General features: G+C 34.7%; 37 protein-coding genes, 1 tRNA gene and 6 pseudogenes. 13 read left to right on the top strand and 31 right to left on the bottom strand.

Going from position 1 to position 57,671, the window contains the following annotated elements:
• Nucleotides 1–139: 139 nt before the first annotated feature.
• Nucleotides 140–1,705 (top strand): DUF2079 domain-containing protein, encoded by a 1,566-nt coding sequence (locus tag LEP1GSC059_RS03365; RefSeq protein WP_020980287.1) that lies wholly within the window; start codon nt 140–142, stop codon nt 1,703–1,705.
• Between the two features lie 399 nt (nt 1,706–2,104).
• Here the strand turns inward: LEP1GSC059_RS03365 and LEP1GSC059_RS03360 are convergent, their stop codons facing one another.
• The 6 genes from LEP1GSC059_RS03360 to LEP1GSC059_RS03335 form a co-directional block, all read right to left on the bottom strand.
• Nucleotides 2,105–2,959 carry a tetratricopeptide repeat protein gene (locus tag LEP1GSC059_RS03360; RefSeq protein ID WP_020980278.1) on the bottom strand — a complete coding sequence of 285 codons (855 nt, stop codon included), beginning with the start codon at nt 2,957–2,959 and terminating at the stop codon, nt 2,105–2,107.
• 800 nt (nt 2,960–3,759) lie between these two features.
• The gene (locus LEP1GSC059_RS03355) at nt 3,760–7,335 is read right to left on the bottom strand and encodes a PAS domain S-box protein (protein WP_020980274.1); all 3,576 of its coding nucleotides are present in this window, start codon (nt 7,333–7,335) and stop codon (nt 3,760–3,762) included.
• A 1,468-nt stretch (nt 7,336–8,803) separates the two neighbouring features.
• A complete protein-coding gene (gene sufB / locus LEP1GSC059_RS03350) occupies nt 8,804–10,222 on the bottom strand; it encodes a Fe-S cluster assembly protein SufB (protein ID WP_002178762.1) in 1,419 nt (472 codons plus the stop codon).
• 555 nt (nt 10,223–10,777) lie between these two features.
• Nucleotides 10,778–11,359, bottom strand: coding sequence for a peroxiredoxin (locus tag LEP1GSC059_RS03345; RefSeq protein ID WP_002178505.1), 582 nt, complete (start codon nt 11,357–11,359; stop codon nt 10,778–10,780).
• Between the two features lie 360 nt (nt 11,360–11,719).
• Complete coding sequence (locus tag LEP1GSC059_RS03340) at nt 11,720–12,619, bottom strand: leucine-rich repeat domain-containing protein (protein ID WP_017214560.1); 900 nt, start codon at nt 12,617–12,619, stop codon at nt 11,720–11,722.
• A 327-nt stretch (nt 12,620–12,946) separates the two neighbouring features.
• Nucleotides 12,947–14,620, bottom strand: a complete 1,674-nt coding sequence (locus LEP1GSC059_RS03335) for a methyl-accepting chemotaxis protein (protein ID WP_002178478.1) — start codon at nt 14,618–14,620, stop codon at nt 12,947–12,949.
• 108 nt (nt 14,621–14,728) lie between these two features.
• Here LEP1GSC059_RS03335 and LEP1GSC059_RS21255 point away from each other — a divergent pair.
• Nucleotides 14,729–14,992, top strand: a pseudogene (locus LEP1GSC059_RS21255) (hypothetical protein).
• 1,141 nt (nt 14,993–16,133) lie between these two features.
• Here LEP1GSC059_RS21255 and LEP1GSC059_RS21250 read toward each other — a convergent pair.
• A pseudogene (locus LEP1GSC059_RS21250) lies at nt 16,134–16,372 on the bottom strand (hypothetical protein).
• On the opposite strand from LEP1GSC059_RS21250, the gene LEP1GSC059_RS03330 reads away from it, so the two are divergent.
• From LEP1GSC059_RS03330 to LEP1GSC059_RS03320, 3 genes are read left to right on the top strand one after another with little or no spacing between them, the layout of a single operon-like run.
• Nucleotides 16,309–16,734: an LIC11213 family lipoprotein gene (locus LEP1GSC059_RS03330; protein ID WP_017214559.1), complete on the top strand. Its 426-nt coding sequence runs from the start codon at nt 16,309–16,311 to the stop codon at nt 16,732–16,734. The pseudogene LEP1GSC059_RS21250 and the gene LEP1GSC059_RS03330 sit on opposite strands and share 64 nt — an antisense overlap.
• Nucleotides 16,731–17,291: a YceI family protein gene (locus tag LEP1GSC059_RS03325; protein WP_017214558.1), complete on the top strand. Its 561-nt coding sequence runs from the start codon at nt 16,731–16,733 to the stop codon at nt 17,289–17,291. Before LEP1GSC059_RS03330 ends, LEP1GSC059_RS03325 begins: the two co-directional genes overlap by 4 nt.
• Nucleotides 17,288–18,352, top strand: coding sequence for a DUF5777 family beta-barrel protein (locus LEP1GSC059_RS03320; protein ID WP_036056972.1), 1,065 nt, complete (start codon nt 17,288–17,290; stop codon nt 18,350–18,352). Before LEP1GSC059_RS03325 ends, LEP1GSC059_RS03320 begins: the two co-directional genes overlap by 4 nt.
• Before the next feature lie 864 nt (nt 18,353–19,216).
• Here the strand turns inward: LEP1GSC059_RS03320 and LEP1GSC059_RS03315 are convergent.
• Nucleotides 19,217–21,401 (bottom strand): annotated as a pseudogene (locus LEP1GSC059_RS03315) (hypothetical protein).
• 108 nt (nt 21,402–21,509) lie between these two features.
• Here LEP1GSC059_RS03315 and LEP1GSC059_RS03310 point away from each other — a divergent pair.
• The 3 genes from LEP1GSC059_RS03310 (at nt 21,510) to LEP1GSC059_RS03300 (ending at nt 24,226) form a co-directional block, all read left to right on the top strand.
• A complete protein-coding gene (locus LEP1GSC059_RS03310) occupies nt 21,510–21,914 on the top strand; it encodes a PaaI family thioesterase (protein ID WP_000648186.1) in 405 nt (134 codons plus the stop codon).
• Nucleotides 21,915–21,936: 22 nt separating this feature from the next.
• Nucleotides 21,937–22,020, top strand: a tRNA-Leu gene (locus LEP1GSC059_RS03305).
• Nucleotides 22,021–23,134: 1,114 nt separating this feature from the next.
• Nucleotides 23,135–24,226: an LIC10774 family surface protein gene (locus LEP1GSC059_RS03300; RefSeq protein ID WP_036056965.1), complete on the top strand. Its 1,092-nt coding sequence runs from the start codon at nt 23,135–23,137 to the stop codon at nt 24,224–24,226.
• Nucleotides 24,227–24,649: 423 nt separating this feature from the next.
• Here LEP1GSC059_RS03300 and LEP1GSC059_RS03295 read toward each other — a convergent pair whose 3' ends face one another.
• The 10 genes from LEP1GSC059_RS03295 to LEP1GSC059_RS03240 form a co-directional block, all read right to left on the bottom strand.
• Nucleotides 24,650–25,048: a MauE/DoxX family redox-associated membrane protein gene (locus tag LEP1GSC059_RS03295; RefSeq protein WP_002178520.1), complete on the bottom strand. Its 399-nt coding sequence runs from the start codon at nt 25,046–25,048 to the stop codon at nt 24,650–24,652.
• 389 nt (nt 25,049–25,437) lie between these two features.
• Nucleotides 25,438–26,205, bottom strand: coding sequence for a hypothetical protein (locus tag LEP1GSC059_RS03290; RefSeq protein WP_017214553.1), 768 nt, complete (start codon nt 26,203–26,205; stop codon nt 25,438–25,440).
• 101 nt (nt 26,206–26,306) lie between these two features.
• Entirely contained in the window at nt 26,307–27,524 is a 1,218-nt protein-coding gene (locus LEP1GSC059_RS03285) for an EAL domain-containing response regulator (RefSeq protein WP_017214552.1), read from the bottom strand.
• Between the two features lie 11 nt (nt 27,525–27,535).
• Nucleotides 27,536–29,029, bottom strand: coding sequence for a hybrid sensor histidine kinase/response regulator (locus LEP1GSC059_RS03280; RefSeq protein WP_020980282.1), 1,494 nt, complete (start codon nt 29,027–29,029; stop codon nt 27,536–27,538).
• Nucleotides 29,022–29,480 carry a response regulator gene (locus LEP1GSC059_RS03275; protein WP_020980281.1) on the bottom strand — a complete coding sequence of 153 codons (459 nt, stop codon included), beginning with the start codon at nt 29,478–29,480 and terminating at the stop codon, nt 29,022–29,024. The genes LEP1GSC059_RS03280 and LEP1GSC059_RS03275 overlap by 8 nt, the downstream gene beginning before the upstream one ends.
• 9 nt (nt 29,481–29,489) lie before the next feature.
• Nucleotides 29,490–32,150: a PAS domain S-box protein gene (locus LEP1GSC059_RS03270; protein WP_017214551.1), complete on the bottom strand. Its 2,661-nt coding sequence runs from the start codon at nt 32,148–32,150 to the stop codon at nt 29,490–29,492.
• A 66-nt stretch (nt 32,151–32,216) separates the two neighbouring features.
• Nucleotides 32,217–34,487, bottom strand: coding sequence for a patatin-like phospholipase family protein (locus LEP1GSC059_RS03265; RefSeq protein ID WP_020980286.1), 2,271 nt, complete (start codon nt 34,485–34,487; stop codon nt 32,217–32,219).
• A 939-nt stretch (nt 34,488–35,426) separates the two neighbouring features.
• The gene (locus tag LEP1GSC059_RS03250; RefSeq protein ID WP_002178563.1) at nt 35,427–36,698 is read right to left on the bottom strand and encodes an adenylate/guanylate cyclase domain-containing protein; all 1,272 of its coding nucleotides are present in this window, start codon (nt 36,696–36,698) and stop codon (nt 35,427–35,429) included.
• Nucleotides 36,699–36,700: 2 nt separating this feature from the next.
• The gene (locus tag LEP1GSC059_RS03245) at nt 36,701–37,105 is read right to left on the bottom strand and encodes a pyridoxamine 5'-phosphate oxidase family protein (RefSeq protein ID WP_002178700.1); all 405 of its coding nucleotides are present in this window, start codon (nt 37,103–37,105) and stop codon (nt 36,701–36,703) included.
• On the bottom strand, nt 37,102–37,569 hold the full coding sequence (locus LEP1GSC059_RS03240; RefSeq protein WP_002178773.1) for a hypothetical protein: 468 nt from the start codon (nt 37,567–37,569) through the stop codon (nt 37,102–37,104). The genes LEP1GSC059_RS03245 and LEP1GSC059_RS03240 overlap by 4 nt, the downstream gene beginning before the upstream one ends.
• A 1,968-nt stretch (nt 37,570–39,537) precedes the next feature.
• On the opposite strand from LEP1GSC059_RS03240, the gene LEP1GSC059_RS03225 reads away from it, so the two are divergent.
• Nucleotides 39,538–40,530 carry an HpcH/HpaI aldolase/citrate lyase family protein gene (locus LEP1GSC059_RS03225; RefSeq protein WP_020980289.1) on the top strand — a complete coding sequence of 331 codons (993 nt, stop codon included), beginning with the start codon at nt 39,538–39,540 and terminating at the stop codon, nt 40,528–40,530.
• Between the two features lie 615 nt (nt 40,531–41,145).
• Here the strand turns inward: LEP1GSC059_RS03225 and LEP1GSC059_RS03220 are convergent.
• On the bottom strand, nt 41,146–42,012 hold the full coding sequence (locus tag LEP1GSC059_RS03220; RefSeq protein WP_020980291.1) for a leucine-rich repeat domain-containing protein: 867 nt from the start codon (nt 42,010–42,012) through the stop codon (nt 41,146–41,148).
• Nucleotides 42,009–42,542 (bottom strand): rhodanese-like domain-containing protein, encoded by a 534-nt coding sequence (locus LEP1GSC059_RS03215; RefSeq protein WP_017214545.1) that lies wholly within the window; start codon nt 42,540–42,542, stop codon nt 42,009–42,011. Before LEP1GSC059_RS03215 ends, LEP1GSC059_RS03220 begins: the two co-directional genes overlap by 4 nt.
• 336 nt (nt 42,543–42,878) lie before the next feature.
• Between LEP1GSC059_RS03215 and LEP1GSC059_RS03210 the strand changes: the two genes are divergently transcribed.
• Complete coding sequence (locus LEP1GSC059_RS03210) at nt 42,879–43,781, top strand: hypothetical protein (RefSeq protein WP_020980276.1); 903 nt, start codon at nt 42,879–42,881, stop codon at nt 43,779–43,781.
• Between the two features lie 216 nt (nt 43,782–43,997).
• Here LEP1GSC059_RS03210 and LEP1GSC059_RS03205 read toward each other — a convergent pair whose 3' ends face one another.
• On the bottom strand, nt 43,998–44,456 hold the full coding sequence (locus tag LEP1GSC059_RS03205; protein WP_002178759.1) for an LIC11177 family protein: 459 nt from the start codon (nt 44,454–44,456) through the stop codon (nt 43,998–44,000).
• 196 nt (nt 44,457–44,652) lie between these two features.
• Nucleotides 44,653–45,729: a rhomboid family intramembrane serine protease gene (locus LEP1GSC059_RS03200; protein WP_002178835.1), complete on the bottom strand. Its 1,077-nt coding sequence runs from the start codon at nt 45,727–45,729 to the stop codon at nt 44,653–44,655.
• A 56-nt stretch (nt 45,730–45,785) separates the two neighbouring features.
• Here LEP1GSC059_RS03200 and mtnA point away from each other — a divergent pair, with 56 nt between their 5' ends.
• On the top strand, nt 45,786–46,880 hold the full coding sequence (mtnA, locus tag LEP1GSC059_RS03195) for an S-methyl-5-thioribose-1-phosphate isomerase (protein WP_002178799.1): 1,095 nt from the start codon (nt 45,786–45,788) through the stop codon (nt 46,878–46,880).
• A 443-nt stretch (nt 46,881–47,323) separates the two neighbouring features.
• On the opposite strand, the pseudogene LEP1GSC059_RS03190 reads toward mtnA, so the two are convergent.
• The 5 genes and pseudogenes from LEP1GSC059_RS03190 to LEP1GSC059_RS03175 all read right to left on the bottom strand — a co-directional run bounded on the left by LEP1GSC059_RS03190 (nt 47,324) and on the right by LEP1GSC059_RS03175 (nt 52,168).
• Nucleotides 47,324–48,821 (bottom strand): annotated as a pseudogene (locus tag LEP1GSC059_RS03190) (DUF342 domain-containing protein).
• A gap of 286 nt (nt 48,822–49,107) precedes the next feature.
• Nucleotides 49,108–50,145, bottom strand: a complete 1,038-nt coding sequence (locus tag LEP1GSC059_RS03185) for an alpha/beta hydrolase family protein (RefSeq protein ID WP_017214543.1) — start codon at nt 50,143–50,145, stop codon at nt 49,108–49,110.
• 84 nt (nt 50,146–50,229) lie between these two features.
• Nucleotides 50,230–50,403 (bottom strand): annotated as a pseudogene (locus LEP1GSC059_RS24950) (tetratricopeptide repeat protein); the annotation flags it as partial.
• 104 nt (nt 50,404–50,507) lie between these two features.
• A complete protein-coding gene (locus LEP1GSC059_RS03180) occupies nt 50,508–51,020 on the bottom strand; it encodes a chemotaxis protein CheX (RefSeq protein ID WP_004448983.1) in 513 nt (170 codons plus the stop codon).
• A complete protein-coding gene (locus tag LEP1GSC059_RS03175; RefSeq protein ID WP_020980288.1) occupies nt 51,011–52,168 on the bottom strand; it encodes a hypothetical protein in 1,158 nt (385 codons plus the stop codon). Before LEP1GSC059_RS03175 ends, LEP1GSC059_RS03180 begins: the two co-directional genes overlap by 10 nt.
• A 59-nt stretch (nt 52,169–52,227) precedes the next feature.
• Between LEP1GSC059_RS03175 and LEP1GSC059_RS03170 the strand changes: the two genes are divergently transcribed.
• Nucleotides 52,228–52,971: a class I SAM-dependent DNA methyltransferase gene (locus LEP1GSC059_RS03170; RefSeq protein WP_004420807.1), complete on the top strand. Its 744-nt coding sequence runs from the start codon at nt 52,228–52,230 to the stop codon at nt 52,969–52,971.
• A gap of 100 nt (nt 52,972–53,071) precedes the next feature.
• Nucleotides 53,072–53,140, top strand: a pseudogene (locus LEP1GSC059_RS23940) (nucleotidyltransferase domain-containing protein); the annotation flags it as partial.
• 186 nt (nt 53,141–53,326) lie between these two features.
• On the opposite strand, the gene LEP1GSC059_RS03165 reads toward LEP1GSC059_RS23940, so the two are convergent.
• From LEP1GSC059_RS03165 to LEP1GSC059_RS22750, 4 genes are all read right to left on the bottom strand, one after another.
• The gene (locus LEP1GSC059_RS03165) at nt 53,327–53,914 is read right to left on the bottom strand and encodes a DUF1963 domain-containing protein (protein ID WP_002178741.1); all 588 of its coding nucleotides are present in this window, start codon (nt 53,912–53,914) and stop codon (nt 53,327–53,329) included.
• Between the two features lie 22 nt (nt 53,915–53,936).
• Complete coding sequence (locus LEP1GSC059_RS03160; RefSeq protein WP_001051298.1) at nt 53,937–54,443, bottom strand: hypothetical protein; 507 nt, start codon at nt 54,441–54,443, stop codon at nt 53,937–53,939.
• A 349-nt stretch (nt 54,444–54,792) separates the two neighbouring features.
• Entirely contained in the window at nt 54,793–55,608 is an 816-nt protein-coding gene (locus LEP1GSC059_RS03155) for a PhzF family phenazine biosynthesis protein (protein WP_017214540.1), read from the bottom strand.
• 702 nt (nt 55,609–56,310) lie between these two features.
• A protein-coding gene (locus LEP1GSC059_RS22750; protein ID WP_155243393.1) for an IS3 family transposase occupies nt 56,311–57,458 on the bottom strand; the annotation gives its coding sequence in 2 pieces (ribosomal slippage) (nt 56,311–57,206 and nt 57,206–57,458; 1,149 coding nt in all).
• Nucleotides 57,459–57,671: the final 213 nt, after the last annotated feature.

The following is a 57,671-nucleotide window of genomic DNA, read 5'->3' as shown; positions in this document are numbered from 1 at the left end:
TATTTATACGTCTTTTTACTCATAACTATATAATAGAACACTCGATCTTTGCGTTAAAATAAAACTTTGTAATATAAATTCGCAGTATTAATTTTTATAGAAATCAATAGCAAAAAAACTAAAACAAACTCTGAATCAAATGAAATCCTATTTTTATCTATTACCTTTTTTTATACTTTATCTTCCTATTCAATATCAAATCGGAAGTAAGGGAATCGGAGGGTTGATTTTAATAGGAATTCTTTTTTGTAGTTCGATTCTTTTTTGGATACAAAAACAAAATAAAAAATTTATTTCACCTCGTTTTTTCATTTTATATTGGACGTTACTTGTTTTTGCAGAAGGAATTTTTTATACAAAAACCGCGTTAGATTCTTTTTTCTTAGGAGATTTAGATTATACTGCTCAACTCAGAATGATCCTTCCGGTAATGGATGGAAATTTTTTTCAAACTCAGTATTACGGCTCAGATGAAAACGCAAACTTTCTTTCTCATCACATGACTCCTGGAATTTTACTTTTGGCTCCATTTCCGATTTTATTTGGTTCCGAATTAGGGTTTGGAATCGGAATATTTTTTTTCGCTTCAGCTACAATTCCACTTTTATATTATTATTTAAGAAAATGTTCAATTTCCAAAGAATTATCTCTTTGTGCAAGCTTACTCTGGTCCGGGTCATCCAGTTTTTATAGATTGAATCATTCTCTACATTTTGAAGTATTAGTTCCGTTCCTTTTTTTATGTTTACTGATCGGAATTCAAAAACAAAAAACGTGGATTCTATTATCAACCCTTTGTTTATTTTTAGGAATTAAGGAAGATCTTTCAATTTATCTAAGCGCCTTATCGTTCGTTTTAATTTTTATAGAAAACAAAAGAAAAAAAGAATGGATTTTCGTTTTCAGCATATGCGTTTTTTATTATTTTATTATATTTCCTTTTTTAAACAAATTGGCCGGGAATTCAGCGGAAAGAAATTGGAAAGAATACTGGGGACAAGATCCGTTTTTTTCAATTCTTAAATACATTCAAAATCCAGAATATATGTTCCAATATTGGAAAGGAATCAGGGATCTAAGTTTAGAATGGGGATTCTGGAATTTGACAGGAGGTTGGATTTTATTCCCATTTCTAGGATTGTATTCTGTGTTTAGACTATCAATTCATCCTTGGGTTAGGGATTTATATAGTTATTACATTTATCCTTTAATTCCATTCCTGATTCTATTTTTAAAAACAGGAACAAATTGGATTCATAATTATATCCATAACTCCAAAACGAAATTCTTACATACTTTTCCTAAAGATCAAAAGTTACTACTCGTTTTAATATTCACATTTTCTGTTTCGATTTATAGAAACTTCAAAGAAACGGAATATCCGATCGTATTTGAACCTAAACCCAATCAAGTTGAAGAATTAAAAACAATCTTAATACAAATTCCACCGGCTGATTCCGTTTCTGCGGGATTTCATCTTTCTCCGTTTATCTCTTTAAAAAATTCGGTTTATCCAATTCGTGAAAATCGAAAATGGAAGGAATGGATCGTTATAGATCGTAAATACAATTCTCCGTATTTGAGTTCTGAAAAAATTTTAGAACGAATCGACTCAGACGTTCAAATAGGAAAGTTGCGCTGGGTTCAAAAGACAGAACGTTTCGGTTTACTGCGTTTGAATCTCAAAGCGAAAACTTCTAAATAAAGAACATTTTTAGAACCAATCTGTAAAATTCTCAACTTGTAAGAATTTCCACATTCCATTTTTTATAAAAAACTACAAATCAAAATACCGAGCCGCGCAAACGTAATGTTTCCGCAAAACTAATAAAAACAAATATTTAAAAATATTAAGTATTTATAATATAAAAATATTTTGAAAAACTATTTATTGCTCAGAGGATATAACAAAATATCCAATATTTTGTTATAAGATAAGACGTTGCAATAAAAACTGAAGATATTCAATAGAGTTGTTTAAAAATGAATTCTCTGTCTGCTTTTGTTTTATGGAAACGGTAGATTGAAATAGTTTTGTTAATCGTCACTATGGAATTTTTCAACAACTCTAATTTAATAAAAAACGAAAAATCTCCTATAGAGGTCACTTGCAATATTCATCTATTCTTTTTTTAGAATCTAAATAACCTATTTCCCAAGATCTTTGAAAATCCTTACAAGCCAAAGGAATTTTATTTAAAAAAACCAATGCAAGTCCTCTATTGTGAAAAGCTACCCCATCGTTCGGACTGAGTTGTAAAACTTTCGTATAACTTTCAACAGAATCCGAATATTTTTTTAAACCGTATTGAGCGTAAGCCAATTCAAAAAAAGCATATGTGTGTTTTTTATCAATATTCAAAGCTTTCAGAGCATCTTCAAGTCCCTCTTCGTAATTTTTGCTGCGATTCTCACAACGTGCCTTATGACCGTAAAGTTCTGCGTTTTTATTTTCTCCCAGAGAAATCGCTTTTTCAAAATCCTCAACCGCTTGTCTACAGTCATTAAGCATCTCGTATGTGTAACCTTTGTATAAAAACGCATGCGTCTTACTTGGATCAATTTCCACTGCCTTTTCAAAATCTCTTACGGCATGATTGTATCGTTTTAAAGTATAATAAACCAAACCTCGATTGTAGTAAGCGGATGTGTCGTTAGGAACTAACTTTAGATAATTAGAATATTCTTCAATTGCATTGAGATAATCTCCTTTTTCGTTGGCACGATAAGCCCGTTTAAAAATTTCTTGAGGATTTTCAGCTGTAGTTATTGGCGCAGCCGAGTTCAAATCGGAAAACTTTCCCCACAAAAACTCTCGAATTAAAGTCACAACAGATTGAATGCGGGAGGACCCTTCTGAATGATACTGATCTTCATTTTTACCGGAAGTAGAAAAAAAATTCAGTACAAAAATTATAATCCCTATGATTAAAAATAAACCGAGAACTCTATTTATCATTCAAATAAGAGAAACCGAATTTTTTTAAAATTCAACTTTTTATTCAATAAAAAATTTCCAAAAATAATCTTTTTTAGACTTCTAAATAACATGAATTAACGCGAAAGGATCAATGCGAAAAAACTCAGCACAACGCCTCTCAAACTCAGCGTCTCACTCCCCATGGGTCGTTCGACAGGTCGCGTTGGAAACTCAGCACAACGCTTTCCTATGGGTCGCGTTGTGGGATCAAGTTATTGGTATTTTATAAAAATTGAATCTGATTCTGGAATTTCACAATAACTTGGCCAGAGCTGAGAGCCCGGTCCGGCTGCATAAACAGCCGGATTCGCCTAATTTTTCTTACTTCGAATTTACGTTAAATAAGTCTTCAAGTAGAAACGAGTCATAATTTTATTTAAGAAAATCTTTATAAACTAATTTTCTCAATTAATGACAATTATAAAACCTTAATTTTATGCAGAAATATAGACTTACTTTCAATTTTATAAAAGTTTCCTTCAATAAAGTGAATGTTCAAATTATTTCTAAGTTGGTTTTTTACTTATCACAAATACTTATGAAAATGATACTCCAAAGGTTAAAATTTTAAAAGGCCAACAATTTCGAAATAGAAACAATCCGTAAAACTTCTATATTTTTACAAATTCATCTTAAATCTTTTTATAAAACGTGGTAGTTCCCACAAATTACGCCTCTTAGACAAATGGATCGTATTTTAAATCTACTTTTTTCTTTTTAAATTTCTGTATGAGTTCTTCATAGGACTGTTTAAAAAATAGAATCAGAACCAATCAAAATCATTCCTTAGGAAGAAAAACGTGGAAAATCGTTTTACCAGGCTCGGATTCTAACTCGATTCTTCCTTCATGTTTTTTTATGATTCGTCTGGAAATGTCCAAACCTAAACCACTTCCTTCTCCCGGACCCTTTGTAGTAAAAAAAGGATTAAAGATCTTTTCTCTCACTTCTTTAGGAATTCCTGGGCCGTTATCTTGAATGGAAACCCGAACTTCTTCTTTTTGATCTTGGATCGAAATCTTAATTTTTCCTTTAAAATGCATCGCTTGCAAAGAATTGTATATTAGATTTGTCCAAACTTGAACCAGATCGTCCGGATACGCCGCGATCATAGGACGAACCGGAAAGTCTAATTCTACATCAACGCCACCTTTGATTTTGTTATGATAAATTGTTAAAACGGTTTCAATGTTTTCCGCGAGATCCGTAAGAACTTTTCCTCTATTTTCTTCCGTATCAATATGAGCATAACTTTTCAAAGCGTAAACGATTTTAGAAGTCCTATCTACAGCCAATCGAATCGATAAAATATTTTTATACGTATGAATTTCTTCTAAAGCGAACTTAATTAAAGGATAATATTTAGGATCCAAAAACAAGGAAGGAAAATCTTCCAAAGCGGAAGGAAGTCCATAGTCCAAAAGTCTATCAGCAAGATCATGTGCGTTTTCATAACCTAAGCTTTTCAATTTCGCCTTTATCGAATTTAAAGCAGCCTTTTTATTTTCTCTGGAAAGAATACTTTCCTTACTTTCAATTCCTTTGCGAATCAACTCAGAAAGATTATGAACAAACTCTGTACTTACATTTGAAAAATCGTGACCCAATTTTTCCATCCTTTCGGCGGATGAATTTAAATAGGCTCTCAATTCTCCGCTTAGAGCAGAAATGGCGCCTAACGGATTGTTAATTTCATGCGCAATCCCCGCAACGAGTTGTCCTAACGCCGCCATCTTTTCAGAGTGAATCAATTGTTCCTGAGTTTTTTGAAGATTTTCAAGAGCTTCCGCCAATTCTGAAGTCCTGATTCTTACCGCCTTTTCCAGTTCCTCTTTGGCTTCTTTTCTTTCCGCATTTAAAAGAAGTTGAGTAACTTGTTCTGCAATCGTGACTACAAATTGTTTTTCGTACCCTCTCCAACTTCTAAGTTCCCCGCCGTGTTCTAAACAAACGACTCCTTTGATTTTACCTCTAAGAAAAAAAGGAGCGTCTAACAAAGAACTAATTCCCAGAGGTATACTATAGACGTCTGCAAACTCGGAAGTCCTAGGATCGTGAATCGCGTCCGAAGCGTCTACAAAACGATCCTTTCGAATAGCTTGAAAATATTTAGGATAATTCGTGAGAGACATATTCGTTTTTTCTAAATTAGTCTGTGTCTTCCGATCCCAACCTACAACAAGAGTTAACGTATTTGGGTCATCTTTATCAAACATCCAAATAGAAGCTCGATCACAATCGGTAACTTCCGAAGCCATAATTACTATTTTTTTGGCTCCTAATTCCAAATTACCCGACACAAATTCTGGATCGGTCGCAATTTCCATAAGCGCCTGCGCGTGTAAGGTGATCCGCTTGGATTGTTCTTCTTTTTCTTTGATGGCGATTTTTTTTTGAGTAATATCTCTTGCAATTGCGATCGTGATCCGGTTGTCCCCTATGTTTAAGTGTTTAGCAGAAAGTAGAGTATCCACTACCTCCCCACTTTTCTTTCTGAACTGAACTTCATAATCTCTTACAATTCCGTCTTTTGCTAAAATCTCCATCACCTTTTCTCTGTCTTTACGGCTGTTCCAGATTCCAAGTTCCAATGGAATTTTACCTATTACTTCTTCTTTAGAATATTCTAACATTTCCGAAAAATGTTCGTTTACTTGAATATATCTTCCATTTTGAAGATCGTTGAGCGTAATCGTATCCGGATTCATTTCAAAGATCATTTCAAAAAGATCTTTGCTAAGACGAAGTTCTTCATAGAGTTTTTTTCTTTCCTCTTCGGATCTTTTCTTTTCGGTAATATCCGTCGCCAAAGAAATCACTTGTTTTCTTCCGTCTAGTTCAATAATTCTCGCGGAATAAAAGATCGGAACTACAATTCCGTCGGAAGCAAGATACGCTGATTCTAAATTTTTGACTTCTTTTTTTTGAGAAAGAAGTTCATAAACTTCCATTCTAAAATTCGGAACCATATCCCAGATATGAATTTCAGGAGTAGTTTTGCCGATTACATCTTCTCGATTCATTTTAGCCATTTCTAAAAATCGTTCATTTACATCCGTGATTGTACGATTTTCCCAATCAGTGACAACAAGAGCAGAAGGAGTTAGTTGGAATAATTTCTGAAACAAATCCTTACTTCTTACCAATTCGTTCGCTAAACTTTCCAACTCTTTCGCATACTCTTTGATCTCCGTAATATCATGACCAATCGCTAAAATTTTTTTTTCCCCAAACGATTCCACAAATCGAGCCGAAAAAAGAATGGGCCTAATACTTCCGTCAGCTGTTTTCATTCCTATCTCAAGATTGCTAACGACTCCGTCTCTTTGAAGTAATTCAATTATTTTTTCTCGGTCTTTTAGATTATCATAAATTCCTAAATCAATTGCGGACTTAAAAATTACGTCCTCTTTGGATTTTCCAGTATATTCTAAAAAGCGATCGTTTACTTCCAACAAGGTTCCATTCAATTTTGATAATGTAATTGCAGAAGGATTCAGACGAAAAATCTGGCTCAGAATTTCCTCTTTTTCACGAACCTCGTCCAGTAATCTTTGTTTTTCTCTTTCTTCTTTGATCCTGTCAGTCATTGGAACCGTGATACTTAAAAGAGCGGCTTTTCCCATGTATTCGATAGGTTGAGCGGAAAAAAGCCCCCAAAATTCGTTACCAGTTGTAGTTCGAAAAGGCATTTCAATACTATCTACAAAACCGTCCCGCCTTATAACTCCAAAAATCGCTTCTCTAACATGGTCGGAAAACCAGACTCCTAACTCGGTCATTGTTTTTCCGATGAGTTTATCCGGTTCATATTCAATTTGTTCCGCAAATTTACGGTTCACTTCTAAAAGTTTTCCGGTATCAATTTCCGAAATAGACATTGGAAACGGATTCAAAACGAAAATTCTTCGAAGTGCCTCCCAACCTTCTTTAATTTCTTCGTAGAGTTGTTTATGAGCTTCTTCGTTGTGTTTTTGTTCGGAAATATCTCTGATCATTCCCCAAAACGAGATGGGATTTTTAGATTCGTCTCGAATCAAATACATCCGTATAGAAATTGAAATGTTTTTTCCATCTTTACGAATGTATTCTTTTTCGAACTCTTGAGAATAACCGATCGAGAAAAGATTTTCATGAAAGATTTTTCTTTGGGAAGGATCCCAATCCAAAGGAAATAAAGACCAAAGGGTATTTTTTTTAAGTTCTTCCAATGAATAACCGGTTAAAGTTTGAAAAGCCGAATTCGCTTTCAAAAAGGAACCGTCTAAATTTGCGATCACAATTCCATCTCGACTGGTTTCGAAGATCTGTCTAAAAAATTCGGAGTTGAATAGATTTGAATCCAATGCATTCATAAGTCTGGATACAATAAAAGACGATTAAATCTTAAATAAGGTAAGTCTAGTTCCGTTTCATAAAAGTTAATTTTTAAGTAAAAAATAAATTGAATGAGAGAAAGAATCCTCTTTTTTTAGTCCTTCCAAACGATTAAGATTTGGTATAAAGTATAATCCCAGAACTACTACTTTAAAAGACATGTTACTCACGTTAAATTAATCGCAAAAAAGTAAAAAGCATTTTAAATTAGAATTTAAGATTTTTAGAAACTCAATATTAGGACACGTAAAAATAGAGCCAAAAATTAACTGTTAATTTTGCAAAGAAACAAAAGTTTTTAAAAAATTATACCAACTTGAAATTGTTGGTTTTTTATAGGAGACTCACATTTTAAGTTTTAAAACAAGCTCAGAATCATATTTTTTTCATGCGTCCAGTAACCTAATCCAAAAATTATCAACTCTCAATTAGAAACGGACAAATTGATTTACAATCGTTTCTAAAAACTATAGAATTCTAAGTTTTTTGATTTTAAAATGATAAACCAAAGTTCTTATTTAGAATCCCAAAAATTCAACGTAAAAGTTTCTATTTTCTCTAAACCAAACTCAAGTAAAAATTTACGAGCATATTCCTGAGAATTACACAATAGGTTTTCTAAAATTTAGCTTTTAAGCGGCGATTCATCCACAAATTCAAGGTAATCAATCTATTACGCAGTCGTTTTTCTCTGTTCAGATCTTACAAAAATAATACTAAGAACAAACTACAACGTTTCAGAAGGCCGCATAAGCTTTGTTACTGATTGTTCTTTTGAGAAAATTTATACATTACTGATCTATAAAATTGAGTACCGTTAATTTTATCACAAAACACTGATTCCATGGAAAACATTAGGTATTTTATTATATAGTTATGAGTAGGATTTTTGAAAATTTTATATCTAACATTAACAAAACAAAATTATCTGTTCACTTCAATGAACAAAAAAAATTTAACAAACACTTTTACAAAATATAGTATAATTTTATAATTTATCAATATTATTAACTTCTATAGAATAGGATCATTTAAATAAAATCCGTTTTCCTAAATATAAAATTTTTATTACAAAACCCTGTTTCCAAGCAAAACACTTTGTATTTCAACATAAGAAAACCGGGGCGAATCCGGCTTGCCACAGCCGGCCGGGCTCTCAGCTCCGGTCAATAAATTGTATATAGGAACGTTATACGACTTATCATCGTAGACTTCAATTTATCGACCCCGCATCGATCCCTTTCGCGTTAATACACATTATTTTATAGTCTAAGCAAGAGTCACAAATTTAAATTCAGAATTTGTAAATTTTCTTTTTTCAAATTAAAAACATTCAAAATTTTTTATGTAAATTTTTCACGTCACTAAACTTTATAAAAGGAACTATTCCGACTCTGACCTAAACTGAAAAATTATTTCAAAATTTAGAATACTCTAAATTTTTAATTAACTTACTACGGAATCGTTGTTTTCTTGAATCACGTGACCGTCTTCTAAAATCATACGAATCAGACGAGTCATTTCCACGGAATACTCTACGTTCAGATGTTTGGTAACACCCTCACAAAATCCGTTGATAATTAGAAGTTTTGCATCGTCTTCGGACAAACCCCTAGATTGAAGATAAAAGAGTTGATCTTCGTCGATTCTGGAAACGGTAGCCTCGTAATTTAAAGTACCATTTTGACCGGAAACGTCGTTGTAAGGATACGCGTGAGACTGAGAGCGGTCATCCATCATTAAACCGTCACATTTCACGTGAGAATAAGAATTTTCAGATCCAGGCGTGAACTTGACCAATCCTCTGTAAGAATTAATTCCTCCGTCAAGAGAAACACCTTTTGCTAATATATTACTTCGAGTATTTTTACCAACGTGAATGATTCTTGCGCCAGTATCTTGAATCTGCCCTCCACCCGCAAACGCAAGAGAAAGAATATCTCCAGTAGAATGATCTCCTTGCAAAACGATTCCAGGATACTTAACCGTATTTGCGCCTATGTTTACGTCCGTCCAAGTGATATGACCTCTTTCGTAACATAACCCGCGTTTGACGGTCCAGTTGTACATATTCTTTTTCCAGTTCTGGATCGTAGTATAAAAAATTTTAGCGTTTTTATGGGCGATAAGTTCTACAACCGCTGTATGAAAGTTAGTACCTTTATCTTGAACTGAAGAACAACCTTCCGAATATTCTAACTCTGCACCTTCATCTGCAATCAAAAGAGTTCTTTCATACTGACCTGAGGAAGCCGCGGTCACTTTAAAATACGCCTGAAGTGGCATAGGCGTTTTTACACCTTTCGGAACAAATGCAAAAGACCCCCCCGAAAAAACACAACTGTTCAAAGCGGAAAATTTATTATCTCCTACGCTCACGACCGTTCCTAGATATTTTTTTACTATTTCAGGATATTCCCGAATCGCAGTATCGATGTCACAAAAAAGAATCCCTAGTTCAGTTAATTCTTTTTTAACGTTAGCGTAAACTGTTTCAGAATCGTTCATTGCTTCGATTCCGGCCAGATATTTACGTTCGTGTTCTGGAATTCCTAGACGTTCAAAGGATTTAAGAACCTCTGGATCTACTTCATCCCAGGATTTTTTCTTTTGTTGATTGGAACCTATATAATGAGTATATGAATTGATATCTACGTTGAAGTTTGGAAAAAATCCCCAAGTAGGCATTGGTTTTTGTTCGTAAATCTCAAAGGCTTTGAGGCGAAATTCCGTAAGCCAGCCCGGCTCATTCTTGATATGAGAAATAGATTCTACAACTTTACGTGTAAGACCTTTGGGAAAATTATCTGGACGATAATAACGATCTTCTTCGTGGATGGATTCTTTTTTTAGAGCCTGTTCCATTTTTCATCCCTCTTTTAGACATATCTCGCGACCCATAGGGAGCGAGATCTGAGTTTCAAACGCGACCCATAGGGAGCGAGATCTGAGTTTCAAACGCGACCCATAGGGAGCGAGATCTGAGTTTCAAACGCGACCCATAGGGAGCGAGATCTGAGTTTGGACGATAACACTTTTGAGTTCAACCCATAACATCTGTGAAAGAATGCTCTTTCGCAATTCACCTCTTGGTACCCACAAAACTCTTCCAAGATCAACTCGGTCAAACAAACGATTCATTAAATGAATTTAGGACTACACAATCGAAAAAACGTTCTTCTAAATCGAATCTTTTTAAGAATCTATCCAAAACCTGAAAGGAAAAGGGCAGTAGCTCCCACATTCTTCATTCAACTTTACAGTTTGAGTTTTTTCGATAACTGATTTTGCGTGAATTCCTACATTTTAAGACCTAAAACACAAAACGGCAAGACTACTTTTTAATCCTTCCGATTTTAGATTCTTTCAAATCGTTTTGTGTCATCATCCGCAGACTTTACGTCTGCGGATAGGAAAAAATCAATTTACGGCAGCAAAGTAATCCTTAGATTTTTCTGGATCTGCTTTCATCGTTTTCTTCCCTTCGTCCCAATTGGCAGGGCAGACTTCTCCATGTTTTTCAACAAATTGAAACGCCTTGATTAAACGAATTGCTTCATCTATATTACGTCCTACTGGAAGATCATTGATAGTCGCTTGACGAATGACTCCTGCGGGATCAATGATAAACGTTCCTCTAAGGGCTACTCCACCTTCGGTCAAAACATTATAATCTCTGGAAATAGATTTGGTTAGATCTGCAATGAGTGGATATTTAACGTCGCCAATTCCCCCTTCTTTTTTTGGAGTATTTTTCCATGCGAGATGAGTAAATGCAGAATCTACAGAAACTCCCAATACTTCGGTCCCCAGTTTTTTGAATTCTGCAAGCTTGTTATCGTATTCGATAATCTCAGTCGGGCAAACGAAAGTAAAATCAAGTGGGTAAAAAAACAATACTACCCATTTTCCTTTGTAGTCTGAAAGTTTAATTTCCTTGATTTCTTTTCCAAGGACGGCTTCTGCCTTAAAATCCGGCGCTAAAGATGTAACCTGAGGCATTTTTATTCTCCTTTTTTTAAATTTAATTTTGAAGCTTAGACACTTCCATAATATCCTTCAATTGCTTTGAAGCAAATATTTTTTAGAATCATTCTAATTTTTCTTTAATTCTAAAAAAATGAGGTCGGAACTACAGCCATTTCACGGTGATTCCTAAAATGCGGGAACTACCACTTTTTTTCTACTGAACTTGAGTTCGCCGTAAAAAACGAGAAACGATTTCTAAAAGTATGAGTTCCCACATTTCCAAACTGATCTGTAAAATCGTGATTTGTGATAGTTCCCACATTGTAGAGATCAATCGGCAAAGTTCAGATCCAACTTTTTTCAGAAAAATGAATCATAGATTCCTACTCAAGACTAACGTGAACCTACTACTCTTACATTACAACCTTCAGGGAACTGACTTAAATCCAAATTAGAATGTTTTGGAACGATAACATCTCTTAACAAAGGAAGAGAATACAATACATCAACACCATCTAATATTAGGGTATTTCCAGCAAATACCACATATTCGAGACTATTCAAATTACGAATCGGTTCTAAAGATTCCAACTGTAGTCCAACAATAGACAAAATATTTAGAGCGCTGCAATTCTCGATTCCATTCAATGAGATTATCTTTTTACAGGAATCCACTCTCAAATCTAAAAGAGAAGAACAAGACGAAAGTCCATCCAAAGACCGAATATTTGGAATCCTTGTCAATCTCAATGATTCGATAGTAGTAGGTATGCCAGCAAGACTAGTTATCTTTCCTCCGTGTAACCATAAATGCTTCAAGTCGATCCAATCCATCATACCTTTCAAATTTTCAGAAGCACATCCCCGTAAAGATACATTCTTAAGTTTTTTAAGTCCAAAAATATTCTCTGCACCTTGTACCCAATGATCTAAAAAAATCTCTTCAAGATTGCGCAAATGTAACAACACATCTCCCAATCCGGATGAAACTCTATCTATTCTAAGTTTTTTAAGATTGGTTATTAGACTAAGAGCAGAAAAATCTTTGATATTTGAAGTCAAAATCCACAGCGACTGTACCGATGGAAGGTATTCTAAAAAATTAATATTAGAAAGTGAAACAAAACCAACGACTACTTCCGTAATAGTAACTCTATATTCATAAAAACTGATAGACATTAAAAAATCGGAAAGCTCCCAGATTTGAATGGGAGGAAGATTATCTTTTTCAGTAAGAAAAACTGTAGTGTTTGAGTTAGAACCAATGTAGATAGATCCCAATGTTAATTTCATATTTATTCTTAGTTTTATCCTCTAAAAATTCATTCAGTAAAATTTTTCAGATTAGAATCTAAGATAAAAATCTAAAAAAATGAACTCTGCATTGAAAATTTGAAGAATGGAATTCCATCTAACAATGCGTCTCAAAATCTAATTACACTTTATCAAAAAGATCAGGCTGCAAGAACCCATTCCAATTTTGGAACAGGTTTTAGAATTTTTTTTAAAATCTATATGTTTAAAACTCAAAAGGAAGATAACCCTGTAAATACAATCGATCGATTGTATTTACAAAAATTACCAACTCATAACTTATTTTTAAAAAGCAGAAACCGTGGTTCAACTCTTCAGAAAATTCATCGTTTCTTGAAGTTTTTTAGCAATCTGCAAAAGACCAATTGCACTTCCTGCAATTTCTTCCGAATTTGCAGCGCTGTTTTGAACCGTGATGGAAATATTAGAAACCGCGTTCGCAGTTTCTGTAACCGCGATCTTTTGTTCTTTAACGGAAGTACGTATGTCTTCCGACTTTTCATACACCTGATCCACTCCAGAACGAATCTTATCTTTTTTCTCTTGCTGGAGCGCCATCGTAGCTACAATTTGATTAGAAGATTCTTTCAGATGTTCCAAACCACTTAAAATCTCAGCATAAACACGAACGGAATTTTCTACAATCTTTCTACCCGTTTCGATTTCCGCATTGCTCGTTTTAATCAGTTCTTCGATTGTCATCGCGCTGGAATCAGTTTGTTCCGCAAGCCTTGTAATTTCACTCGCCACTACAGCAAAACCTCTACCGTGTTCCCCTGCTCTTGCCGCTTCAATCGCAGCATTGAGTGCAAGTAAATTCACTTTTTCTGATATTTCTTTAATGATCGCAGTAATGGACTGCATCTCTACAGAACTACTTTCGATCTTTTCCATACTATCGGAAAGATCTCCCATCGTTTTTTTACCGGAATCTGTTTTCAGATACATATCCGAAATTTTTTCCAAAGAATTTTTTACCGCATCCCCTACCTTGTTGATCATCCCTTCCAGTTCTCGCATTTCTCCGTTAAACGAAGAAATCAAAGCGTATTGAGATTCGGCGTTTCGATTTACATATTCCATTCCGGAACTGATTTCTTCCACAGACGCGGATATTTCTTCGATCGAAGCCGATTCGGATTGTGCGTTAGCCGAAAGATGATCCGCAGACTTAGAAAGTTGTTCAGAGGCTGCTAGAATACTTTCGGAAAAGTTCAAAATCGTATTCAACATTTCTCTGACTTTGATCTGGAACAAACGAAACGCCAGATGTAAAAGATAAAGTTCGTCTTTTTTATTTGAGTCTTCTTCTACTTCTACAGGATGAGAAAAATCTGCGTTTCTGACCGCATTGCTCACTGTATTTAATCCTTTGACTAATCGAATCGAATAAAACACGGCGATCAAAAAAATATAAGTCAAAGTAATACCGGAAAGAAGAATAAACGAAAACCAGCTATAAGTGAATTCCTTTTCCGCTTTGATGTAGATCGTATCTGTAGTCTTAAGTTGAAGTTGAATCAGTTCTTCGATTTTATCAGTCACTGGATCAATTCTAGGATACAAACGATTATCCGCAAAAACTCCTAGTTCCTGAAAGTTTTTAGTAACCATCAGCTCTCTGGCCTCTGCTACGGTGGCATTCGAAGCGTCAAAAAGAGGAGTCAACTCTCGTATAATTGCTTCTTCTTCCGGAATCAGACGAGTCCCCATATAGGCAGTCCATTCTTCCTGAATCCCTGAAGTCGCCTTATCGAGGTTAACGACTCCTTCTTCCGGTGTGAAAGTGCCACTTCTTACTTTATGAACACAGTCTACGATAAAAATCGCATAGAGATCGGATATTTTCTTCAATTGTTTCAGAGGAATTACACGATCCTCGTAAATTGTTTCGATATCCTCAATCCTATCTTTAGTGTTCGTTAAAGCCAATGCAACTAACATAGCAATCGGTATTAGTACCGATCCAAATAGAAACATTAGCTTTGTTCGTATTCCCAGTCTCTGCATGAATATATATATAGTTTTCATAGAATTTAAAGCGTTTCATAGTTGCCTTGATATATACTCAGTCAAGTTTTTTAAAAAATGAATCTCTTTTTAAGAGTACAAATTTATAAAGTAAGTAAACTTGAGGTTAAAGAGATGTCAAATTACCAAAACTTTAGAGAAACTCTAAACATAAGGATTAGCTCCGGCATATACAAAGGTTTATTTTTGAACTCACTGAAAGAACGTTCATCTTTTATGACGAAATAAAATTCATAAATGATTCATATTCTTTTCTATAATTTATTTCAAAAACATACTATCTATTTTAAACCTAATAAAATTATAAAAAAGAACTTTTAAGAAAGTCTTTTGTATTTTCTAAATGAACTTTTTTAAAACCCCAAAAACAAATCTCAAACATTGAACGAAAGATAATATCTTAAAAGATCATTCTATAAAGCTCATATTGATTTTATATTTCCAAGAAAACGATTCTTTTAGAAAGATAAGAATTAAACGGACCAAACTTTAAAACAGTTTTTTAGTCTAAATCGAAAGTTACAAAACCTAGTATAATGAATCTGTCGCCTATTTTGAAACAAATCCCGGTTTAGACGCAAAATTTGAAAATCTACGATAGAGCATTTGATTCCGATCATTATGTAAAAGAAGTGCCACTATTTTTATATTCCCAAGACGTTTTTTAAATAGGAAAACGATATTTCAATTAATGTACTTTTAAAAATTGGTTTCAATTTTTAAGAATAAATCGTATACAAACTCAATCACGGGCTTCGTAAACTTTTACATTTTTGGCCTTTAAAAAACCACGTTCTTTTTGTCAAAATCCAAAGATCCAATTTTAAATCCGGCACTATCTTTAAAGTCATATCTAATTTTTATACAAATTCAATAACATTATAATTTTAAAATATAATTAAAATAAAATATATTTATTAAAACAAAAAATCCGATTTTCATTTATAATAAGATAACTCAGCCTCCAAAAAACTCACCGAGGCAAAATTTTCACTCAGAAACGATATAAAAATTACACCAAAATATTAAGAAAATTCAATAGTAGAGTTGTTTAAAAATTTCATAGTTTAAATTTAAAAAACTGCTTCAATCGACCGTTTTCATAAAACAGATGAAGATTCATTTTTTCAACGACTCTAATGTAAAATTCGCTAATCTAGACGTGACTGACGGCTTGAGTTAAAACTACAACAGATTATTATAAATTTATAAAGCACTATCGTTTATAAACTTTGGGACAAATACATAATAAAGTATTATTTTTATACGCCCGAATAGTAAAAATGAGCGTTTAGAATCCAATTTTTAAATAGGGATTCATCTTAAATTTTTAGATCAATAAATTGATAAAGATCCCCTTTTAATTCTTCCAAAGTAGAATTTTCAGAAACAGTTCTAAAAAGTTTTGAAACGAAACAATTTCAAAATCAAAATTATAGGCCAGATCGTTTTTAAAATTTTATCAATCAGGCCCTCTCACAATTTTCTCTAAAAAAGAATCTGGCCGATGGTAAGTAAAACATTCCAGTTTTCTTAAAAAGATTTTTTATAAAATTTATAATTTAAGTTCATTATAAGATTGAAATTCAATAAAGGTATCTCACCTATTGTAAATTCGTTTTTTAAGGGAGAATTATATGAAAGGAATTTGCAAACCGTTTTTAATTGGAATTTTGATCTTTTGTATTTGTTCCATTTTATGGAGTTGCCAGGATGAAAAAAGTTCGGATAAGGAAGATTCCTTAAAACTCATGGCCTTTCTTTTGAATTCTACTGCACCTCTGTCAGAGCCCACAAGCACCGATTGTACCAACCCTGCTCCCGCATTTTCTACGTTAAACCAAGCGGGAACTAGTTCTTGTGCTACCTGTCACAATCCAAGTAATCTAAACGCTGGATTTGACGTAACTTCTTACAATTCGGTCCGCAGTCGTGTAACCGTAAATGATCCTAAAAACAGCCTTCTCTTTCAGAAAATCAACACGGGTTCCATGAGAATAAACAATAACGATTCCATCAATAAAGCCGTTTTTTGTTGGATTTTAAAAGGAGCCAATCCTTGATTTTTAGAAAATTAATATATTTTATTTTTCTAATCTTTTTAGTTTTTCAATTTTCGTTACAAAGCGAAAAAAAACTTTCAGAAGAATGGACTGTCAAAGAAGCAGACATTCGTTTTTTAAGCGAGGCTCCCCAGGAAACAATCCGGGGAACCTTGCAAAAGGCGGAAGGAAACGCAGATTTAAGATCAAAAAAATTTTCTTTTCAAGTAAATCTAAACGATCTTAACGTTCCCAACCGATTGATGAATCGACATATGCACGAAAACTATCTCGAAACGGAAAATTTTCCATATGCGACCTTTCAAGGAAATATTTTAAAATGGGACTTAACTTCCAAAACAGTGATCGTTGAAGGAGATTTTACCTTACACGGAATCACAAAAAAGAACGTTCGGATTCAAGGCAACTTTGAAGAAAAAGGAAAAGATCTTTTAATTCATTGCAATTTTGAAATTTTGCTGAGCGATTTTAAAATCGAAATTCCTAAATTAGTAATTTTGAAACTGAATGAAAAAATTAGAATCGAAACATCCGTTTTATGGCAGTACAAAATATGAACTTTAAAAAATCTCCATTCCTAATCTTTTTCTTTCTTTTATTTATCTTATTATCTTTCTCTCTATCTGCACAAGAACAAAGAAAATCTACGTTCTTAGGAAGTAGTTTGATTCACATGCCTAGTACCGAAGACGTAGGTAAAAGTGGTTTGGATTTCCGATTCAATCACCGTTTTGGAAATGCAAAATCCACTTCTTACGATTTTTTCGGTTTAGACAACGGCGCTAACACTCAACTTTCCTTAGACTACGGTCTTACCGATCGAATTACAATCGGCATAGCCAGAACTTCGTTTCAAAAAACATACGAGGCGAGAGGTAAGATCCGTCTTTTAACTCAAGATTCTAGTTTTCCGGTGACCATAAGTTTTTTTGGAGTTTTCGGTCAAGAAACGGAAGAACAATCTAAATTCTACGGTCCTTATCTGAAAGTTTCCACCGGTTTTCCGGGTTTTAATTCTCAATTGGAAAAGAAGTTGAATACTTATGAACTGTCTTACTCAGACAGACAGAGTTCTCTTGTTTCTTTTTTAATTTCAAAAAGGTTCGGCGACGTATTTTCTCTACAACTTTCTCCTATGTTTGTTCATAGAAATTTTGTCAAAGAACATCTTTCCAATGACAGAACCGGATTGGACGTTTCTTTTAGAATCCACGTTTTTAAACGTTTGGATTTTACATTTGGAACGATCCTTACTCCAAAAAGAGATTATATAGGTGATTCTTATACAACGGAAGATAGAAAAACAAAAATCAACGGTTTAGAATATTCTACTTCAGAAGCTAACGAACTAATTGCAAACGGAAGAACGTTAGATGTAATTGTTAACAATATTTTACTTTCTAAACCAGTAGAATATATGTCAGTTCCAATGAGTTTTGGAGTCGACTTCGAAACAGGGGGTCATGTTTTTCAACTGTTCGTAACAAACAGTAGGTCCATCGCTCACACTCAGTTATTGCGTGGAGCCGACTACGATTACAATAAAAAAGAATGGACCTTGGGTTTTAACATACACCGTTATTTCTCTTTAGAAAGCCAAGATTCAAAAACAAATTAGAAATTATCTCAAAAACTTTCTAAATTCTATGTTTTCAGAAGCTTCTGCGACTTAACGAATGGACGTATAAAAATGATACCAAAAATTAATCGCCCAATTTACAAAAATATAATAGTTATACTTTAACTTTGCTTAATATTTTGACTTCGGCTATCCTAAAATATTTTTAAGATAGCCTGTGGTAATTTTATAAATTTCACATTACGTGTATCATACAATTTTGTTGAGGCAAGATCACGTATTTTAACTTTTAGTATATATTTTAAGTATTAGAATTGTTGAAAAATTCCATAGTTGCGATTAACAAAACTGTTTTAATTGATCGTTTCCATAAAACAGAAACTGATTGAGAATTAATTTTTCAACAACTCTATTATTCTTATGCGCCCGAGTTATAAAAATACTCCTTTTAGATTGTACAATAAGCCCAATGCTAAATAATGTGAAATTCGATATAACGCGAAAGGGATCGATGCGAGGAAACTCAGCAAAACGCTCTTTCAAACTCAGCGTCTCGCTTCTATTGGCGCTCGACAGATCACGTTGCAGGTGTAAGTTTTAAAGAGGATTTGTCGTAATTCTGACAGATTTATATTGAAATCCAAATGTTTGTGGGTAGGTTATGCTGGGCGCGTTTGAAACTCAGCAAAACGCTTTCCTATGGGGCGCGTTTTAGGTCGTTCAACAAATTGTGTTCTATTGAAATTAAAGACAATATGTTTATCATGTTTCCTTTATACAATTGATTGACCAGAGTGGAGAATTCCGGTCCAGCTGCTGTGGCGAACCGAATTTGCCTTGATTTTCTTACGTCTAAATCAAGTTAATCTAGAGTTTATTTTTCAATAAATCTTGTAAAAAGAGTTAACCTCCTTTTGCCATTAAATATTTTTCCATAAACTCTGTAATATCCTTTATGTTTCTATTGATCATCTTTCTAAGTTCAGGAGGAATGTTTTGAGATTTAATCACTCGATAATAGTTTAACGCATTTTTCAGCATTTTTCTTCTCGCAAACTCTTGTGCTTTGACAAGCATAGGTTTATATTTATAATATGAGTATTCCATAATACTATAATTCTTAGAAAGTTTAAACGCGTGAGGAATCTTATCAAAATCGTAAGTAAGAGTTAGAAACGGAGCATCATCCACTTCGGGAGGTTTTAATTCCAATATCCCATGGATCATTCTAGGCTCTTCTTCTTTAGGTCCCCCTGCCGATTCATCTCCTCCACTTCCAGTTTCTTCCTCTGCATCCTCACCCAGAGGTTCAAGCCCCCCTTCTAGAACCTCTATTTCGGGCGTCTCGTCCGCGGCAGTTGAATCCGAAGAAGCTGGAGCAAGATGAGGAATTTCAGGAGTTGTTTCGCCCGTCTTCTGATATTCTGGATCAGGAAGACCTATTTTAGGAAGTTCTAATGGTGTAGGTACTTTTTCCGGAGTCTCCGAAGTTGTAGGAGTTTCCAGTCGAATCTCTCCCGACGGCGGTGCGGAACTAGGAGCTTGAGAAGTTTTTTCTTCTTCTGGACGTAGGGTTTTATCCTGTGGATCCGGAAGTCGGATCGGTACTAATTCGATTTTAGGAAGAACTGGAGCTAAAAATGGAGGTAGTTGTTCATTTCGAACGGGCGCTTCTGTCCAATCAAAGTCCGCCGACTCTTGTGCCTCAAAATCCTCGTCCTCTCTTTCTCTTTTTTTTTGTTCCTCTTTTTGTTTGAGATATTCATCTCTAAGTTTAAAAAGATCTTCTTTTCTTCGATCTTCACCTTGTCTTCGATCCTTTCGATTGGAACCAGTACGTCTGTCCGTTCCGGATCTACGGCCCTCTCCTGTTCGGCGATCAACTAAGGGCAGATCCTTAAATTTTTCCCACTCTTCCGAAAAGAAAGTATCATCCGGAAGATCCATTGCATTTGGTTCAGAATAAGACTGTGGATATGTTCCCGCACCTCCTCCTCCGCCTGAAGAAGCTGGACTTCCCGCACCTCCTCCTCCGCCTGAAGAAGCTGGACTTCCCGCACCGCCTACTCCGCCTGAAGAAGCTGGACTTCCCGCACCGCCTACTCCGCCTGAAGAAGCTGGACTTCCCGCACCGCCTACTCCGCCTGAAGAAGCTGGACTTCCAACACCTCCTCCGCCTGAAGAAGCTGGACTTCCCGCACCGCCTGCTCCGCCTGAAGAAGCTGGACTTCCAACACCTCCTCCGCCTGAAAAAGCTGGACTTCCCGCACCGCCTGCTCCGCCTGAAGAAAAACTTTCTTTATTGATAGTAGTTCCTGGACTAGGAAGAGGAATATGTTCCTCCGGAGGTAATGGACTCACGATCTGATAGGAAACCGGACCTTCGGGTGTTGTAGGAGGACCTGGAATGGCACCTGGATCCCAAGGAGAAAGTGGAATAGAAATTGGATTCGAAAATCCTTTGGCAATAGTGTCGCCTAACGATTCACTGATGTCTTTAATTGCTCGAACCAGATCACCTAAAGGAATCGGAGGTCCGTCATAGTGATCTGGACGATAGACTTCATCCTCGTCGCTTTCAAGATGGTCTTGAATCTGATCAATATTCTCCTGAATCTTGTTTTGAATTTCTTCATCTGGAATACGAGTTTTAGTTCTTTTATAAATTTCTAATGCACCGTTGAAACTTTCTTTATCAACGAGAGCTTCCGCATTGATTAAAGGACGACGATGATTTGCAAATTTAGAATTATTGCGAATGATATCGTCTACTTTGTTTTTCAGATTTAGCTTAGGCTTTTTACGAAGTCCTGGAAATTCTTCTTTATGTTTTTGAGGATCTTCCTTACCGGTTTTAGATTCTCTTTCCGATAAAGATTGTTGAACCTTCCCACTCTGGGGATCGACAGGAATTTCTTTTCCTCTATCACTTCTAAGATTGGAATCAGTGCGAGTTTCATCGCCTGATGTTTTTGCAGAAGATTTCCCAGGATCAGAATCTTTTGGAGTGGGTTTATCTTTAAATAAAGTATAAGCCCCCTGCTCCGGCGGATAAAAGACCTAACATGAATAAGAGGAGTGTTGTCATGGGAAGAAGCTACTGTTCTAAAAATCGACCAAACCAGATGCCAATCTTAAACCCGTTCGAACTTCTTTTTGTAATTGACGTCATGGATGTATAGTATATTCCTGACTTATGAAAGCTTCGGTTCGGGCAAACTTAAGTTTTGGATCCAGTCCAGACAATCCGGACGGACTTCAATTGAAAATCACCTTTGACGAAGATACTCAGTCCGCATACGGTGATTTCACTTGTCCGGAAAAGTTCCAAGGTCAACCGGATGTAATTCATCCGGGAATTATATCTACGATCTTAGACGAAATCATGGTAAAAATCAACGAAGCCATGAATTTTAAAACAACTACTGGTGAACTTACCATTCGTTTTCTACAACCTGCATTCGTCAATCAACCTCTCCATTTACGCGGATGGTTTGTTAAAAAGAACAAGAAAGTGATTGAAAACAGAGCAGAAATTGAAAACGAAATCGGAAAAATCGTAGCTCGTGGTAAAGGCAAATACATCGAAGTAGACGATTAAAATCACACCTCGTAATCAAACCGCCGATGTGGTGAAACTGGTAGACGCAGTGGATTCAAAATCCACCGGAGGCAACTCTGTGTCGGTTCGAGTCCGACCATCGGCAAAATTTTAGAATTTCAAAACAACCGACAAACAACTCTATGTCGCTTCAAGTCGCCCCATCAGGCAAAATTTTAGAATTTCAAAACAACCGACAAACAACTCTATGTCGCTTCAAGTCGCCCCATCAGGCAAAATTTTAGTATTTCAAAACAACCGACAAACAACTCTATGTGTCGCTTCAAGTCGCTCCATCAGGCAAAATTGAAACAACATAAATAGGACTCGAAGCGAGTTTTGGTAAAGTATTTCAAGCTCTCGTAAAAAGCGAAGAAATACTACTTCCAAGGCACGGATGTATCCAGAAGACAAAGCGAGACACCGTGGAGCCAAATTTAGCCAACCGCTACAATTTATTTCTAAAAAAGGAATCTGCAAATTTCCACACAAATTGAAAACCAAAAAAATAAATTCATAAATCTTTATAAACCACAGATCATCGTCTGCGAGATCTCCAACAAATAGTCCTTAGTAATTTAAGAATTCTGAATATTCATTAGTTCATTCAATTTTTTTAATAATCTAAATTAGCTATAAAATTTTTCTTTTTTTTATACAGAGCTTATGTTAGTCAAAAAAGTTTCTGTCAAACTTCCAATAATGATCTTAAAATTTCGAAATCGGTTTTGTAAGATCAAAAAATACTCATCATTGATAATCTTAGAATATTCACTTTATACATAACTAATGTAAATTCGGTATAACCAATGCAAAAGTGATGATTATGTTGTGCCTAAAACACGATTCATAGAGAGCATTTTGCTGAATTTGAACAAACATGTGCGTGACTTGAGTTTCAATGGTCGTTCTGCATGTCGATGCTTAAGATCGGTATTCAAAAAGCCGTTGCATTGAGTTTTTTTATTGCCAAGATTTCCTACGTCAAACTCACGTTAGCACAATCACCAAATTGCGGTTATATACCAAAATTTTTAATAACAGACAATTACTTTCTAATTTTTAGAAATAAATCTAAAATTTAATTTTAAATCTCCGAAACAGAGCGTTATGTGGTCTCAATTTTTGATTTTAAAATTTAAAACCAAGTTATAGTTATGCGCTTGACAAAATTGAATCTCCAACTTAGAATTCGCATTCTTTAAACTTGGAGGACAAAAATGAAACAGTTTTATAGTATAATTGTCATGATCGCATTATACTTGTTAGTTGGATGTACAAATGAAGGAGGGAATGAAAATTATTCTAATACCCTTGCAGCTATTTCCACCAAACAATTATTAGATATCGTCTCAGATCAGAACTCAAAATCTTCGAATCTAATTCTCGAATTTCCTACATTGTATGTAGATTCTATTTCTGGAAATGACGTTACAAATACAGGAACACAATCCGCTCCGTTTCGTTCAATTACGAAAGCGATTCTGACCGCTAAAGCAAAGAGCATTCAAATCATCGCGGTTGCACCAGGCACTTATGACGCTTCGGTTGGAGAAACCTTCCCGATCGTCATTCCAGAAGGAGTCAATTTATACGGAGACTTCAACGGCAAAGGTTTGATCGGAGGCTCTTCTTCTCTTTATGCAGGACCGCCAGGAACAACTCCTAAAACGGGAATTACTTTGATTTCCGGAAATGGCCCTGATACTTCTGGTTACCATAACGTAACCTTGAAATTGAACAATAGCAGTCAAGTTTCTGGATTTAAGATTACCAATCCCAAACCGTTCGACAACACGGTATATTCCACAACGGTTTTGTTATATAACACCAATTCAGCGAAGGTAAAATCAAACACGATCGAAGGAATTTTAGGTGGAAATGGAATCAACATAACTACTTATAGCTCGCCGGACTCTGGGGGAAATATTATTTCCGGAAACTCGATTCTCTCTAATTACAATGGAATTGCAGATTCAACCATGAGTGTAAACAAGAACAATAAAGTAGAAAAGAATATTATCATCCAGAACAACGTGGGAATCAGAAGCAACTACGTGAAATTGGATTTAGGTCAAGGTTCAACTGGAAGTGCTGGTGAAAATATATTTTCCTGTAATCATCATCAGGACGTATACGTTGGCACTGCAGCCAGCGGACAAACTCTGTATGCACTGAACAACGCTTGGGATCATATGCCACCCACAACCTCTAATAGTTATTCTGGTTATGGAACTGACATCGTAAATTCGAATTACGGAACAATCGTATATTACGCGGGAGGAAGTGTGACTTCGGAAGCATGTAATTAAATTGTAATCCCTTCTCTCATTTTATATCATTTATAAATGAGAGAAGGGATTCATCTTTCTATTTCAAGGTTTATTCGGTCTCTTACTATTGCCAAACTTTCGATGAAAACATTCTCACTCGGTTTTTTATAAGTAGTAAAATGAATGTCTAAACCAAAGTGCAATTTAAAAAGGCTTCACTTTACCTAAAAACAAACTTAGATAGAGTAGAATAAAACCATCTCAAAAATACTTTATCTTTGCTTAAAATGTAGATTAGAGTTGTTGAAAAATCCCATAGTGACGATCAATAAAACTGCTTCAATGGACCGTTTCCATGAAACAGAAACTAAGTGGCGAATTAATTTTTCAACAACTCTATTGTGATTATTTTAAGATATTTTTGAGATAGCAGCTTGTAAATAGAATCAAATAAATTCTAAATTAATAATATGCTTTGTTCGCAAATATCCTTGTAAAAATCGGATTTCTATCCTTACTTGCAATCAACTCTGTTATACAACAAATTAAAACCACAAAAGCGAGTACAAAAGAAATTCCCATTTCACCTTGAAAACCTAGAACGGAAATATGTGAACCGATTGCCCCCACCATAATAATTGTCGCAATCATCGCCCCTAACCAACTCGTCTGTGGAATCAATAATAAACATACTACACCCAATTCAAAAAAACCAACCACATAACGACCAAACGGTTCCGCGTCCAAAGCTGCAAACGTCGCAATAGAACGTTCCGAACCGGAAAGTTTAAAATAAAAAGCAGGTATTAAGATCACAACTGCTACGATTCGCGCCGTCCAATCAAAAATTTTTTTCATCATAAACGCTACCCCCACTTTAAGATCTTAATTGTAACCATTTTAAAAAATACTCGCAAGGATTTTTTAGAAAAACGTAAAATCATAAACTTTAAAATGAATTCTTTTTTCGTTAGATAGAATTGTTGAAAAATTCCATAGTCCAGATTAACAAAACTGCTTCAATTGACCGTTTCCATAAAATAGAAATTAAGTGGCGATTCATTTTTCAATAATTCTAATATTTATCAAAATTTGAATCAGAACTTAAAAGCAAAACTAAATTAGCACAATCCATTCTAAAGATCCAATAAAAACGGTTTTTTCCTTTGAAACAAATTGCAAGATTCAAAAATGATTAATTTTAAGATTTCGCGACAAAATCAAAACTAACATAAATTTTAGAATCTATCTTAATTCAATTTTAGTTTATGATTATTTTTTAATGCGTTTTCAAAAAAATCAGCTTCAATTTGATCGATCGAAGTTAAAATCAATTTCATTTCCAGATCGGAAAGTCCCTGAAATAGTTCTTGACCTTTTTGTAATATTCTAAGCCCAAGACGTATTCCTTCCACCTCTTCGGGAGTATAAGTTTTTGGTTTGTTTTCCATCTTGTGGACAATCGTATTCATCATAAAAACGATCTTGTTTAAAAGTTCTCTGTTGGAAAGCGTTTCGAAAAGTTTCACTATATCCTTTCTAAATTGATCTGCTTCTTTTTTAGGAATTTTAGAAAGAATTCTATCAAAAACAAAAGAATCTTCTGGATCATTTCCCAATCTTAACTCTTCCTTTGTAAATTCGAACATCAAAGTTTCGAAATGTCTTGCAGTAAGATATGAATGTAACGCCGCAAAACCGGTTTTAAATGCAGCTCCTAAATGTCTTCCAAAACCCCAAACCGCAGTTCCCAAAGAACCAATCAAACCGAAAACCTTAGAAGGACTATGTACAAATCCAGAGAGAGAATGAAATGCAGCATCCAATAAAACCCTACCTTCATATTCTGGATAAAGCAGTTCTAAAAAATACTTTAGTAAAGTATCAATAACGGATCTTGGAACCACTTTCAATTCCGGGTAACGTTCCAAATTGGAAATAGAATATCTTCTAATTAAAGAGGACCTATAGGCTCGAATTAAAATCGGAAAATCCGGATCTTGAAGAAAGTTTTCCATATAACCGGAAGAATCGAGTTCTTTCGCTTAGAGTAAACTATAAAAAAATAGAAACCTTAAAAATGAAAATAAAATGTTTTTAATACGCCATAACACATTTTTTAAGGTTTAAAACCAGCTAAGAACTGTAAGGTGGTGTTAGCTGGCATCGGCTTACTATAAAAGTAACCCTGCCCTTTATCACAACCTTGTTGTTTCATCAGTTCTCCTACTTCTGCCGTCTCGATTCCTTCCGCGACAACCGTCATTCCTAGTTTATGGCCAAGATCGATCGCGGCTTGACAGATAAAAAGAGCTTCCTTATCATATGGAGCTACACTCACAAAAGACCGATCTATCTTAAGTTCTGTAAACGGATAACGATGGATTTGTTTTAACGAAGAATAACCGATTCCAAAATCGTCCACAGAAAGTCCAATTCCTCGAATCCGAATCCTGGTAAGAATATCCAGAGTAGAAGTCATATTTTCCAATAACTGAGTTTCAGTGACTTCGACAATTAACTGATTGTTTTTTAAACCAAAATTTTCAATCATCTTAGCAATGGTTTCCGGAAGAATTAATTTGTTCATACTCACCGGAGAAACGTTAACCGCAACTGCAATTCCCGGAAATTGTTTATTCCAAATTGAACACTGAGCTAGAGCCTGTAGAATTAATTTTTCGGTCATCGCATCCATCAAACTAGGATACGATTCCAAAGTTGGAATAAAAACGTCCGGAAAAACCAAACCTCTTTTCGGGTGAGACCAACGAACCAATGACTCAAAACCAGAAACGGTTCCAGTTTTAAAATTGATTTTAGGCTGATAAAAAAGTACAAACTGATTTTCTCGAATTCCCTGTTCGATTTCTTCCGGACCGATTACGGAAGAAGTCTGCTCATGAGTCGCTCTATTTCCAGCTGTAAAAGAATGAGTAGATTCGTTTTTTTGCTCAGAGAGCAACCCTGTAAGCAATTTCTGATATTCCCGAATTCGAATCGGCTTTTCAAGAACTCCTGAAATTTTTAATCCATATTGAATCGCAAGTGCTTCTGCACTTTGCAAAACCCTTCGATCGGCCCCACTGATTAAAATGACAGAAACAGAAAATTTTTTCCCAGATAACATCCGTAAGACGTCCACCCCATCTACGTCCGGAATCATAAGATCCAAAATGATATATTGAGTTTTTTCGTTTAACTTTTCGAAAAACACTCCGGCCTCGTGGGTGATCGTAACTTCAAAACCGCATTGTCTGGCTAGATCACCGAGGATACCCGCAATTTCTTCCTCGTCGTCCAGAATCAGTAGGTTGGGTAATGTGATCTGATTCATGAATAGCTAAATTATAATATACCGAAATGATTCTCAAGAGATTTTCGAGAAATGGGCCAGGGAATTGAAGTAGAATTTTCCAAATCGACTAAAGAAGAAAAATAAAAAAATTTTACTTTCAAATCAGAACCCTGCATCTTCATTACAATCTCTTTCCATCTAGAAAAACTTTCCTGCCAAGTTTGTGAAAGTAATATAGTTTCGGATTGTATCTTAGAAAGATTGGATTCGAAAACGTTGAGATCCTTAAAACGAAGAACTCGATACCCCAATCTCTGAAAAAGATAAGACGTTCTACTTGAAAATTCCCCTTCATCTGAAAAATAAAAAATTGTTTTTTTAGAAGATTCTATATTTATAAAATACGAACTTGATTTCGGATCTTCTATTGGAAGACATACATAAAAATCAGAACCCACACCCAAATGAGATTCAAACCCAATCCTGCCCCCACTTCTTTTTACAAAACCAAAAGCCATAGGAAGCCCTAATCCAGAATTTTTTCCTTTTTGTTTTGTAGTAAAAAAAGGTTCAAAAATTCTATCGGTTACACTCAAATCTATACCTTTCCCGTTATCCGCCACTCTCAGTAAAAAATAGTTTCCTTCTTTTAATCCAAGAAATTTATTTTTAGAATTTAGAACAATCGTATCGGTCTCGATCAAAATCTTTCCTCCTGGCTCTGAAATGGCTTCATTTGCATTTTGTAATAAATTCATAATACAATTTGCAAATTCAGTTTGATCGATTTTACAAAAAATCTCTTGTGAACCCGGATCAAAAACAAACTGAACGTTCTCTGAAAAAATGTTTTTAGATTTTTCCAAAAAATCAGCTATAAACAGATTTGGATTTAGTATTTCCGGATATAAGGATTGTTTTCTAGAAAAGTTTAATAATTTCTTATTTACTTCCGCGCCTCGTAAAACAGCGTTTTGTGCAGATTGAATTCTATTTAAAACCTCTGGTTGATCCTTACATTTCATTTCTAAAATATCTAAATTGGCGACAATGATATTTAGAATATTATTAAAATCGTGTGCGACTCCTCCGGAAAATTGGGATATAATTTCCATCTTTAAAAGAAAAATATCAACATCCGATTTCGGATCCTCTTTTTCTTTTAAAGCGTCAAAGAAAGTTTTTGCAAGAATAAACGCAGAAAGATTTTTTTTCTCGATATGTCCCCGAAATCCTTCCTCATTTGCAATCCTTTCTATTTCTTCTTTAGAAATCCCGGAAATTAAAACCGCGGTAACAGAACCAGCTACTTTGCGGATCTCATTCAAAATTTCTACTCCGGTTTGTGTGCCTAAAAAATGATCGATCACATAGATTGTATATTTCGAAGGATCTTTTTCTAAATCTACAGACAGACTCGGAAAATCTTTAAAACGTGTAACGTTATATTTCGGAAACGGAATTTCCCCCAAATATTCTTGAAAAAGAATCGCATCTTCTTCATCGTCTTCAATCAAACAAATTGAAATCTCATCTTTAAACAACTGGAAGCTCCACGATTTCAAGCCAGTATTTTCCGAGAGCCTGAATCGTTTCTAAAAAAGCTTCAAATTCGACAGGTTTTCGAATAAACGAATTGGCTCCTAAGTCGTAAGTTTTAAACATATCTTCTTCCTCTCTGGAAGTGGTTAAAACAATGACCGGAATTTTTTTTAACTCCGGCATAGACTTGATCGTTTTCAAAGCCTCTCTTCCGTCCATTCTAGGCATATTCAAATCCAATAAAATGATTCCAGGTTTAGGATATTTTAGAATATCAGAATATTCTCCTTCATTTTGAAGGAATTCAAATAACTCTTCTCCGTCTTTTACAAAATGAAGAGGATTAGCTAAATTATTCTCTCGAAAACCATCTTTCATTAACAAACGGTCGTCTGGATCGTCTTCTGCAACGAGTATATGAATTGTTTTTTGATTTTTAATTTCCCCTTTCATAATTTAATCCTACTTAAGTTCACCCGGAAAATCCAAATAAAACGTGGAACCTTTCCGAATTGTACTCTTGGCGTAAATTTTACCTCCATGAAGTTCTATAATTTTTTTACAAACAGCAAGACCAATTCCGTTTCCTTCATAATCCTCTCGGCCGTGTAATCTTTGAAAGATAGTAAATATTTTATCTTTATGTTTTTTATCAAAACCGATTCCGTTATCCGAAAAACTAATTTGAATCCAGTTTGATTTGGTTGGATGCGGAATACATTGAACTACCACCTCGGGCCTTTCACTTCGATTAAATTTAATTCCGTTTTTGATCAAATTCTGAAACACGGTTCCCATTTGAGAAGGATCACACCAAGCATAACCAAGTTTAGAATCTATCACGTTCGCATTTCTTTCTTTGATATAAATTTCTAAATCTCCGATTACGTCTTTTAAAACGCCGCTTAAATCCAAAAACTGGAACGGTTTGGATTTACTTTTAATTCTGGAATAAGATAAAAGACCTTCGATTAAATTAGATAATCTGCATGCAGAAGAATACATTCTCTGCAGATAGTCCATAGACTCCGAATCTAAATTAGAATTCTTTTTTAAAAGTCTATCTCCAAATGCCATGATCTTTCTCAAAGGTTCTTGTAGATCATGAGAGGCAATAAAAGCAAAATCTTCCAGATCGGTGTTTGAACGTTGTAATTCTTTTGTCAGATTTTCTAGTTTGAGCTGAGTATCCTGAATTTCAGTAATATCCTTACCAGAAGCATAAACGAGTCCGTGTTCAGGAGAGGCAATTGTTTTCCAAAGGATAGTCTTCGTCTGCCCTTGTTTGGTTATATATCTAAGAGAAAAAGAAAGATTTCTTTTATATTCTCGAACATCTCTGAGAGCGTCTAACATTTTATTTCGATCTTCTACATGGACTATATCAGCGCGATTAAACTTTTTTAACTCTTCAAGAGAATAACCTAACACTTCCTCCCAAGCCTGATTCTGCTCTATAACCTGTCCGTCTAAAGTAGAAATCTGAAACAAATCCCCGGACAATTTGAAAAAATGATCTTTTTCCTCTTCGGATTCCTTGTTTTTAAATAAAACACCCACTTGATCGGCAATCAATTCAAACATTTGAATATAAGAATTTACTAAATCTATCTCTATCTGCGTAAAAAATTCTAAAACATAGGCTTCGTGTCCTGTTTGTAAAGGAATTGCAATCCAAGAACGAATTCCATTTTGAACTGCGATGCTAGTACGTTTAAAATCTTTTTCTTTCTGAACGTCTTTTACAAAACGAATTTTTTTAGTAGAAAAAACTTTCCCGATCGTGCCCTCTCCTGGAGAAAATTTTTTTTCAAAACAGGCTATTCTATGTTGTAAAAAACTCGCATCGGTCGAATACCAGGGCGAATTCTCTTCTAAAATGATTTCTCCTTTTTGAAACCTCCAAGTTTGAGCAAAACTCCAAGAAGTACCTTTGCAAATCGTTTCAAAAAGAATTTCGAAAGATTGTTTTACACTCGAAGCCTTTGGAATTTTTAATGTGACTTCTTTAAGTATATTTTGTTCCGTTTCCCTTCTTCTTTTCTCGGTAATATCTTGGAAAAATACGGATATTCCTTCTTCAAAAGGAAAAATTCTATATTCTATTACGTTCCCGGTTTCTGGGACTTTATAATCGAAAACGAGTGGTTTTTTTGTTTGAACCGCGTGTTCATATCTGTTCTTGAAAAATCGAGATGTAGATCCTGAAAATAAATCCCAAATATTTCTGCCGATCAGTTCTTCTTGAGTTTTTCCTAATGTAATTAAAGACTGCTGATTTGCGGAAATAAATTTCCAATCTTTGGAAAGAGCAAAATATCGATCCGACATACTTTCTATGATGGACTGTTTTTCGGCTCTACTTTGTTTTAAAGCGTAGGAAGTTTCTATCGTTTCGGAAACGTCCGTCAAAATCACGAGTACCGCAAAAGAATCCCTAAACGAAATCCGGTTCGTAGTAATTTTCACATAAAGAAATTTTTTATCTTTTCTCCAATGTCTCCAAATCCCTCTGGATCGAATCCCTAAATCCTGTGCAAAATTTTGAATGACTATTTCCATATCCGCACGATCTTCTTCCGGACGAATGTCCAAAAGATTCATTTCTGAAAATTCTTTTCTGGAAAATCCGTATAAATAAAGCGCGGCGTCGTTTACTGCAAGAAAACGTAAGGTAGATGGGTGAAATAAAAACGCAGGTTCAGGAAGTTTATAAAAAATGGATTCTACATCCGGTCTTTCGTCATCACCTTCCTTTGCCAAAATTTCAAAAGTATACAACCTATAAGACACACCTCTTCTTCGAAAGACTGTTTTCCAAAAAAAACGTAGTATATGCTCTTTCGTAAAAAGTGTATCGAAATATTCAGAGTCCTGAATATGTTTTAATAGAATTTTTTCCGTAAAATCCGCATAGTTACGAATCTTTCCGTGAAGATGAAATAAAAAAGAAGGAAACGTTCCCGGTTTCTGGTTAAATCCTTTAAATTCCCAAAAACGAATACATTCTTTGGAAAGTCGGATTTTTCCAGAAGGACGTTCTTCGAGTATGCATATTTGATCTTGGAAAGAGGAAAATCTATCAGAAAATTCCTCCAAGGATTTTGTTTCCGTGGGTTGCATAAGATTCGCCGAAGATGGACAATTCTATATTCTTCGTCGAAATGATTTCAATTAAAAAATGAGAATTTACGAAATTAGTTTTTTCTTAATTTCGTTTTTCCAAATATGAATTTTTTTTCTTCCGGTTTCGTATCCTATCTCGTATAATTTCTGAAACTGATCCCAATCAAAAGTAGAATACCCTCCTACCGGCAGTTCTATGTATAAATCCGAGTCGTTTCGAGTTCGGTTTTGGTTGTTCTTGCTAGACAACATCAAAGAACGCATCATAATTTCTGCAAATCCGGTATACTTTGTTTTTAAAGTTTTTCGTTTTAGATGATGAAATAAAAGATTAAAAAAGGAAGGGGCTTCCCCTAAATACTGAGGCCCAAGTAAATTATGATACATTTCGTCTTTATCGATTTGTCCTCCTCCACCTAAATCGACTGAAATCAAAATTCCAGCACCTCTTTCTTTCAAAATGGAACCCGGAAGGTTATCGAGCAATCCACCATCCACAAACAATTCCCCTTTTTCCGCAAAAGGAGGGAAGACCCCAGGAATGGAAGTGCTGGATCGAACCGCCTTCCACAAAAGTCCTCTGTCAAAAACTTTTCTTTCCGCCTTGGTTAAGTTACAGGCGATCGCATAAAAAGGAATCGGAAGAGTTTCTATACTTCTGTCTTTAAAAAATTCATGAATCGCTTGAGAATATCTTTTTCCCCTGACTAAAGATACAAATGGAAACGTAAAATCTCCGAGTAAATTTCGATCCAACCAAAAATTTCGTATCAAAGGTAGAATGTCCGAAGAGTCCAGTCCCATCGCAAACAAACCACCCATAATCGCACCCGCGCTCGTTCCGGAAATCATATCCACCGGAATTTCGTTTTCTTCGAAACATTTTAAAAGACCTAGATGTGCAAAACCTTTTGCACCTCCTCCGGAAAGTGCAACTCCGATACTTTTACCAGTAAGCCTTCTAGACAATCTTCCAAAATCTACATCAATCCCTCTACGAATAATAGAATGAGTAATCGAAGTAAATTTTTTTAAAATAGATTCTATCTTTTTCCAATCTATAAAATCGGAATCGATCAAGAACACTAATTCTTTCTGGATCGTTTCGGGTAACATGGAATTTATTTCTTCGGAGTAGGATGGAAAAGGTAGAGTTGGATCGATCAAAACTAAAATACGATCCGATTGGCGAAAACAGGTTTCTCTCCAACCCGGATTCTGCATATCCGTTTTAAATATAAGTTTATCATAATATTTTTCTAGATCGTAGAACCAATTTACTAAATCCCCAATCCGATATGTATCCCCTTTTTTTACAGGGCTTTTTTTATTTTTAAAAGAATTATAATCTACTAATATTGTTTTTCCAAAATTTTTAAGACCTCTTTGAAGCGAATGATAAAATTCGTCTGGACTTTCTTGAAAATTTAAAGGAAAAACAGAAACGGTTTTGACGGATTTAGACTTTCTATAAACCTGATTTCTTTCCGTTCCCAATCGATGTGCTATGGTTCCAGTAATTTGAAAAAGAGCCTCCGGAGAATTAGCAAAACATTTACGAAAATCTTCTCTGGAAATCCGTACAACTTGACTGGTTCTCAAAGCGGCTACGGTAGCGGACCTTTTATCTCCGCTTAACAAGGACATTTCTCCTAATATATCTCCTTTTCCGAGTTCTCCTTCTGCTAAAATTTCTTCGTCTTCGGAACGAACCGTCCAAGACAATCTACCCGATACTAAGATATACATAGAATCACCAGAATCTCCTTGTTTAAGTAAAACCTCTCCTCCTGGAATCACGAGCCATTCCATCCTGGATTCTAATTTAGAAAGAGTGGACTTATCTAAACGAAATAAAAGTTCAACGGAAGATAAAAATGACATCAGTTCTTTTTTAGAAGGTCTGAGTTTAGAAACGTGAAAAAGATGATTTTCCTGATTTAAATCCTCGATCCATTTTTTCCAATTCGGAAGTTTAGAAACGATCCGATTCAATTCGTCCGGAAGTATATAAAGAATTTCTGAAATTCCAGAATGCGATATTTTATCTGGTTGAAATAAAAAATAATCTCCCGGAAATAGTTCCCTAAGAACCAGATCTTTTTCCTTTGTATTGAGTAAAGTTTCCTCTAATTTTCCAGAAAGTACGAGACACACAGAACCAGGAAGAACATTCAAAGACAAAATATTAGAATTCCATTGTATGAGGTTTAAGTGTTTTGCTACGATTTCTTCCTCTTTTGTATTTCTCCACGTAGGAAACTTAGAAGACGTTTTAGAATAAAAATACTTCAATCGTTTTAAATGTTTCGTTTTGGAAGTAAGTCGATCCATATTCTTTAATAGACGTTCTATTTTTCAGCGATTATAGACTTCTATGTCGCACTACATCAAGGTTTTTATTTTTTAACCCTAAAGAAACGTGAGTTCGGCATAAAGAATTCATTTTTCTGAAAAAAATTGGGAATTTGAACTTTACAGATCAATTCCTAAAATGTGGACTACCGCAAATCACGATTTTACAAACAAATTCTAAAATTGTAGGAGTACATATTTTTAGAAAATTCTTTCTTCTTCGCCAAACTTACGTTAAGAAACATCTATTAATGAATTTTTTATTGGTTGGTGATCGCAAAACGGCGATTTAGCGCAAAAATTAGTTTTTGTGATCATTGTTTTAGATTTGATAAGGTTTCTTTTATAAAAAGGAAAATCTTTCTAAATTCGGATCTACGTTTTATTTTTTTATTTGAATAAAACTCAAATTCTCAGAATCAGATCTGCCCAAAAACAAATTCGAGTTACTTTTTTTCGTCTCTTTTTATTCAAACAAATGCATTTTTGCTAATACTTGGAGCTAATGTGGGAACTATTACAAATTAAGATTTTGCAGTTCAATCTCGAAAGTGTGGGAACTATTACAAATTAAGATTTTGCAGTTCAATCCTGAAAATGTGGGAACTATTACAAAATCCGAACTTTGCAGTTCAATCCTGAAAATGTGGGAACTATTACAAATTAAGATTTTGCAGTTCAATCCTGAAAATGTGGGAACTATTACAAAATCCGAACTTTGCAGTTCGATCCTGAAAATGTGGGAACTATTACTTTTTCTTAAACGCCAAAACCATCTTACTTAAAAAACGAATCGATTCCGAAAAAAGATTCCCATTTATAAATTCATTTTCACAGAATCGCTATTCTCTTTTTAAAATCGGTCCGTTTTTAAGTTTAAAATTTTTTTCAAGTTTGTTCGCAAAACTCGGTTCTAAGTTACACCGAGTTTTCGATCTTATAGACCTTAATTGGTTGAGACTTTCCTTTTACAGTGACTTCGTCCAAAAAGGAGTGTGTAAAACGACTAGGGTCTCTCAAAGAAGCAATCGTAACCTCGCTCACAATGATCGAACATTTGAATTGTTTTGTCAGACCTTCAATTCTAGACGCAAGATTCACACTATCCCCGATCACTGTACCTTCCATACGATTTTCGTGACCTATAATTCCTAACATCAAATGACCCGTATGAATTCCTATACCAATATCAATTGGATCTTGATTTTCTTTCTGTCTAAGTTCATTGAATTGTTTAAGCGCTTTCATCATTGCTAAAGACGCTTCCACGGCATTTTCTGCGCGAGCAGGAAAGATAGCCATAATTGCATCCCCGATAAACTTATCAATAAAACCGTTATGTTCTTTAATTACAGGAGCAATCATTCCTAAATAATTATTGATAAACTGAAAGTTTTCGCTCGGAGTCATCTTTTCGGAAATTGTAGTAAAACCGCGGATGTCCGAAAACATCACAGTCATCAAACCTTCCGTTTGATCGGCCAACTGGGTTTCTAAAATCGATTTTTTACTAAGAAGAGAAAGAAGTTCCTTTGGCACAAATCGACTGTAAGCTTCCGACAATTGTTGTTGAGTGTAATACGCAGCTGCGTTTTCAATGGCCACTGCAATCTGATTTCCCACTACGCTTAAAATTACTTCATCCAAAAGTTTAAAAGCGTTCATCTCTGCACTTTCAACCGCAAAAACTCCGAGCAACTTGTCTTTAACAAGCAGTGGAATTGCGATTTGACTTTTTGCATCTTTCAAACCGGGAAGTTCAATCTGTTTTTCTTCCCTTCCCATAGATTGACCAATCTGTCCCGCATAACGCATCTGAGTCGTAATTCCGACCATACGCATGATTTTTTTTCTTTTAGCGACCACACCAATCACGCCTTGGCCAAATTCAACCTTGGCACCCACACCACCTTGCTCGTAACCGCGGCTCGCTTTTACACTCAGAGTCTCCGTGCCTTCTTCCACCATCAAAATCATAGCGTGTTTGAAACCGAAAACTTCATCCATCACCTTCATGATTCGTTCAAAGATCTGCTCCAAATCAAGAGTATTGAGAATTTCGGCCGAAATGGACTGAATGATCTCTACTTCTCTTGTCTTTCGATGAAGTTTCTGATTGAGTTCCTCGATTCCTTTCTGGTTCTCTACAAATTGTTTTTTAAAATCCTCAACATCTTGATTATCGGACACGATTAAGACTCCTTAGCTTCTGTAAATTTCCGAACGGAACGTATTTCGAAAATATCCGCCGCTTTGAGTTTAAATACGTCACTCATACCGGACATAGAAGCAATCGCTTCTAACTGCATTTCCATTGCGTCGAAAAGTTCCCCTTCGGTTTCCGTTCTTTTATAATAAATATCAATCAGCCAAGGCTCTAAATTTTCTGGGTTTAAAACTTGAATAATCGCATATTTATTTTCCGTAACATTCTTATGTGTTTTACCGAAAAATTGATTCGATATTGCCAAATGATCCGAATCTACCTGATACACCTGACTTACGATCGTGGCGTTCGGAATTCCGTCCTTGGAACAAGTGACCATAATACTCGGAACAATACCTTGCAAACAAGGTTGTAATTCTTCTGGGATCATTTCAATTTTTCTCCTGCTTTAATTCCGGGTGATTGATCGAAAAGTTCTGATAATTCAAACTTAACCGCAACCGAGGGATGAATGATATATTTATTCCAACCTTCTCCCGCTTTAGGACCGAAAAAAAGAGCGCTATTTTCCGCACCCGATTCTCGAACAGTTTTCATCAATTCGTAATCCGCTTCCGTACAATCTTTGATTTCCTGCACGATTCCTTTATACTGACGTGTTTTAAAATTAGCCATGTGAGCAACGGTTACTGCAATGAGTTTATTATCGTTTATGTCCTTCAAACAGGGTTCGAAGATTACCTTTGGAACCATTACCGTCATAAATTTTTGATCTTCACTCATTCGAACCCCAAATGCACGTGCAAAGTGAGGTTTTAATTCAGCGTCTCTTGTAGCAATACTGATCGATAGGGGTCCAACCAGATCACCCATTTCTTCTTGGGTCAAACTCATATATTCTAAGCCTCCGATAAAAAAACAAATTTAGATTTCATTTCAATGGTTCTAAAAGAGGAGAGTGAAATTTTTTAAAACCGTACAGACGATCAACAAAAAACCGATTCGAATTTTGAATTACAAATTTTCGATATACTCACTCGTTTTTAGGGCCAAACAAATCCATCCTGAACTTGAAAATAGATTCGTAAATAGGATAAAATCGAATTCGCTTTTTTTTGGCAAAATTTTATTCTTAAAAAGAAACCGTTGGAAATTTCTTTTTAGGATATTCGAATCCAATCGATTTCTCCCGCTCTAATTTTACAAGAAAAACTAATTTAAAAAATCCATTTCCGTTTGAATCGGAACCGAAAAATAGAAATTCAAAGAATTTATTTTCTAATCAAATAAGATTTCATTTTGAAATGCCAATTCAATTTCAAACCAAGATATTTACTTTTAAAAGAAACATTTCTATTTATAATTTCCAAAAAATACGTTCCCTTGAATTTACATTTTCACTTTCCTATAAACAACACAATAGACTTAGGGTAAAACATCCAAAATGACCCACATTTATATAAAGTGCCACTTACCCAAACACAAAACACATTTATAAAATAAAAAAATCCTAATCTTTCAAAAAATAGGATTTAAACGATTAGAATTCAAAAGTGAATTTTTAGAGCGGCTTATTTGATTCATTAGAGTTGTTGAAAACTCCATAATGACAATTAACAAAACTGCTTCAATCGACCGTTTCCATAAAACAGAAATAGATGGAGAATTCATTTTTCAACAACTCTATTGTAATAATCCTAAAAATGGAACATATTACGTCCTATATTTTTCATTCCTTTTTCATTTACGAAACAACTTCGATTCTGTTTTCTGTACATTAGATCCTATGTCCGAAAGTAATGTAAAACATCTGATTTCCTGGGAAGATTGGTCGGATTCAGAAATTCTGGATTTACTCGACTTTGCAATCCACGTAAAAAAAAATCGAGTGAACTACGCAGGCCACATGAGCGGACGATCCTTGGCCATGTTATTTCAAAAAACTTCTACAAGAACCAGAGTTTCTTTCGAAGTGGCTATGACAGAAATGGGAGGTCACGGAATTTATCTGGATTGGATGGCGTCTAACTTTCAACTTTCCGATATTGATTTAGAAGCAAGATACCTTTCTAGAAACGTTTCTGTCATCATGGCACGTCTGAAAAAACACGAGGACCTTCTTACAATGAAAAACGGTTCTCAGGTACCGTTGATCAACGGTTGTGATAACATGTTTCATCCTTGCCAGTCTCTCGCAGACATTATGACGATCGCACTTGATCAACCGGAAATTCCACTCAATCAAATTCAGCTGACTTATGTAGGAGTTCATAACAACGTAGTCAATTCTCTGATCGGAATCACTTCGGCGCTTGGAGTCCACCTTACACTAGTTACACCCATTGCAGAAAAAGAGAATATTCATTCTCAAACCGTGGAAAGGGCCAGGTCCAAAGGAACTCTCTCTTGGGAAGCAAATCTGGAAAAAGCGATTCAAAACGCAGACTACGTTTATACGGACACTTGGTTGGATATGGAATTTTTCAACGATCCTTCCTATGCGGACAAGAAAAAACAAAGAATGGAACTTATGATGCCTTATCAGATCAATTCTTCTTTGTTAGAAAAAACAAACGCGAAAGTCATGCACGATATGCCCATCCATGCGGGTTACGAAATTACAAGAGAAGTTGTACTTGGGTCTAGATCCATCATTTTTCAGCAGGCGGAAAATCGTTTAGACGCTCAGAAAGCGGTCATTCTGAAACTACTAGAAGCTTGATCTACTGAAAATCGATTTACATAGTCCCGCATTTCCGAAATCTGTATTTAGTTAAATACTTTTCAACTTCACTAGTAAGATCACGTATTTTCAATCCGAGCAATGTGAAATTGAAACAAATCAGAATTAAAGGTACTTCCATGTCTAAATTGACTCATCCAAGAGAAGCGCTCTTCGAAGGAGAAAAGCCCTTCCCGATCATTCCTGCCTGCGAACACTTTGCAGGTTCCGAAAAGTTAATTACAAAAGCACTCGAACTTCAAAACAAACTAGGTGGTCTTTTCGACATCACGATGGACTGCGAAGACGGCGCACAAACCGGAAAAGAAAAAGAACACGCGGAATTAATCGTTCGACTCCAAAATAGCGAACTCAACAAACATAAAATGAGCGGGGTTAGAATCCACGATTATACAAATCCTTTCTGGAAACAAGACGTAGACATCATCGTTCCTGGAGCGGGAGAAAAGATCGCATACATTACAATTCCAAAACCTACCCGTGCGGCTCAGGTTGAGGAAATGATCGCATACATTCAAAAAACGGTTCAAAAAGCGGGAATCAAAAGAGAAATTCCAATTCACGTTTTGATCGAAACCAATGGAGCGCTTCAAGAAGTGGAAAAAATCGCGGCTCTTCCTTGGTTACAAGTTCTTGATTTCGGTTTGATGGACTTTATTTCGGGACACCACGGAGCCATTCCAGCTTCTTGTATGAAAAGCCCTGGACAATTCGAACACGAACTTTTAAGAAGAGGAAAAGCCAACTTAGTAGCGGCCGCTCTTGCAAACGGAGTGATTCCGGCTCACAACGTAACTTTAGATCTTAAAAATCAATACCAAACGTATAAAGATGCAAAACGCGCCCATGACGATTTTGGTTTTTTAAGAATGTGGTCTATTTATCCGACTCAGATTCAAGCAATCTTGGATGCAATGGCTCCGGATTATAGCGAAGTTCAAACTTCTGCGGAAATTCTAATACAAGCGCAAAACGCGGAATGGGGACCAATCCAATACGCGGGAGATCTTCACGATCGCGCGACTTATAGATACTTTTGGGAAATTTTGCAAAAGGCTAAATTAACTGGAATTTCCATCCCAGAAGAGGCCAACAAAAGATTTTTCAGTTAATTCTAATTTTAGAATTTTCTAAATTACAAAAGCCGCAAGTAATTGCGGCTTTTTTTATTAAAACAAGCTTTAGGCAGAAAATTCGGATTCAGTATATTAAATTTCTATAAAATATTTTTTTATAAATTTATCACTAAAACAAAGTGGATTTAATTGTAAATAAATCAGAAAAAATCTTCTACAAACATCAATTACCATAAAATAACGTGAGCAGGGCGTAATAAAATTAGGGCGAATCCGGCTTGCCACAGGCAGCCGGACCAGGGCTCTCAGCTTCGGTCAAGTTATTGTGAAACTACAGAATCAGATTCAATTTTCATAAAATACCAATAACTTGATCCCACAACGCGACCCATAGGAAAGCGTTTTGCTGAGTTAACGCTTTAGTTCATTCATCGATCCCTTTCGTGTTATATCGAACTCACGTTAAAATAAGCATCCAAGTTTTTAAACTGTGATCGTCTCATTGTTCAAATTAACAGTAACAATCCATTCAATGTTTTTATTCTTTTTTAAGAAAAATTACGGATTTTTATTAATTCTCATTAATGTGTTTTTACTTTTACAAATTTTGTTCTAAGAACACCACTCAGCACAAAATTCGAAAAACCAAATTTAAAAAGAAATGTTACACTTAGGCAAAAGGCGTTTGATTCTTTCTTTTTCTTCCGAGGGAAATTGGTTTCCTTCTAAACTAAGACTTTCTAATTGTTTTAAGGCTGCGATTTGTTTTGGTAACTTAGTAAGTTGGTTTTTTTCTAAATATAATTCTTTTAAATTTTTTAAATTTCCTATTTCAGGGGGTAGTGATATAAGTTGATTTCTGCCTAAAACTAAATTACGTAAATTTTTCAAATTGCCTATCTCTTTGGGAAGTGTTGTAAACTGGTTATCATGTAAATAAATTTCTATTAAACCTTCCAAGTTTTTAATTTCTTGCGGGAGTTTTGTGAGTTCATTTGTACTTAAATGTATACGCTGTAGTTTTTTTAAGTTCCAAATTTCTTGCGGTAATACTTTGAGTTGATTTCTGCTTAAATATAATTCTTTTAAATTTTTTAAATTTCCAATTTCCTTTGGAAGTGTTTTCAGTTTGTTCCATTCTATTGACAGTTCTTTTAGGTTTTTTAAATTTCCTATTTCTTTAGGAATTGTTTCAAGTCTGTTTACATTTAAAGACAACACCTGTAAGTTTTTTAAATTTCCTATTTCAGAAGGTAGAGTTGTAATTTCGTTTGTGTTTAAAGATAATTCTTTTAAATTTTTTAAGTTTCCAATTTCCTTTGGAAGTGTTTTCAGTGGATTTTCTTCGTTATCTCTATATTTTAAAATAAACACATCCTTAGGATTTTTAAATGCTTTTTCTAAATCGGTATATTCTCCTGGTTTCAATGGAAGTTTACAAAAAAAACCTAATAAAACGAAAACGATATATACAATCTTTTGCAAGTTTCTACCATTTTTCGAATCATTAAAAATCATTGAACTTCAGTTCCTTCAAAGGTAAGTTTTGTAGAATCAACGCTCAACAACGGACCTAGTTCATAAATATTTTTATATCCATAAGCTTTCAAAGAAACAAACGTAGATAAGTTAAGAGAAGCCGCAGGCGCTTTAGAGGCGAACGCTTCGGGACTTCCTGTAAAATTATTATTGCAGTATATTAGGATTTTAGAATTCATGTTGGGAATTACTTTTGCGAGAGTTTCTTTTGTAAATTCCGTAAACGGAAGACTGATCGCGCCTTTAATATGTCTCAACTTATAACGAGACTCACTTCGAGCATCTAAAAGAACTACTTCCTCATCTTGAATCATTTTTAAGAAATCCTCTTCCGTGAGACGTTTTACCTCTCTTTCTTCTGCAGAAGAATTGACTATATTTTGAAATTTTCTGTAATCGATAAGTCGGTTTGAAATTGAATTTCGTTTTGTTTTTATCAAATTATTTTCCTGTCCAATTAAAATTACACAAAAGCAAAAATTAAATAATAAAAAATAAAGTATTTTCATAAAAACTTTTTCCTTACCGAGTATTGATGATTAAAATCTATTTGAATTTTTTAATTGTCAATTGATTTCCATGAATAAAAGTCAAGTTTATCGTAACATGTTTAAAGGAAAATTTTTCAAAATCAATTTTGCACGTTACTCAAAACCATAAAATAAAATTCTAATTTTTATTGAAAAAGCTAGTTTAAGTGCAAATATTAGACACTTATCTTGTTTATCGCTTTTGAGAATTGCTTAATAAGCTGTCAAAAATTTAGCCTTTAAATGGTAATTCATCCATAAATTTTCATTACGCAAACATCAACAGGTAATCCTTAAATATAAGGAAACTCTTATATGAAATATTTTTTCTCATCCATTGCACTCGTTTTATTTTTTATCGGAAATAGTTTAAATTCTACAAAAACAAAATCTTGTTTTACTACTTATCCAGAAGTATTAGTCAGAGATTTCCCCAGTATATCCGGAAAAAAAGTTCGTATCATTAAACAATCCATTCCTTTAGAAATTTTAGAAAGCTCTCCTACTTTAGAAGAAATTAAAATACGAAATCGTAAAGTTCAAAGTAATTGGGCAAAAGTATCGGATGGATGGATCTTTGGCGGCCTAATCCAATGTATACCCAAGATATTTTTTGCTTACCCTACTTCCTATCACGAAAAAGAACTACCTTTTTCTCCATCGGATCGAACTAACTGGATTGCAATTTACTTTCAAAAAGAAAGTTATTTTAGAAAACAAATTTCAATCGATTTAAAAAGAGAACATGACGCAGTAATTGACGAAAATGAAAAAATGAATACCGGTTATAAAATCGATGTTATAGACAATCCAATTGTGCTCATCAAAGGACTTACTTTTAAAGAAGGTAATTTTCCTACTATCTCTAAAAAAGTTCCGTTAGAATTAGAATTCGGTAAATCTTATAAGTTTACTTTTGGAAAGTACAATTATACAATTACTTCCAAAGGTAAATACATTCAGTCGTCTGAAATAAATGATTATCAATTAGTCCTTCGTAAAAACAACGCAGAAATGCTCATTGATTCACGCGTTTACAGATCCGAAAAACCTATTTTAGTTTTCGCAGGGGACATTGATGGAGATGGGGAATTAGATTTTATCTTTGACTTAAAAGATCACTATAATGTTTCTAACGAACATCTATACATTTCATCCAAAAAAACAAACGACTTTTTTGTAGTCCCAGTCGCTGCTAATTGGAATACAGGTTGTTAAATGTTATACAAAAGACAGAATAGCAGAACAGAATTTTCTAAAAATATCAATCAACTATATTATAACTTTATAAAATATTAATCTGCAATTACTTTACAAAGAAAAACAAGAACACTATCGTTTACTATCTTTAGCCTTCTATCATAAAAAAATTCTCGCAAAAAGTTAGGCAACAAACAAATCTCTCTTTGTTTAATTCTAACTACTAGAAAAATTTTATTTTGAAAATTTTTCTAGTAGTTTTGTAATTAACTCGTTTAAACTCTTTTCAACGTGATCCCAGGACTTTTTATTCATGGGCTCTAAAGGCATTTTTTTATCGAGTTGTTTGTATCGATCGAAACTATCTCTTGCATATTCTAAATATTTTTTAGGATCGATTCCTAACTTTTCTAATGGACCTTCGTTTTTAATATAAATCGAAGCCAATTTTTCGACGTATTCGTCTTGTAAAAAATAATATCGAATGTCTAGTTTAACGTCTTCTATGGCTTTATAAATTTTAGAAACCTGAGGTTCTTTTTTTTCCGTTGAAGATTTCTCAGAAACATTTTCAGAAGTCTGAGATTTTTCATTATTTTGCGATTGTTCAGAAGAGGGGTTCCTCTTCAGCATCTTTTCCAATTTCTCGCGTTTTAAAATATCAAATAAAGCGCTTTTCTTATTTTGAGTCACGATCACACCCTATCTTTAAATTCACCTTTCAATTTTCTTATCGGTAGGTATAAGTACACCCACGATTACTATTATTTTATAAGACGAATTTTCAGTGAAAAAACCATTTTTCAGTCCAACTCAAAAAAAGATTCTCATCTCTTAAGTGTATATTTATAATCAAACATCAATTGAAATAGAATCATTAGAATTAAAGTTAGGAAGATTTTTCTGAATTTATTTTCAATTTTCTTAAAGCACAATTAGGAAGCCATTCACAACGAAGACAAAAAGCATCTTGGGGTTGAAAAGTAGGAGGTGGACATAAATTTACATTCGTTTGTTGTAATGGAGTCAATATATCTTCCTGATCGGAGTAGGAAATTTTTTTAGAAAGTTCGTCTAACAATTTCAGATTTTTTTGGGTCTGAAAATCCAAATCTTCGCTCAAAGAACGTGTTTTAAGTTTAGATACTGTATCCTCCAAATCTTTCTTTTTAGGAAAAATCTTTCCAAAGTTATTTTTTAAAATCAAAGGAGCTATAAGAGTAGCACCAATCGCCCCTCCTAAATGACAGGAATTGCTTACTACAAAAGGAGAATGAAAATAATAAACCGCAACGAAATCGGCTACAAAACCGCCGCCCACAAAAATCCAAGCCGCATAACGCGCTTTCATTCTAAAAAAAATGAGAAACACTTCCGTTTCAGGAAATAAAATTCCGAACAAAACAAGTATCCCAGTCACTCCACCGCTCGCTCCTAACGTCGTTGTCTGAAAGAGATCCATAGGATAATGAATTCCTAATATTTCATTTAGAACCGGCGCGAGCAAAACCATAACTCCTCCGGTTAAAACCGCTGTAAGATATATAACGGTAAACTTCCACGCAGAAACATATTTACAGATCAAACCACCAAACATTACAAACACGTACATATTGAAAAATAAATGTATAAACGGAATTCCGTACACCTCGTGTAAAAATCCGTAGGAAAGAACTTGCCAATAGTGTCCGTGAAATACTCTAAAAGGGGTTAACGCAAAATAATATTCTATAATTCCGGTCCCGCCAGCAAAAAGTTGAAGGATATAAACGAGAACATTTATAATTAAGATTAAATTGATCGGATGAAAAATGGAATAACCGAAAAGAGATATTCCATTTCGGTATTTTCTTTTTGCCATATTGGATAGAATACGAATTGTGGTCAGAGAGTCAAGCAAGGCTAATCCGGGGCAAATTTGCCCCGGGTTTCCACATTCTCCGGGAGAAGGAGAATGATTTTTCAATCACATTCTTTAAATCGAAAAATCGTGTCTCAACCTTTAGAGTCGGAAAGAAAAAAATGCAGGAATCAGGACTAAAACCAATTCTTTGGAAAAACAAAGAACTTATACTTTTAGATCAAAGAGTTCTTCCGGGAACCACTTCATACATCACGGCAAAAACCTTAGAAGACTGTATTTTTGCAATCCGAGAAATGGTAGTCCGAGGAGCCCCCGCAATTGCGATCACAGGTGCTTTTGGTATTACTTTGTATTGGAACAGTCTTGTCTCAAAACCATCCTTCTCCGAACTCAAATTAAAACTTTCAGATCTTTTAGAATCCAGACCTACCGCAGTCAACCTAAGACTCGCCATCGAAGAATTTTATTCCCGTTTTCCGGAATCTAATTATTCTTCCTTTAGTTTGGAAGAAATACAAAAAGGCGCAGAAGAATTGGCGTTATTTATGCTCAAAGAAGATTTAGAAAACAATCTGACTCTTTCTAAACACGCCCTTTCTATTTTTCCAAAACAACCTTCTTCCTTGAACATCATCACTCACTGTAATACAGGAGCACTCGCTACAGCAGGACACGGAACCGCGTTAGGTGTTATACGATCTCTTAGAGATGCTGGACACTCTCTTACCGTTTTTGCAGACGAAACCAGACCTTACCTTCAAGGAGCCCGTCTAACTGCTTGGGAATTAAAAGAAGAAAAAATCGAATCTTTTCTGATCACGGACAATATGGCCGGTTGGGTCATGTCTTCCAGAAAGATAGACGCAGTCATCGTCGGTGCGGATAGGATCGCTTCTAACGGAGACACCGCCAATAAAATCGGAACCTATCCTTTAGCAATCGTAGCCAAACACCACGGAGTTCCTTTTTATGTGGCCGCTACAGCTAAAAGTATGGATTTTAAAATTCCAGATGGCAGTCACATTCCAATTGAAATGAGAAAAGAAGATGAAATCACTTCGTTTGGTTTTTTAAAAGATTCAGATGGAAAACCACTTTTAAAAGAAGGTGTGATCGCTCCTAAAGGAATGAAGGCGCTCAATCCATCCTTTGACATAACCCCAGCTTCTCTCATCACCGGTATCATTACAGAAAAAGGAATTGTTTCTCCAGTTACGGAAGAAAATCTTAAAAAGGTTTTTCAATCGATCTAAGTTCTATATTTGCTCTTTTATAAAGATTCGACAAAATCAAACTTATGTTTCGTTTCACTTTGAAATTTTCAATTTTCAGAATTTTAATACAAGAAAAATAGACCTATTCTTTATATTAGAGTTGTTGCAAAATTAACTCCCCATCTACTTCTGTTTTATGGAAACAGTTTTGTTAAATACTATTATGGATTTTTTCAACAACTCTATTGTATTATATTTCTTTAATACAATTTATTGACTGAAGCTAAAAGTACGGCCCGGATTTGCCCAATCTTTTTTATGCAGAGTTTACGTTAGAAGTGCAAACAATTGGTTACTTTATTTTATAGTTCCAAATAGTTTCAGGTATATCAATACGACCTAATTCTGTTTTCATAGATCACATATTAAACTCATATAGGTATGTACAAAGTAGGTTTTGGGACAAGCTTCAAATTAAAAAACTATTTTGTTTGAAGTGCAACCATGACCGCTTTTTCTTGACCTGGTTCAAATACCATCATAAAAGAAGACTGAAACTTAATGATCTTTTCTATTTGTCTTCTGTAATGTATTACGGCGCCAGGGTACGCCCCCTTTTGAACTGCAAGCCTTACCGCACCCGAATTAAAACGAGAACTTTTCAGACTGTCTTGTTTGAATTTTAGCATATTCAAAATCTTTAATTTTTTGTTATAATCTTCAAATACAACTTTAAAAGCGATCTTTTTGTCTTCGGGAATGTTTCCTCTGAAACGTTGAACCATATGTTTGATCTGTTGGATCTTAGGGAGAATTTTTTCCATTTCTTTTTCTCCCATTTGGATCTTTCTACTGATTTCTTGAAAAGAACGGTCGTTTTTAAAATGAAATCCTAACTCTACAGTAACGTCCAATTCTGCACTGGAACCTAAAGAAACGACTGAAATACCTTCGTTAGTTCTGATCTTACTCGAAACCAGATTCCCATTCTGTCCGTTCAAAATGATAGAACCCAAAGTATCGATCGTAGAATTTAAAATTGCACCTTCTACGATTATATCCCCTTCGGTTTCTAAAGAAGCGTTTTCTATAAACTTAGTTTGAATTTGCCCAGTAACCAAAATGATTTCAGCACCACCCGAACCCTTAATTCCTCCATGAACAATTAGATCCTGTCCTACTTTGATCTGATTACTTTCTAAATTTCCATAAACTACAAGCGAAACCGGTACATTCTACAACAGAACCCGGCTCTACGTCACCCCGAACGATTACGTTTCCATCAAACTGAATATTTCCTGTAGAAAGTCCTACATTTCCAGCAATCTGCAATTCAGGAGATACAGTGATCGATACTTCCGTAGCAAAAAGGACTCCGTTACTCGTAGCAAAATATTCCTGAAGGTTTTTACCTTCTTCCAGAACGTTTTTTTCTTCGATATGATTCCCAATTACAAGTTTAGGTTTTTTAATCGGAGGTGCTGGAATGATATTTCCAAATACGTCAAAACCTGGGACTCCGGGAATCCCTTCGAATTTAGTGGCGAGTTTTTCGCCTACTTTCACATTGATATAACGATCTATATTTCTAAAATCGGCCCTGCCATCTTCCAACAACTTAACTCGTTTGGACATTGGATGATAAAAACGAACCCAGCCGTTTTCTCCTGGAACGGGAGCAACACCCTTTGCAATCTCCATTTTAATCGGAGTAAAATCTCCCTTTTGTGCCGCTCTTTCTAATAAATTTAAAATTTTTCGAACCTCATCGGTTAAAACTCGATCACTATGGATTCCCCAGTTTTGGATGACACTCCAAAGTTTATCTTTAGATAAGGTTTCCCCTTTTAGATTGTAAGGTCTAACGGTAATCGTTGCGGAAAGTTGGTCCTGAGAAACCACAATTGTAATCGCGGAGTCAATGGAAACAGGAGAAATTTGAGGTTCTGGTGTATTCATAGGCTTCTCGTTCGCATTCATTGTATTTCAATCTTTCAGTCATAAAACTAAGTCTCTTATCTCTAGAGAAATCGGAAACTCAAATGTAATATATATTGTTCCGTTGAAATGAAACTTATTTTTTACTTATATTCCTGTCCCAAAATTGAAATTTTATACTAAAAAAAGAAACTCACCTAAGAAACAACAAACTTCGTTTCTGTTTTATATCAAAATAAACCCTTTTCCAACAGAAAACCTTCTGAGAAAAGAATTTGTACCAACATATCGACTAAGCTAAGACGAAAAACAACTTAGAAATCCACATCTAAAAAACAGATTTCAAATATTCTCCCCAAAACATGGCCATAGGAAAAATTTCATTTAGACTAGAATAAAACGGTCTGTGATCTCCATGTGTAAGTAGACCTGTTTCTAAAAAAGAAACATTTTGATTTCCATTTTTTAAAAGTAACTCTCTAAGATCCTTGGATTCTTGAGCAGAAATCACCGGATCATCGTCTCCGTGAAGTAAAAAACAAGGTCTGTAAAAATGATCCGTAAAAAATGCAGGAGAAGTTTCTTTTGCAAACGTTTCCGGAACAATGGATTTAATTTCAAGCGCCAGTTGATTTCTAAAAGTGGAACTTTCCAAAAACCTGTTTAAGAAATTTTTATCTTCTTCGTTCAAATCCAAAAAAACTTTTGGCCCTTTCAACTCTTCACCTTCTCTTGAAAGTCCGTTATCCAAAGAAGATTCTAAAAAATATTTTTTTAGACCTTCTGGTTTAGAACGAATCAGATGAATGTAATTATACATCATCACATTTACGGCGTAACTTTCGATCTCGTAATTTTTCAATACATAGGGTAACGTTTTTACAAAATCGGAATAACTTCCGATCAAAAGAACAGAACTAAGAACTTTTTGACATTCAGAATTTGCCAAAGCGACAAAACCCATTCCAGCAGAAAAACTTGCGGAAAGATACGAGACCGGACATTTTTCCAAGGAATGAATTTTAAGAAACGCAGCTTTTATATTTGAAATCGTTTCGGAACGAATCAAAAGATTTTTTACTTCCGTAAGTTCTGGAAGATAAACTCTAAATCCTCGATTGGCTAGATTGTTTCCCAAAGCTAAAATTCGAACGTCGTCGATTCCTTTAAAACTCATTCCGTGTTGTAGATAAATTACAGGCTTTTTAGAGTTTCCTGGATTTTCCAAAACCTTCGTTCTCAAAGAAACCGAGTCGTCTAAATCCAAACTAATTTCAGTTATATTTGTTTGTTTAGGATTTTTTAAACCGGAATAATCGATCAAAAATGGGAATCCGCGAATGGCGCTGAAAAAGTTCATCGGCATTGCAGATTTTAGTCTTCGCTAAAAATCTCTACAAATTTTTTTGCTCAATTCGTTTTTTTAAATTGAAATCGATACGAATCGTATTCAGGGTTTCTCAATTTTTTCTTTGTTTAAATTGTTTTGTAGTTTGTTCACTTTGGCTGCTTTTTGTTCGCGTAAAATGTCTTCGATTCTGAAATTCCAAAATCTTTGCCGTTCCGGATTTGCGACTGCGGCCTTCCGAAACCAATCTATCGCCTCGTCTAAATAACCGTTGTTTTTTCAGCACCCATTGATTGGTGAGTGCTATTATAAAAGTTACACAGTATAATTGGCGAATCGAAAACAAAAAATTCTTTGGATCAAAAAAACTTTAAAAATCTCTAAAATTTTTTCATAAGTAAAATGAGATATACTCTTCCCAAGTATTGTTTTGCTTTTGAGTCTTTTAAAAAATAGATCAGTATGTATTGTCTGTAGGTTTCTAAATCCACTTGTACTAATTTATGATTGAGCATTTCCGGCGGCAAAAGATCGGTTTTAAATCTTCCTAGTTTTATTTCTGTAATTAGTAAACCACAGATCTGATTGGCAAACTCCATCAAAATAGAAGGCGCATCCGCTCTTACTGTAGGATCTATGTGAAAAGATTTAGCCACCATAGGAAGTAACTTCAATTTCGTATAACCGTCCATGGCGAGAAATAGTTTTCCTTCTATTTCTCCTTTAAATTCTACCATCGTACAATTTTCGTAACAAAGCCCCTCGTTTTTAGAAGGTCCAAATGCTTCTCTGATTGCGGTTATGTTTAAAGTTTTATCCAGATATTCCGGAAAGATCTGAGAGATCGTAAGAATAAATTTTTCGTCGAGTAGTGGATCTATACTCACAGACAAATATACCGGTTCGGTCCTTCTTCTATGGCAAGTCCAAGCGCCTTTCTTGCGTTAGACGACCATTCTTCCCTACTTTCCTCTAAAACGGAAATTCCCAAATTGAGATCCGCCGGGTGATTTTCCTTTTGTAAGGATTCAACGAGTTCGTTTAGTTTTTCACTGAAAAAATCCCATTCTCCCATAGAAACAAAAAAAGCCAGTCTATCTTTTCGAATCCTATAAAAACGTACCTGCTTATGCAACAATTTGCACGTCCATAAGGAGATCCATTTCAAAACATAAGGATACGGCGAATCGGTTTGAATACTTGCAAAAATTAGAATATTATCATCTACTCGAACTTTATCCAATTCGAACGCGTGTAAATTTCCAAATCCTGTTTCAGGATCGGAAGACTCAAATTGTACAGAAACCTGTTCCTCGTATTCTTCCTTCCAGGATTGAAACTCTCTTGGTTCCAATTGACTCCATTCGTTTTGAGATATTTTGAGATAACCAAAAGGTAACGAAGTTCCCAGTGGAATAAATACAGAACGATCCGAAAAAGAGATTCTTCCTTCTACAATTTCTTCCAGACTTTTTTCAGTCAGAATACTTTCCTCCGGAGATTCAGGAATATGAAATACTTTTCCTTTTCGAGAAGCCAAAAGAAAAGATACTTCTCCGCTTAAAAAATAAATTTCCGCTCCGTTTAGCCTAGATCCAAGTTTTTCTAAAAATTTCTGATGGGCACGGATCAATTCAGGGTGAGTTGGAACTTCTCGTTTCCAAATTTTATCGATCCAGGTTTTGTTGGACCTTAGAATTCCAGAGTTTATGTTTTTTTCAGTTTGAGTTTCGTTTCTTAAATTAGAACTTTCGGTTTTTATTTTTTCAAAACGAACTTCCGAATTTGAAATTTGGTCTTGAACGTTTATAATTTCTGTAGTCGAATCCGTTTTGTTTTCGTTTTGTTCGTTTAAAGTAGAGCGACTGAAAGTTTTTTGCGAACTTTCCTTTAAAACAAGGCCAAACAAAAGTAAAAGAGAAATCGAAATTCCACCGAAAACCAACGTATCTCCGGTAAATAGATTTTTATTTATGTTTGTCTGCACATCAAACATACAACTAAAAAAAACGAAAATGATTCCTAAATATTGGATTTTCATAAGCAGACTGCCGTTAATATATTTAACGGGCAAATTCCCAAACCTCTGAATTAATTTTTATGAAGTTATACAATGAATTGGCAGAATTCTATTTCGACATCGAAAAACCGTCTCGTAAGATCGATTCGGAAGCCAGATTTTTAGATCGTATCTTTAGAAAACACAGGATCATGTCCATTTTAGATATGGGTTGTGGTACGGGAGAACACGTTCGTTATTTTCAATCTTTAGGTTATAAACCCAAAGGTATCGATTCTTCTTCTAAAATGATCGAAGTCGCTAAAAAAAGATATTCTCATTGTAAGTTCGACGTTTCTCCGATGCAATCCTATCAATCCGGAGTCCTTCTCGATTGTGTTATCAGTTTATTCGGTTCGTTTAACTACCTTTTGACGAACGAAGAAATAGACGCTACTCTCAAACTTATCGAACAAAATTTGAAACCCGCTGGTTTAGCGATTATTGAAGTCTGGAACGCAGAACCTCTCAGAGCGATTAAAAGAAAACCGATCTCTCCCGTGGCTCAAATCAAATCCCAAAACGCTACAATTCAGAGAAATCGTGGTTTTCGTTTAGTAAGAGCAGATACCTCTACGATGGTGGAAGTCAATTATATCTACCAAATCAATACAAAGGAAGTAAGAGATAAACACGTTATGCGCGTTTTCTATCTGCCAGAAATAGAAAGAATGATCCTCAGACATAAATTTGAAATTATGCACGTTTATTCCGGTTTTAACGAAGCCAAATTCAAAAATTCTGCGGGTAGAATGATTCTCGTTTTGAAAAAAAAGAATTCTTAAATGAACCTCTTTTTCTTTTATCTTTTGGAATATAACTTCTTTCTAAAACGATCTTTAACATCCGCTTGATTTTTTAAATTGGTTATGCGATTCTTGGTTCATGGATCGAGATTTAGAAAATTTAAAAGGGCAAATCATCTCTCTTGTACACCCTCGAAAAATAATTCTAATCTTGACTATTACAGTTTACTCTATGCGCGAGATCTTGCAGGATCATTTTCTTGTCTTTTTGTACATTGTAATAGCCTTCCATCGAAAAAACAAGGTTTATGTACGTGATCAACATCGCAAACCCAAGCATCAAGAGAATATGAGACGGAATTTTGTATGATTGCTATTTCGTGCAAGGTTGGGACTAATGCTGACTTGTTACAAAAATATTAGTAAAATTTAAAGATATTAGATCGGTTGAATCAATAAAAAAATGAATAAACTCTTCCACTTCACCTTGGAGTTCTTCGATCTCATTGCTATTAAACTGTAATAACGAAACCCTTCCATCCTTGCTATAATCGGCTCCGGCTTTCAATATGCTTCCGCCAATTCTGGATCTTCCCATTACTTCATAATAGTTCTCATCGTCTTCAAGTAACTCCTCAAACTCTTTAAAAGAAATAGCCCTTTCGGTTAATGGGTATGTAATTCCGACATCAAGATCAAGATGTTGGTAATCTGATGGAATTAAAGATTTTGTATCTTTTGAAAAAAGAACAACACCATACTCGGTTGTATCATCAAGTTGACAAAAAAAATATAAAATTCCTTCCGATGTTATTTCATTATCAAATTCACCGAGATTCAATTGGCATAGGAAAGGAATGTCATAACCGTTTTCACTTTTAGGATAAGATAAGCTTTCAGGTAAATCGGGGTTTCCTCCAAATTTTGATTGCCCCAATTTTAGTTCGCCTATCAAGTCAAAATTCAGGCCAATTGAATTCATTTTTTTATTTTCCTAATTGAGTTTAGAATTCATTAATATTATAAGGAACTACAAATTTTATACAATTTGGACTTAAAGCTTCTATTTTTTCTTTAGCAGTTTTGTTGAAATATACCATAGTACTCCTGGCCGCTTGGAAACATATTACTTCCTTTTGTAAAGGGAATTTCAATTGTTCAGAGCATTTAAAAAGCCAAAAATTCAAATTTCTTTTGGTGGGCTTATGATTTAAAATAACAGGTAACGCTTTAAAATCTTTAAACCCAAGTTCTTCAAGAACAACCATTATTGGTTCAGACATGAGAAGGCAACCGTCACTAATGGAATCCATTGCAATAGGGTCGGAGTTTTTAGGACTTTCTTTATTTGTCATTTCTATCTCAAGGATCTCGCGCTCTATTCTACCTTTTAATTCTATATTTTCGCTCAATTCTCCCGCAATCCTTCGGAGAATACCTAGATCTTTTTCTTTAATATATAGATGATCAAGACCACTCAGTATAGTTACTCCAAAATATTCTTTTGCCATCGTTCCTTCCTTTGGCTCTAAGGCCACTTGTGATATAGCTTATAATTCATTTGGAAAGTCAATTTCTTAACAATAAAAGTAATGGAAAATAACCAATCTTCGATGAAAACTATGACGACTTCACCTTTGTCAACTGTGATCTCGAACGCAATTTGATTTTAGCTTTTTCTCCGTCTCGGATTCATCGTCGATAGTAAAGATCTTAAAATGTGTAGTATTATTTTGGCTCTACATTCTGAAATATTTCTTTTTTAATTTTCTTCAAATTAAACAGGACTAACCTAGTGACGAATGAGATCTTTGTCTATCATAAATTTATGATATGGAAAATTCTCTTAAAAGTTCCAAACTATTCATTATTATTCTTTCTTTCTAACAAAACTTTTCCACCCAGCTTAATCTTTCCATTTCCATCCAAATAAGATTCTAAATAGTATTGATCACCTTTTATCCCTTGTTTAACAGCTATGCGATTATATTTATCTCGATAATAATACATTAGGGAAATAACGGCTGAACCCGTTGCCCGATCTTCCAATTTCCCTGAAAGAGGATTAAATGACCTTACTTTTAGCAAAAGCCCGTTTTTATTAAAGGAATTTTTCTTGTAAATATATATTCCATTAACATTAAATTCCTTTGATAAATTTATTATTTCATTTTCGTTAGGATGCAGTTTATCAAATTCAATTTGTTTAACCACTTCAGCAAATAATTTTTTATTCCCATTATCAATTACTGAAATATTTTTCCATTCCGAGATTGTATTTTTAAAAATTCTATCCAAATAATGAGAAATGTCTGGGCGAGGGTCCTTTTTGATTTCAGAATCAAATGCCACATAGTACATTAAATAGTCCTTATGTACTTTGTAAGCGTGTCCTTGAATGTGTAATATTGAAGAATGAGTATTATCCATTAAAAATGCAGATGCTGCAAGTATTCCATGTCCACAAAAATTCATCTTTCGTTGGCTATTGTAAAATGATACATTAAATATATCATTATCGTTTTGAATATACAATAAGACTGGAAGATTATTCATTTTAGCTATTTTAATAAGCTCGGAGTCATTCGGTATTGTGAATCCGGTTAATACACCTGCAATGTTACCCTTTTCATATACATCATTAAATACTACATATTTAGTTAATTTACTATTCATCCAAATTTAAATCCCTCGAAAAAATTTTCATTACTCATAACTACAAAATTTGCGTCTATAATAATCCGAAATTATTGGCCGCTCACATTATTTTCATGCGTTTGAATAGTAATAATAAAAGCCTAAATATATCTTATATAAGATATGAAGGTTTGATTCTTTAGCTACTTTTTAAAAACTTTTTCAATTTTATTACTCATAACTATATAATAAAGTATACCTAGTATTTTGTATGGAATCAGTGTTTTGTAATAAAATTAACGGTACTCAATTTTATAGAGATCAGTAATAGAACTTACGAGCTACTTGAATTTTTTGAATTAATTCATCTTTCAAATAAATTGCAAAACTTTTCCAGAAAACCATACTCGAACACCCATAAATTAAATTGAGATTTTTTGATTCCTCATAAAAAAATACGTACCATTTAATTTATCAAGAGGATCATCTAAATTCTTATTTCTTAGTAAAATTTCTTTTTTTGAGGCAAATTTTTATTACTACTCGGACACATGAAAATGATACTAAGAGCCGGTCTCAAAACTGTTTGTAGAGAGAAAGGGTAATAATATCAATGTGAAATGGACAAATATTATTCAGAGATACCGGATGCACTTTGGAAACAAATAGCCCCATTAATCCCGAAAGAAAATGTAAATCCGAAAGGAGGTTAGCCTAGTCACGGTTAATTGGACACATTTTTTACGCAGCATTTTCTTCAAATTCTGCAGGACTCACAAAGTCTAAGTATGAATGAGATCTCTGCCTATTATAATAAACTTCTATATGATCAAAAAGTAATTCTTCCGCTTCTTGAATTCTATAAAAGTAATCATATTCCATTTCTCTTTTCAGAGAACCAAAGAAGGACTCGGCGACCGCGTTGTCCCAACAATTTCCCTTTCTACTATTGCTCCTGCGAATTTTGTTGACGAGCAAATATTTTCGAGTTTCGTTCGAACAATAATTGGATCCTCGGTCAGAATGAAAAATCAAACCCTTGGGAGGATTTCTCAATTCGATCGCTTTGGAAAGAGCATTGCAGACTAATTTGGAATCATTAGCATTCGAAATCGACCAACCTACTACTTTCCGAGAATAAAGGTCTAATATTACACAAAGATAAATCCAACCTAAGGAGGATCTCAAAAAAGTAATATCTGAAACCCAGATTCGATTCTTCTTATTCGCTTTGAAATTCCGCCTGACTAAGTCTGGAGCAACCTGATTCCCATGATTAGAATTTGTCGTGGCAATCCGAAAGCGCTTCTCTTGTTTTCCACGAATTTCACAAAGTTTCATCACTTTTCGAACTGTTCTTGCTCCGTAAATTGAATACACTTTCTTCACTTCCCGAAGCAACCGAACCAAACCGTAATTCTTGCGATTTGTTAACCACGTTTCCCTAATGAACTCTACAAGTTCGGGATTATATTTTTCTAATTCGTTTTTGCTTCGTTTCAGAAATTGATAGTATCCTGAACGTGATACTCCTAAGACGTTAGCCATGCTTCGAATCGGAAACTCAAATCGATGAGTTTCCATGAACATCAATCGGGATTTTGTTCTCTCGAAAGCATGGCTGCAAACTTTTTTAGGATAGCGTTCTCTTCCTTGAGTTTCTGATTTTCCTTCCGTAGTTTTTTCAGTTCTTCGATCTCTTTTAACTGCTTATCCGTTGGTGGATTTTGTTGTTCCGACTTCTTCAAGTTTTCTGTTCTCCATTGTCGTAACACAAAATAACTGATTCCCAAGGACTCGGCGACTTCTTTTATCGTAAACGATCCTGAAAGCGTTCGCTTTACTGCTTGTTCTTTAAACTCCGGAGAGTATTTTCCTTTTTTATTCATTTTTCACCTTTACCTCATTTGCTGAGAAAAAGGTGTCCGTTTTTACGTAACTAGGTTAGGTCGCAATCGAGTACCAACTTTGACTTGGGTAATTAGAATTTATCCCAAAATTTCCAAATGTGATAATTTTTGTAGGAGCTATTGCATTTTATTAAAAACTTCTAAAGAATGATCATACAAATTTTTTGAGGTTTTGAAACAGGCTTTTTAGTC

The sequence above is a fragment of the Leptospira noguchii serovar Panama str. CZ214 genome, assembly GCF_000306255.2.
Classification (GTDB): Bacteria; Spirochaetota; Leptospiria; order Leptospirales; family Leptospiraceae; genus Leptospira; species Leptospira noguchii.
Note: the sequence above shows the minus strand (reverse complement) of the source record. Positions and strands in the feature narration are given on the sequence as shown.

Coding starts and splice junctions, on each gene's coding strand:
- LEP1GSC059_RS03365 (WP_020980287.1), top strand. CDS start 140: ATGAAATCCTATTTTTATCTATTACCTTTTTTTATACTTTATCTTCCT.
- LEP1GSC059_RS03360 (WP_020980278.1), bottom strand. CDS start 2,959: ATGATAAATAGAGTTCTCGGTTTATTTTTAATCATAGGGATTATAATT.
- LEP1GSC059_RS03355 (WP_020980274.1), bottom strand. CDS start 7,335: ATGAATGCATTGGATTCAAATCTATTCAACTCCGAATTTTTTAGACAG.
- sufB (WP_002178762.1), bottom strand. CDS start 10,222: ATGGAACAGGCTCTAAAAAAAGAATCCATCCACGAAGAAGATCGTTAT.
- LEP1GSC059_RS03345 (WP_002178505.1), bottom strand. CDS start 11,359: ATGCCTCAGGTTACATCTTTAGCGCCGGATTTTAAGGCAGAAGCCGTC.
- LEP1GSC059_RS03340 (WP_017214560.1), bottom strand. CDS start 12,619: ATGAAATTAACATTGGGATCTATCTACATTGGTTCTAACTCAAACACT.
- LEP1GSC059_RS03335 (WP_002178478.1), bottom strand. CDS start 14,620: ATGTTTCTATTTGGATCGGTACTAATACCGATTGCTATGTTAGTTGCA.
- LEP1GSC059_RS03330 (WP_017214559.1), top strand. CDS start 16,309: ATGAAAGGAATTTGCAAACCGTTTTTAATTGGAATTTTGATCTTTTGT.
- LEP1GSC059_RS03320 (WP_036056972.1), top strand. CDS start 17,288: ATGAACTTTAAAAAATCTCCATTCCTAATCTTTTTCTTTCTTTTATTT.
- LEP1GSC059_RS03310 (WP_000648186.1), top strand. CDS start 21,510: ATGAAAGCTTCGGTTCGGGCAAACTTAAGTTTTGGATCCAGTCCAGAC.
- LEP1GSC059_RS03300 (WP_036056965.1), top strand. CDS start 23,135: ATGAAACAGTTTTATAGTATAATTGTCATGATCGCATTATACTTGTTA.
- LEP1GSC059_RS03295 (WP_002178520.1), bottom strand. CDS start 25,048: ATGATGAAAAAAATTTTTGATTGGACGGCGCGAATCGTAGCAGTTGTG.
- LEP1GSC059_RS03290 (WP_017214553.1), bottom strand. CDS start 26,205: ATGGAAAACTTTCTTCAAGATCCGGATTTTCCGATTTTAATTCGAGCC.
- LEP1GSC059_RS03285 (WP_017214552.1), bottom strand. CDS start 27,524: ATGAATCAGATCACATTACCCAACCTACTGATTCTGGACGACGAGGAA.
- LEP1GSC059_RS03275 (WP_020980281.1), bottom strand. CDS start 29,480: ATGAAAGGGGAAATTAAAAATCAAAAAACAATTCATATACTCGTTGCA.
- LEP1GSC059_RS03270 (WP_017214551.1), bottom strand. CDS start 32,150: ATGCAACCCACGGAAACAAAATCCTTGGAGGAATTTTCTGATAGATTT.
- LEP1GSC059_RS03265 (WP_020980286.1), bottom strand. CDS start 34,487: ATGGATCGACTTACTTCCAAAACGAAACATTTAAAACGATTGAAGTAT.
- LEP1GSC059_RS03245 (WP_002178700.1), bottom strand. CDS start 37,105: ATGATCCCAGAAGAATTACAACCTTGTTTGCAAGGTATTGTTCCGAGT.
- LEP1GSC059_RS03240 (WP_002178773.1), bottom strand. CDS start 37,569: ATGAGTTTGACCCAAGAAGAAATGGGTGATCTGGTTGGACCCCTATCG.
- LEP1GSC059_RS03225 (WP_020980289.1), top strand. CDS start 39,538: ATGTCTAAATTGACTCATCCAAGAGAAGCGCTCTTCGAAGGAGAAAAG.
- LEP1GSC059_RS03220 (WP_020980291.1), bottom strand. CDS start 42,012: ATGATTTTTAATGATTCGAAAAATGGTAGAAACTTGCAAAAGATTGTA.
- LEP1GSC059_RS03215 (WP_017214545.1), bottom strand. CDS start 42,542: ATGAAAATACTTTATTTTTTATTATTTAATTTTTGCTTTTGTGTAATT.
- LEP1GSC059_RS03210 (WP_020980276.1), top strand. CDS start 42,879: ATGAAATATTTTTTCTCATCCATTGCACTCGTTTTATTTTTTATCGGA.
- mtnA (WP_002178799.1), top strand. CDS start 45,786: ATGCAGGAATCAGGACTAAAACCAATTCTTTGGAAAAACAAAGAACTT.
- LEP1GSC059_RS03185 (WP_017214543.1), bottom strand. CDS start 50,145: ATGCCGATGAACTTTTTCAGCGCCATTCGCGGATTCCCATTTTTGATC.
- LEP1GSC059_RS03175 (WP_020980288.1), bottom strand. CDS start 52,168: ATGAAAATCCAATATTTAGGAATCATTTTCGTTTTTTTTAGTTGTATG.
- LEP1GSC059_RS03170 (WP_004420807.1), top strand. CDS start 52,228: ATGAAGTTATACAATGAATTGGCAGAATTCTATTTCGACATCGAAAAA.
- LEP1GSC059_RS03165 (WP_002178741.1), bottom strand. CDS start 53,914: ATGAATTCAATTGGCCTGAATTTTGACTTGATAGGCGAACTAAAATTG.
- LEP1GSC059_RS03160 (WP_001051298.1), bottom strand. CDS start 54,443: ATGGCAAAAGAATATTTTGGAGTAACTATACTGAGTGGTCTTGATCAT.
- LEP1GSC059_RS03155 (WP_017214540.1), bottom strand. CDS start 55,608: ATGAATAGTAAATTAACTAAATATGTAGTATTTAATGATGTATATGAA.